The organism is Thermonema sp. (genome assembly GCF_026003375.1).
GTDB lineage: Bacteria > Bacteroidota > Bacteroidia > Cytophagales > Thermonemataceae > Thermonema > Thermonema rossianum.
This window is the reverse complement of sequence record NZ_BPHD01000001.1, coordinates 690,710-748,380: the sequence shown is the minus strand read 5'-3', so window position 1 is coordinate 748,380 and position 57,671 is coordinate 690,710. Positions and strand designations below refer to the sequence as shown.

The window sequence follows — 57,671 nt, the reverse complement described above, 5'->3', positions numbered from 1 at the left end:
AGTACCTCATAAGGCATCAAGTCGGCTTCGTCGGTCTGTTTGCTGCCGGGTGGACGCAGCTCCGCCGTGGGCTGCTGCTCGTTCACATAGCGCAGGGCAGGAATGCGGTAGCGCCCGCCCAAGCCTTCGGTTTCCATCCAACGCAGCCAGCGCCGCAAATAGGCTTTGTCTATGCCTGCAATGGGGCTGAGTCCCCCGGCGGTGTCGCCGTCCATCGTGGCATAACCTACGGCTGCTTCCGAGCGGTTGCTGGTTGCCAACAGCAGCGCATTTTTCAGGTTGGCAAGCATCCAGATACTTGGTGCGCGCCCGCGTGCCTGTATGTTTTGCAGGGTGAGGTCGTCTTGCTCCCAAGTGAGGGGGCGCCCGATGCTGCGGCTGATAAGCGTCTATGTATTGCTGAATGATGGCATCTACATCCAGAGTGATGATACTCGGCGTGGATGGCTTTTGCCAGCTCTTCGGCAGCGCGGCGTGTGGTTTCGGAGCTGTTGCGTGTGGCTTGGTAAGCCACCGTAATCATCTTGTGTGCGATTTCATCGGCGCTTTGGCAGTCTTGTATTTCCTTAAAATAAGCAAGCTTTTGTTTGAAGCCTTCCAAGCCCAGCTGTTGAATGCCCTCATCAATGAGCATACGGCAGAGTACGCTGATGGCCGAGGAGTCGGCACCGCCACTCAGCGAAATCACAAAACCACGGGAGCGGCTCTTGCGCATGTAGTCAAACAGACCGAGCATCATGGCGCGCGCAAACTCTTCTTCTTTGAGGAAGGGACTGTGTTCCCAGCCCGCTTCTTGGGGGTGCCATGCTTCGGGGCGAATGGCAGGGAACTGAAAATCTACTTCCACCACATGTCCAAAGTCCTTATCTATGGCAAATTGGGTTTGCATTTGCACCTGCGCCAAACGCGAAAGCTCCACGTCTATTACTGCCGAGGTGACATTGTAATCTTCAAAAGTGAGCCGTTTGCCCACGGCAACCAGCTGTCCGTTGCAAGCAATGATGCCGCCGCCATCGTAAATAGCCCGGCCGGCTTCGTTGCCCAGCAGGTTGCTATACACATAAGTGACCCCGAAGGCACGTGAGCCATCCAAGATGAAGCGCTTGCGCACTTCGAGCTTGCCGAAAGCAAAATGGCTGGCGCTGGGATTCAGAATCACGTCGATGCCGTGCAAATACAATTGGCGCCCCGGGCGGTTGGCAACCCAAGCCTCTTCGCATATTTCAAAACCTATTTTTACATCACCTACCCGGAAGTAAATATCGCCTACTTTGTAGTCTTTGCCTTCGATGCGCACGGTGGTGTAGCCCTCTTGTGTCCAGGGGGTAAACCAACGGGGCTCGTAATGAATGCCATTGCCTGCCAGGAATTTTTTTGCGACGAAGCCGGCAATGTTGCCATCTACCAGCAAGCAAGCACAGTTGAAAGCTTTGTTTTGCACCAGCAGGGGCAAACCTACCGACACCACCATGCCGCGCGTATGGGGGCGCAAAGCCAGCAGGTATTTAAGCGATTGCCGGAAGGTATTGGGCGCAAAGAAAGCATCCTCGCAGCCATAGCCCGAAATGCACAGTTCGGGCAGGCAAAGCAAACTGACGCCCTGTGCGCGTGCCTGCTCTATGGCACCCACAATCCGTTGAAAATTACCTCCCCAGTCCAGCGGCGTTTGATTTACGACGCCCGCACCTACTTTTATCAGTTTCATAAAAAATAAAGTTTAATTGCCGGTGTTTTTTTACAATAAAATAAATGTACGAATTTTGATTAAGTAAAAACAAACCACTGCACCATGAAAATATATGACTGTTGTGCGCCTCTTTTACCTAAGTTCGAAAAATATATGAGAACGCTGATTCTTGGGAGTTGTTTGTGGTTGCTGACTGCTTGTGTTGCCGGCAAACTATATGCACAGGAGCTGCCTCCGGCAGAAGCCGCCCGCCTCGACACCGGCTTGATTTATGACCCTTTGCTACAGACCGAACTTTCCGATCTTATCGATTACACCTACAATTACGACTTTGCCAAGGCAGAAAAAGAGTGGAAGTGGTTGCACTACCGTTATCGTAACCATCCGTTGCCCTATCTGGTCAAGGGCTTGATGGTTTGGTGGAAGATGATGCCCAACATTGACAAGTACCGCTACGATGACGAACTGCTCGACGCCTTGGATAAAGCCATCGAGCTGGCAGAAGAACGCCTCAAGCAGGAGCCCGGCAACCCGGAATATCAGTTTTATTTGGCGGCAGCTTATGGCTACAAAGGGCGGCTATATGCCGAGCGTGAGTCTTGGGTAAAGGCAGCATGGAACGGTAAACAGGCTATCAAATACTTGCGGCGTGAGAAGGAGGTGACTTCTTTGAGTGTGGAGTTTATTTTTGGGGACGGCCTGTACAACTACTACTCGGTATGGATACCTGAAAATTATCCTTCTTTGCGTCCGTTGCTCGTTTTTTTTGAAAAGGGCGATAAACAAAAAGGCATTGAGCAGCTCGAAGAAGTCGCACGCAATGCTTTTTATACCCGCATAGAAGCCTATTATTTCTTAATACGCATCTATGCCCTTGAAGAAAACCAGCCCCACAAAGCTACCCGTTATGCCCGCTATCTGTATGAGCACTATCCTAACAATCCTTACTTTCACCGTTTTTATACCATGCTTTTGTTTTTGCAAGGGCACCTGCAGGAAATGGAACAGCCCGCACAAGAACTGCTGCGACGCGTGGAAGACGGCTGGCCCGGCTATGAAGAAATCAGCGGACGCTATGCAACCTATTTTTTAGGCTACAAAGCGCAGCATTATGAATACAATATGCGGCGGGCCGTTGAGTTTTACCAAAAAACCATCGCTTATGCCGAAGCTATAGAAGCTTATGACTCAGGCTATTATCAGGCGGCATTGCAAGAAGTAGCCCAATGGGCTGAAAGCCAAAAAAACTATAAATTGGCAAAGGCTTGTTATGCCAAGCTTGCCAAATATGGCAATGAACGGAAAAAGCGGCGCGAGGCGCGCAAAAAAGGCAGAAAACTGCGTAAGATAGAAGAAGATTAAAACAAATGCATGATGAAGCATCTGAGCACGATATTTTTTATCTGGCTGTTGTTGGCTGCCTGTGAAAGCAAACAAGAGACCGGGAACCGGAAGGAATCAGGCAGCAATTCCCGGGAGACCACTTCGCAAGAAGTGAACATGCCTGAAAGAGTAGAACTTCCCGCAGAGGCGCCCCCCAATGAAATATTGAAAGTAGAAGCCTACAGCCAACGCTATGAACACGGGCGGTGCGAGGGTGGTGCACCCTGTCTGGTGCTTGAGTTGTCGCTGCCTTCGCTCATCTGCTCGCAACGTGCCGTGGGCGAGCTGCTCAACCACCATATCCGGCAGTATCCGGCAGAGCACTTAAGCCGCCGGCTGCATGCATCCGGCACAGACATTACCCGGCTATTGCCTTCGCTTTACAATACTTTGTTGGCTAAGGGAAACACTCCGCCTGTTGAAGTGTACATTGGTGCAGAAATTACCTACACCAGCCGCCAGGTGTTGTGTGTGGGTTACTCTTTGTTAGACGGCGTGCATTATTTGATGCTGAACATGCAAGACGGGCACCGCATGGAACGCAGCGAATGGCTGGTAAAAAACCAAGAAAATGCCCTGCGGCAGCTGCTGGCAGAAGAGCTGCGCAAAATGTACAATCTTAAACCGGCAGAGCCGCTTTCAAAGGCAGGTTTCCGCTTTGAAGGACAGTTGCCGCCTTTGCCGGCTCAAATGGGATACGCTTCGCTCTCCGGCGGTAGTGGACAGGAAGAGTACTTGGTTGCTTTCTATTCCTATAATGACGGGGCTACGGAGCAAACCGGTACGCCTGAAATAAAAATCCCCTTCAGCAAGCTGAAAGGGATTTTGAAACTTATGTAAGTGCTTCGTTCTTTGTGTTACTGCTCGTTGGCAACCACTGTGCCGCGAATGGTCAGATAAATGGTAGCCCCTTCGCTGGTGGTTACTGTGATGGTCTTGGTGAATGCGCCCATGCGGGCAGCGTTATAGCTTACCTTTACCACGCCGCTTTTCTTGGGTGCTACCGGATCTTTGGTGTAGAAAGGAGTGGTACATCCACAACTGGTCTTTACGCTTACAATTTGCACCGGCTGGTTCGAGGTGTTTTTGAATTTGAATTCATATACCGCCGGCACATTCTGCGGAATCTCACCGAAGTTGTGTTCTGTCTTTTCAAATTTCAAGGCGCTCTCTTGATTGGTATTTGACGCCTGGCTTTGTGCTTGCGCAAATAAAACGCCTGCAAACAAAGCGAAAAAGAGTAAAAATGCCTTCTTATACATGGACTCTTCTTGTTTATGGTGAAACATGCTTTACAAACTTACAACAAAGAACTTACAAAAACTATTCCATAGAACTTGTGCGTGTCATCTCTGCCGGTGGCGACAGCTTCCAACGTTTATGAGACCACAGCCAGTTGTCTGCTTGCCGTTGCAGGCTATCTTCCAACGCCTTGGCATAGGCTTGTGTGATGCTTGATGCAGCTTCTGCATCATAGGGCGGCTGGCTCAATGTGCTGAATTCCAAGCGGTAATATCCTCGTTTCTCGCGATAGCTGATGCCCAGCATTACCGGGCTTTGCAGCTTGGTAGCCAACTTGGCACCCCCGTTGAAGAAAGCCACCGGTTCATTAAAAAACGACACCCATTCAAAAGAAGAGTCGCGGCGTGGGCTTTGGTCAGCCAATAATGCCAAGATGACAGGCTCGCGACGCAGCATCAAGGCTTTACGAAAAACCTGCTTCATTTCAATGCCTTGTGCCCCGAAACGGCTGCGCAAACGCAGCATCAAACGGTCGAAAAAAGGATTGCTCAGCTGTTGATATACAAAATAGACAGCCGTGCCGGGCAAGTGCAGCTGAACGGCATGTTGCAGCCACTCCCAATTGCCTTGATGAGTGGTGAGAATAACCACCGGGCGCTGCATACGTAAGCCTTCCCGCAGGACTTCTATGTTTTGAATATGCACCCGGTTGAGAATATCCGTTTCCTTCATCTGCAGCAACTTCAGTGTTTCCACCAATATATCGCTTAGGTTGCGGTAAAAACGCTTGCTTAAGCGGTGAATATCTGCCTCGCTCAATTCGGGAAATGCCCGGCGCAGGTTGCTTTTTACAACCTCTACCCGGTAGCGCAACACCCGGAATGCAACGAAGCACATCAGGTCGGACAGACCATACAGAACACGCCAAGGAAGTAAAGAAAGCAGCTTGAAAAACCACATAGAAGTTTTGATTTTATTGAACGGAGCGCTAAATTACTCAATTATGCCCACACCAAAGAAGCATCCGGATATGAACAAGGACCCTCTTTACCGTGCACGCTCATCGCCTGCCTCTTCTATTTTAAGAATACTTTTTGCTAAAGCATACATGAATGTTTACCTTTCTTAAAGGAAGGAGTATGTACAACCAAATGCACGCTTTTAAATGAAAGATGAAGAGATTCTCAGACGTTTAAAAAATGGCGATGAATCTGCGCTTCAATATCTGTATAAGAAGCATTACCGTATGATGTTGCGCTTGGTCACCAAAAACAGTGGCACCGAAGAAGAAGCACGTGATATTTTTCAAGAGGCGCTTATTGTCTTGTGGCAGAAAGTGCGCAGTGGTGACTTTGTGCTTACATCCAAGCTGAGCACTTTTCTGTACAGTGTGTGCCAAAACCTGTGGCGCAAAGAGCTGGAGCGCAAGCGGCGTCTGAGCAGTGAAGAGAAAGACGACATAGTAGAGCAAAATTGGGAAGAAAAAGAGCGTGTAGAGTTGGTGCGTCAGTGCCTTGCCCAATTAGGCGAAACTTGCCAAAAGGTGCTTACCTTTTACTACTTCGACCGGATGAATATGAAAGAAATAGCCGAGCAGCTGGGCTTTGCTTCAGCTGATGTGGCAAAGTCTAAAAAATATAAATGTATGCAAGAGCTGGAGCGCATCGTGCGTGCCAACTTTAAAAAAAGTGACTTAATCTAAATCTACGCCCTACCATGAACATTCAGCGGCAAGAACAAATTGATGCTTACCTGCAAGGAAATTTAAGTGCAGAAGAAAGAACACACTTCGAACAACAGCTAAAAAGCGATCATACACTACGCGAAGAAGTAGAAATGCACCGCCTGATGGTGGAGGCCATCTGTGCAGAGCGTAAGGCTTCGCTGAAGCATCTGCTCGACAATACGCCGGTGCCTCACGGTCCTACTTTCGACTTTGGTGCAGCGCAGTGGTGGCGTTGGGGAGCAGGGGCTATTGCTTTGGGTGGTGCCGTTTGGTTGGTTGTGTGGTTGAACCGGGAGGCTGCCCGCCCGGTAAACAATACGGCGCCCGCTGCTGTTGAGGCGCCTGTCAGCAAGCCGGAGTCGCCCATGGCAGAGGAGCAAACTACAGAAATGGAAAAAGTGCCGCCGGCAGTAGAACAAGCTACACCCCGTACAATGCAGACAGAGACCAAGCAGGAGGAAGTGAAGCCGTTGCCCTCACCACAAGTGCAGCCCAATAAGCAAAAACAGCCTAAACAAGAGCAAGAAGTAACCATATCCGGAACAAAGCCAACAGTCAATGACGAAACCACGGCAAACCACCTGCCCGCCGGGCAACCGCTTACTACCGCAGACCAGGCCTTGCGCGATTTTGAGAAAAGTCTTTTCTACCAGTACAACAACCGTGTATTGGTGCTTTTCAAAGAAGTAGATTACCGCTTGTTACAAGGCATAAATTTGGGTGATGGAGCAAAAGATTATATCTTTGTAAACGGCCATTTTTACGAATTAAAAGAAACCGGCGAGGCCATAGAAAACTTTGAAAACTGCCGGATAACCGACTCATTGAAAGTTCAAATGCTAAAAAGATATTTAAACCCTTAACTAACTGATGAGTTTTAAGTTAAGTCAAACAAAAACCACCCGTTTCGGGTGGCTTTTTGTTTTTTGGCGGCTATGAATGTGTGGCGTACGGTTTGAGCTTCCCTTTTTGTCATTTTGCTCTTCCCCCTTGCCATTTCGAGCGCAAGCGAGGAATCTCTTTTGCTTCTTGTAGCTTAGTGCTGTGGGGTTTTTCACTACGCTTGCGCTTCGTTCGAGATGACAGGCTGCACCTACGCCCCGTTCGAAATGGCAGCTTTGGTTTGCCTTCCCCCATTTAATGAATATCGATGCGGTGTTTGGGCATGGGACCGGAAGCCAAATCAAGCATGCCGTATCCGAGGTGAGGCAGTGCGCCCAAGCCGGTCAGCATGATAAAGCGCTTGAGCAGGGGGTGGGCATACAAGGTAAAAGGAAAGCTGTAACCGCGCACGTCTGAGTGGCTTTTACCTTGAGTTACCTCGTAGAGGCGTGCATACTTTTTGTCTTGCGCAGCCAAGCGTTGCAAATAGCCTTCGTCGGGCACCACCTGAAAACGATAGAACTCGTTGAGGGTGGCTTCGTCGTAAAGCCCCGATGCCTCGGCTCGCAGGATGGTGGACTCATATACCAAATCGGAAAACAGGTTGTCGGCAGGTGATATCAAGCGTTTGGCATTGTAAGCATCTGCCCGCGGGTCAATAAGCACCAAGGGCGATAGGCAAAGCATCTTTGATTCGAAGGGCAGTTCCGGTACCACCTCTTCTTCTACATATTCCGGTTTGAGCCACAGACTGCCGATACGCACCTTAGGTTGGGCAAATAACACTTTCAGCAGTTTTTGCACAAATGCAGGCGAAAGCGCCGCAAATACCAAGGTGACATGCTTGGATTGGTACAACAGCCCATTTTTCTGTATTTTGATTTGCCCTTTCAGGCTCGAAAAGTGGTAGTGCAAATAATGTGCGTCTTCGGGAGGAAGCTGCTGTCGCAAGAACTCAATCATCTGCGCTATCAGCGGCTGATGGTGAAAAGGCACGATGGCTTTCCCGAGCATTGAAAAAATGATTCTTACACGCATATGTAAAAAAATATCAGTAAAAACGACTGTTGTTTAAAACGGCCTAAAAGCCGGCAATGTTTTCTCTTTCGTTTGAATATTCATAAAAAATAAAAAAAGAAGGCATAGCTGCAAAAAAATATGCCTTCTTTACCATGATAAATAAGCAAAAATGCCTTACACATTGAAGCGGAAGTGCATGATGTCGCCGTCTTCTACCACATAGTCTTTGCCTTCTATTGACAACTTGCCGGCTTCTTTGCAGGCTGCTTCACTTTTGTATTTCACAAAGTCGTCGAACTTGATGACTTCGGCACGAATGAAACCACGCTCAAAGTCGGAGTGAATGACACCGGCTGCCTGGGGGGCTTTCCATCCCCGGCGTATGGTCCATGCGCGCACTTCTTTCTCGCCGGCGGTGAAGTAGGTAATCAGGTCAAGCAGGCGATAGGCGGTGCGTATGACACGGTGCAAGCCCGGCTCTTTCAATCCGTACTCTTCCAAAAACATTTTGCGTTCTTCGGGGTCTTGCAATTCGGCAATCTGGGCTTCAAGAGCAGCGCAAATCACTACTACTTCGGCATTTTCATGAGCTACAGACTCTTTGAGGGCTTCCACAAATTCATTCGTGCCTGCTGCAAGGCTGTCTTCATCTACATTGGCAACATACATCACCGGCTTGGCAGTGAGCAGCTGCAGTTCTTTCATTAAATACTGAAAGTTGTCGTCAATGCTAAGAGAGCGGATATTTTTGCCGCTTTCGAGCGTGCTTTTGAGCAGGGCAAGCACTTCCATTTCTTCTTTGGCTTTTTTGTCGCCCGACTTGGCCACACGCTCGGTCTTGGCTATGCGTTTCTCTACGGTTTCAAGGTCTTTGAGCTGCAGCTCGGTGTCTATGACTTCTTTGTCGCCTACGGGGTCCACTTTGCCATGCACATGCACAATGTTGGGGTCGTCGAAACAACGCACCACGTGGGCAATGGCATCCACTTCGCGAATGTTGGCTAAAAACTGGTTGCCCAAGCCTTCGCCCTTGCTGGCACCTTTTACCAAGCCGGCAATGTCCACAAATTCGATGATGGTAGGCACCACGCGCTGCGGCTTCACCAATTCGGCGAGGGTGTCGAGCCGGGGGTCCGGTACTGTAATGATGCCCACATTGGGCTCTATGGTGCAGAAGGGGTAGTTGGCTGCTTCTGCTTTGTTGTTGGCTAAGGCATTGAATAAGGTGGATTTCCCTACATTAGGTAAGCCTACGATTCCACATTGTAATCCCATGAGTCTTGGCTTTTAAAAATTTTGATTTTCTTTGAAAAGGAGCACAAATATAGTGAATTCGACACAGCCTTGTATTTTTGTTTTTCATCTTTAAATAATCGACACAGCTATGAAAATTGTAGAGTACTTGCGCAATACTGACAAAACACTGTTTTCGTTTGAGGTGCTGCCGCCCATGAAAGGGCAAAGCATTCAAGGTCTGTTCAATACTTTGGACCAGCTGATGGAGTTCCGGCCCAAGTTTGTCAATGTGACTTATCACCGGGAGGAGTTTGTATATAAAAAGCGCCCCGATGGTCTGTTGGAGCGCAAGACCATTCGTAAGCGCCCCGGTACGGTAGGTATTTGTGCAGCCATTTTGCATCGCTATGGGGTAGAGCCGGTGCCCCATCTGATTTGCGGCGGTTTCACCAAAGAAGAAACCGAAAATGCATTGATTGATTTGCACTATCTGGGCATACACAATATTTTGGTGTTGCGTGGCGATCCCATTCCCACAGAAAAAGTATTTACGCCCGAGCCGGGCGGGCACCGCTATGCCGTGGAGCTGCTCGAGCAGGTGGTCAATATGAATCACGGTATTTATTTGGAGGAGGAAATAGAAAACGCCGTGCCTACTGACTTTTGCATTGGTGTGGCAGGCTATCCCGAAAAACACTACGAAGCCCCCAACCTGCAGTGCGACTTGCGCTATTTGAAAATGAAGGTCGATAAAGGGGCTGACTATATCGTTACACAGATGTTTTTTGACAATCGCAAGTATTTCGAGTTTGTGGAGAAGTGCCGTGCCATGGGCATTCATGTGCCCATCGTGCCCGGCTTGAAGCCTTTGACTTCCAAAAGGCAGTTGACCATGATACCGCGGGTATTTCATGTGGAACTGCCCGAAGAGTTGGTGAAAGAAGTAGAGAAGTGCGAAACCGATGCACAAGTAAAAGAAGTAGGGGTGGAGTGGTGTATTGCACAATCCAAAGAGCTGATGCAACACAAAGTGCCTTGTCTGCATTACTATTCCATGAGTAAAGCAGACTCGGTGCGCAAAGTGGCAGAAGCGCTTTTTTAGGGAAATAAGAGGCGTGCCGAACGGAGCGCAAAGCGAAGCATGTCATTTTGAACAAAGCGCAAGCGTAGTGCGGAAATCTCACCAAACCCAACTTCTCTTTTGTTATGTCGAGCGGAACGGAGTGGAGTGAGCCATCTTTTCAAGACAAGCAACAAGAAGCGAAAAGAGGTTTCTCGTCTGCGCTCGAACAGAGAGAACCGACAAGACAAAGGACGAGGGTATTTACCCTCTTGTCAGCTCAAGCAAAGCACAGGAAAGAACAAAAAAAAGGCGGGTTGGAAAGCCCGCCTTTGCTTTTATGAATATGCGCAGCTTTATGATTGCTTGTCTTCTTTGTTTTGGTTTTCTTCTGCTTGATTGCTGCTCTGATTTTTTTGAATGGTAATGTATTGGCGGTAGAAGTCTGCCGGGTTCATAGGCGCATAAAGCTTCTCACGGATTTTCTTGGCACGTGCAGCGCCATCGGCCGGGTCGGGGTAGTCGAGCAATGCTTGACGCGGTTCACCGTCGGGGTCACCATAAACATAAGGGTCACCGGCACGGCGGTCGGTCAAGGTTTCCGGATCGGAGTTGTTATATTGGTCCAAGTTGCAAGCTTGTAAACCAAGTGCAAGTATCAGTACAAACAACCAGCGTAGATTTTGCATAACTGTTTACGTTTTCGTTTTTGCGTGTAAAGGTAGAAAAAAAAATTGAAGGTGAAAACCGGAAAAAGGTCTTTTCCTGTCTATAAAAGAAACGGGGCGCTTGTTTACTTTCGAGGGTGCTTGTAATGATGCACGGGCTTCATTACCTTGCTTCTGTGAAACAAAGATATAATGTGGCGAATAGCTCATATATTGACCGCTTTGAGCTTGTCTTTGTGCATGGTGCAGGCACAAAACAACAAGGTGTTGCTCAGCGCTTACGTAAGCAACGACTCATTAAGCATTGGCGAGCGACTGTTTTATTCGCTGGTTGTGCACCATCCGGACACCATGCAGCTGTTTTTTCCGCAGCGTGTGGGGCGCATTGCTGCCCCCTTGACACTTTTAAACATACACTATGCGCCTTCGATGGCAGCGGGGGAGCTTGTCAAAGACAGTGTGACCTATGAGCTGACCTTGCTTGAACGTCTTGATTCAGTGAAATTGCAATTTCCGGTTTATGGGCTGGCACTGCCCGACACTTTGCAATTTCTGCCCCCTGCTAAAATATTGTACTTCAAAAGTCTGCTTCCATCCAATGCACAAGCCGATACTTTGGAGCTAAAAATGGAAGTGCCTGTGCCGGCTTTGTCTGCCCGCCCATTGTACTTATGGTGGGCTGTGGGAGGGCTGCTTTCTTTGTGGCTGTTGTGGCGCTTATTGGTGCCTTTGCGGCGCTATGCTCTTAAATTATGGTTACTTTACCAATGGGACAGGCGCTGGCATGATTATGAAGTACGTGTTTTCGGGCAAGGGAAAGCCGCCATTCGCGCGCTTGATTTAACCGCCATGGAAGAGGCGCGCCGTCAGTGGATGGAGTTCATGGAGCTGCTGCGCGGGCAGGCGCTTAAAAGCCTGACATCGGCAGAACTGGCGGCACTCTGGCAAAACGAAGCCCTGAAGGAGGCGCTCAACTGCCTGGATAAGGCTATTTACGGCGGACACTTCGAGCCGGAACTGCCGCAAGCATGGATGACTTTACACCGCTTGGCAGCACAAGAATATGAGTTGATGATCGATAAACTGAAAAAAGATAAAGATGCTGTTAAGGCAGTCCGATTTACTTTATTCCGATGATTGGTGGAAGCTCTGGCGTTGGTTGACACCGCAGTTTATGCAGCAGGTAGAATGGAAGCACCTGTATGCATGGTGGTGGTGGCTTGCAGCAGTGGCATTGGTGTTGGCGGTGGTGGCTGCCATCGTGCGAAAAGAAAAGTATGTTTATCCGTTGCCCGGCTACAGCTATTGGAAGGAAGAGCACAAGCCCGCTGCTGCTTTATGGTTAATGCATAAATTGAGTGCTTTTTGCATCTTGCCGGCTGCTTTTTTCTTTTTGCTGGCATTGGCACGCCCGCAGAAGCAGCAAGTGCTCACAGAGCAGGCAACAGAAGGCATCAGCATTGTGCTGGCTTTGGATGTATCGGCTTCCATGCAGTTGAAAGACTTTACGCCCAACCGCCTGGCCGTTATGAAAGCGCTTGCCAAAGATTTTGTCCGTGGGCGCCACACCGATGCCATAGGTTTGGTGGTGTTTGCCGGCGACGCTTTTACCTTATCGCCTCTGACTACCGACTATGAACAGCTGGTGCAGCGTATCGATGAAATAAGCTTTGCTACCATTCGAAAGCGCGGGACCGCTTTGGGCACTGCCATTGCAGTAGGGGTGAACCGGCTTAAAGAGTCAAAGACCAAAAGCAGGGTGCTGCTTGTGCTGAGCGATGGCGACAATACGGCGGGGACATTGGAACCGGAAGCGGCTGCCCTGATTGCTAAAGAATTTGGGATAAAGATTTATAGCATCTTGATAGGCAAAGAAGGACAGGTACTCAAGGGTAAAGATGCCTTTGGACAGGCAGTGTATGTAAACAATACGGTAGAGCCGGCTGTGATGCAGTCCATAGCACGTATAACCGGGGGGCGGTATTATCGTGCCGAAGACCAACAGGCCCTACACCAAATATTCCGGGAAATTGACAAGCAAGAAAAAGCGCCTATCAAAGTAAAGCGAAAAAAAGTAGTGGTAGAATACTATGCTATTTATTTGCGATGGGCGTTGCTGTGTTGGCTGTTGTGGTATGCCTTGCGTTTGGGGGCATGGCGTTCTTGGTTGTCAGACTAAAAGCTGCCGTGGAAAAGAGCTTCACAAAAGTGTTGCGCTTGGTAGTCAAATACCCATTTAGGGAGCGTGTAAAGCTTGTCTTTGTGAGTCAGCAGCTCAGGGAGTTGCCGAAGTGTTTCCACTAAATTGTGTTCATCGTAGAAAAAGGCGGTATCCCGAAAGTCTTCAATATGCTTAAACATGTTGTGCATGAGTAGTGGCTTGCGGAAAGTCCATGCCATATTGAATGAACCGCTGATTTGGGTGCTTGCATATTGGCGGGCAGAAAGGGTGTGGGGGTGTATTAAAGGCAGAATAACATCGGAAGCTTGCAAGTAGGCATAGTATTCATCGGAAGGTAAATAGCGGTAAAACACCTGAAAGTGGTCCTCCAATGCAAAATTGGCCATTTCTTTCAGTTGTGAAAGGTTGCTGTTGGGGTGGGTGGCATTGCCCAAAAGCAAAAATCGTATGTGGGAAGGGAGCGCATGGCGGTTGAGTAAATGAATCAATGAATCATAGGAGCGGCGTTTGAGTTCTATGCTACCCGGAATGGCAATCCATAGTTCATGAGCAGGTTTTTGTACATGAGGCAACTGTTGTTGCAGGGAGGCAGGCAGGCAGGTGGCATAGTAACTACTTACCGGTACCGGGCAGTGCGGGCGCACGGTGTCTGCAATGTAATCTGTCAGCGCAAAGTAGCGCTTTATATTGCGGCTAATCATGCGTTGGGTGCCACTTTTTCGCAAGAACTTATCCCCATTATGCAACAGTCCATATTGCCGGACACCGGTGCTTGATAAAAAATAGCTAAAGTTACGACACAGCGAGCCGTGCGCCGTGTTGAAGTACACGTATTGAATGCCCTGGTTTTTAATATATTGCTTCAATGCCTGAAACATGTGTAGGTTAGGCAGCAGCTTTTCGCCCTGTGTGTGGCAGGGGAACACGTCGCTGACTTCAGGCATCTGCTCAAAAACAGCACACCTTTCGTGGTGTATTGCCAGGTGAAGCTTGCAGCCGGGATATTGATGTTTCAAATAAGCGACGGCGGCATGCAGGCATTCAGTGTGCGAAGGCGTAAACTCAATAAACAGGATAGACGATGAAGAAGACATTTTTGGCTGCTAAAATAGCGAAAAAGCTTCAATCCTCTATCACATGAAATGCCCGCAGGTAATCCAGCCGCAGATGCTTATGATTATCAAGGACTACATATTCTGCCCCCTCTTTTACATACCAGTCGGTGAGCAAAGTATTGCAACTAATTGTTTTACCTGTATCAGGATCGTCATAAGTCAAGTGCACTCTCTGCCTTTTGACAATGCTACTCTCTATGTGGTCGTGCAGATGACAGGCTATGGGCTTATAGGTATGTGCTTTGTCTTTCATGCTTTTCTCGGTTTTGAACAAAAACAATGCTCACTGCTTTTTAGTGCTTATTTCATAAGCTTTTAAATACTTTACTGCATTGTAGTAGGCTGCCATGAGAGACCAAACGACACCTACTGAGCCATTCAGCCAGCATCCTTTCAATAAAAACTGTTGTATGAAAGCAACACCAAAGCGGAGGAGGGCATAGGCAGGCGGTTTTACTTTCCCTTTCTCTACAATCCCCTGTGCCATCAGGGTCGTATAGCGGTTGAACTTGGTAAAGTAGTCTTCCAGGTTGCGGTAACTTTCATGCCATAGTATTCCCCGCAAATAACCTGTACTTCCGCTTACTTCCACATATTCGTGAACGGCTTTGTTTACAAAATTGCCGTGCCGTTTGTCAAACAAGCGCAAGATAGGCTTGCGTCTTTCTGAGCGTATCTCTTTGCCCATAAACACCAGGCTGCGTGGCAGGTAGTAGCCATGGTGGCGTGGTGTAACCAACTCTTTTTGTATCTCTGCCTGCAAAGTAGCAGACAGATACTCATCGGCATCGAGCGAAAGTATCCATGAGTGCGTAGCTTGAGCAACAGCGAAGCGCTTTTGTTCGCCGAAATTGGTGAACGGACGATGTATTACCTTGGCGCCCATTTTCCGGCAAATATCCACCGTTCCGTCGGTGCTGCCTGAATCAACCACTACTATTTCGTCGCACCATTGAATGCTCTGCAAACAGCGCTCAATTACATCGGCTTCGTTGTAGGTAATCACTACTGCGCTGACAGCCTGCTTCATCTTTTTGGCTCAAAAATACATAAGTCTTGGCAGATAATTGCTAATTTGCCGGTGAAACGATCATTGGGTGAGCCCGCCCGCGGGCGGGTAGAAACTGCATGCTCATGAAAAATATTGTACTGGTCAATACCGAAGAAAATTGGGGCGGTGGTGAGCATTGGTTTTATGAAGTGGCGGTAGCTTTGCAAAAAGACCCGCGTATAGCTGTTTGGGTAATGACGCATCCGGAAGGCCGCTTAAGCGCCCGGCTAAGAGAGGCCAATGTGGGAACGGTGCCATGCAGTGTATCCTTGGCTGATTTGCTGAACCCTTCCAAGCAGAAAAAGTGGCGCACTTTTTTTGAGTCGCACCATATAGAGTGCATACTGTTCAACACACCAACCGAAGCCAAAGTGCTGGGGGCAGCGGCATATAAAGCGGGGGTGAGGCGGCGTATCTTACGGCGTGGAAGTGCCCTGCCTGTGCGGGACTCTTTGCCCAACAAATGGTTGTTGAAGAAATATATCACGCACTTGCTCACCAACTCTTATTGGACGGCCCGTTTGCTTCAAGAGGAAAGCAGCTGTGTGGCCGGCTTGCCCGTAAAGGTGATTCATAACGGAGTGCCCAAAGCCCGGCTGTGGCAGAGCCCCACCTACCGTGAACAACCACCTTTAAAAATAGGAAGTGTAGGCCGCTTGTCACCGGAGAAAGGGCACAAAGACCTCTTGGAGCTTGCAGAATATTTGATACAGGACGGTATGGAGGTTGAAGTGCATATTGCAGGCGATGGGGCGGAACGTCCTGAGCTTGAGCGTCTCATCCGGCAGAAACACCTTCAGCAAAAGGTTTTTTTGCATGGCTTTGTGACCCAACCGGTGCTCTTTATGCAAGAAATAGATGTGCTTGTGCATACGGCGCGTTGGGAAGGGTTTGGTTTTGTATTGGTGGAAGCCATGGCGCAGGGGCGTCCGGTAATTGCTTATGATGCGGGCAGTACCGGCGAGATAGTGGAGCACGGAAAAACCGGTTTCATAGTACCTATGGGCGAGGTAGAACAGCTTGCAGAGGCTGTGCGTATGCTCCGGAGCCCGGCCCGCCGTCATATGATGGGGATAGCTGCCATAGAACGGGTGCGGCAGTGCTTTCTTTGGGAGAACAAGTTAGAAGAAATATTGCATTACTTGCTGTTTGAATGACCGCTGCACCGCGGGCACACGCCCTGCACCAGCAGGTAAACTGACTTCTCCTGCCGCTGGATAGCCCTCGGGCAGGGAAATATTGGGCACATGTACAAGCGGTCGAAGCACTCGGTGTGCTCGCAGCGCGATGCATTTGAAATGCACGTGATGGTGGTGATGAGGCATCGCGGGTTCGCAGCTGCTGGCACAGCGCATAGCGCGGAATGCCGCTGTCGTCCGGTATCTTATGCACAATACCCTCCTCGGTAAAGGTTTTGAGCGTACGGTAAAGGGTAACCCGGTCGAAAGAAGGCAAAGCTTCTTCCAAGTCGTGCTGCGACAGAGCAAAGTCACTGGACAAAAAACACAAGAGCACCTGCTCGCGCGCTGCCGTGCGCCGTAATCGTCGCGATGCCAATATTTGCCGTACTGTTTTCATCAGAACAAAAATACAAAATATTTTACGTTTTTAACTCCCTGAAAAGCTGTGTCTTTGCTTGCACTATGCCGTTTTGCCTGCCTGCTCTTCTTGTGGATTCAGCAAAAAAGTATATTTTTATTATCGATATACCTGATTTTTTGAAAACACTGTTTCCATGAATCGACGAGAGGCGCTTCGATTGATTACAGCGGGCACGGCTTCTATGCTCTTACCTTCTTTTGTGAGGGTGCGCTCCCGCGCTTTGAAAATAGGCATCGTGGGGGGCAAGGTATTTTATAACGGGAGCTTTAAAAATCTTTTTGTAGGGATAGACCAAAACAACCGCTTGGTCGTATCGGACGTAGCCCTGCCTTCCGAAGCACTCTACGAAGTGCATGGTAAGGTGGTAAGTGCCGGTTTTATTGACATACTGGGCGACAACTCTTCCAATCCGGAGCGTACGTATCATATTTTTGAGAAATATAAAGTAACCGACGGCTTAACCACCGTCTTGCAAATGCATGGGGGTAGTGGTGACCCCGCCGCTTTTTATGATTATTTTGGCCGGAAGCCCCACTATGTGAATTATGGCGTATCGACCAAAGTCATGAGTATACGCTACAAATATTCTACGGTGGCGGCGCGTTTAAAAGCAGTAGAACGGGCTTTGGAGGCCGGGGCTTTGGGGGTATCGCACAGCTTGGAGTATCAGCCCACCCCTTACGATGAAGTGCTGGCGTATGCCCGTTTGGCACATCGTTATGAGCGCCCTTTTGTATTGCATTTGCGCTACTCTTCGCCTGAAAAAGAGCTGGAGGGCGTAAAGGAAGCCATTCGATTGGCTGCCGATGCCGGCGTACACCTGCATATTGCCCACCTGCACTCAACAGGGGGCACTTACCATATGGCAGAGGCTTTGGAGCTGATTGCGCAAGCGCGCGCCCGGGGGCTGCGTATTACTACTTGTGTGTATCCTTATAGTTATTGGGCTACTTATTTGCACTCTAAGCGTTTTGACCCCGGTTGGCGCTCTTATTATGGTCTGGACTACAGCGACCTGGTGGTGGTAGGAACAGGTGAGCGGCTGACGCCTGCCCGCTTTGAACAGCTGCGGCGGACCCCCGGCGTATTGGTGGCTGTGCCCGAAGGAACCATGCCGCTGCATAAAACAGTGGACTTGGCCCTGCAAACCGACTTTTGTATGATAGGTTCTGATGGGGGAATAGAAAGGGAACCACGGGCCAACTCGCACCCAAGAGGTGCCGGCTGTTTTGCTACCGCCATACGCCATGCTTTGAGCATAGGTTTGCCTTTGGAAAAAATACTAACGAAAATGACCACTTTGCCGGCTTCGTTGGCGCCTTCGCTTTTGCAGCCGCGTGCCGCCATAGAAAATGGACGAATAGCTGATATTACCGTTTTTGACCCTGAAACCATAGAAGGAATGGCCACTGTGTCGAACCCCAACCGCTTTTCTAAGGGGATTGAACTGGTGGTAGTCAATGGGGAAGTAGCCTACGAAGGAGGCCTGTTGCGCAAGCAAAACGGGCAGGCTATACGCTACTGACCAAGAATATTGACTTTTATACTTATAACTTCGTATATTACAGCACCGTAAGCTCTTGTTGCAATGCATGACCACCACACCATATTATATGTAGATGACGAACGCTATAATTTAAAAGCATTTTATCATGCTTTCAAGCCATCTTACCATATTGTAACGGCTCAAAGCGGAGAAGAAGCATTGAAGGTGCTTGCCACTCAGCCGGTAGCGGTGCTTATTACCGACCGCCGCATGCCGGATATGGATGGCATCGAGCTGCTCAAACGGGTGGCAGAGAACTACCCGCAGGTCGTTACCATGATGCTGACAGCTTACGGGGACAAAGAAGCCTTGATGCAGGCTATCAATGAAGGGCATGTGTATGCCTTCGTTACCAAACCATGGAATGAGGTCGATTTGCGCCTTAAAATAGATAAAGCCCTTGAACATTTTCGCCTGTTGCGCAAAAACGAACAGCTGGTTCGTGAGTTGCAAGAGGCCAATGCCCAACTGGAAGAACGGATAGAGGCACGCACGCGGGAGCTGTCGCAGCGCAACCGCGAATTGGAGCGCCTGACTGCCTTGCAAAACCGCTTGTTTTCCATTATTTCGCATGATTTGCGTGCGCCTTTGCATACGCTTTCCAACTTCTTGCAAATATTCATCAATTACGGTGAAAAAGGGTTTACCGTAGAAGAGTTGGTGCATACGGCGCAGGATATCCACACCCATCTGCAAAACATACAGCAACTGCTCAATAACTTAATTCAATGGGCCAAGTTGCAACTACAAGAAGTCGACTACTCTTTGAACCCCGTGGACTTGCAAGATTTGTTTGATGAAAATGGCGCTTTGGTGCGTCAAACGGCCATAGAGAAACAGATAGATTTGCAAGTACAACCGGCAGGGGGAATCAAGGTAATAGCCAACCGGGAGATGCTCAACTTTGTATTGCGCAACCTGTTGTACAATGCCCTGAAATTTACGCCGGAAGGAGGCAAGGTGGCTTTGACTGCTCTTTATCAAGGGAACGGCCACTGCCATATATTGGTGGAAGATTCGGGTGTGGGCATGCCTTCCTGGATGATTACACAAATCATGGAGGGTAAAAGCATAAGCCGCCCCGGTACGAAGGGCGAACGCGGCACAGGCTTGGGCTTGGCCTTGTGCCATGAGTTTGTAAAGCGAATGAACGGAAAAATGGACATAGAAAGCGAAGAAGGCGAGGGGACCCGTGTTTCTATTCGTCTTCCTTTGTATGCCGGACCGGAAGCTGAATCGTGAAAACAGTGCCCTTGCCTTCTGCACTCTCCACCGTGATATTGCCTTGATGCTGTTGAATGATACCATACACGATAAACAGCCCCAAGCCGGTTCCTTCGCCGGTTTTTTTAGTGGTATAAAAAGGCTCGAAAATATGACGGCGTACATGCTCGGGGATGCCGGTTCCGGTGTCTTCCACCGTAATCATAACTTCATTTTCTTTCATATGCCAAGTGCGAATACGCAACTTGCCTCCGTGCGGCATGGCATGAATGGCGTTGGTACATAAGTTAATGATAACTTGCTGCAGGCGGGCAGGAAATGCTTCGATAGCAGGCAGTTGTTCATTCCTTTTCCAATCCAGTTGAATATTGCGGGTGCTCATCTCTGAGCGCAGGAAGCGCAAACTTTGTTCTATCAATTCATTGAGGTCGCAGTTTTGCATGCTGTCTTCCGTACGGGCAAAACTCAGTAAATCTGAAATAATGCTGTTGACCCGGCGTGCCCCTTCCTCTATGGCTTCGGCTAAGTCCTTGATGTCGTGCAGGATTGCATCCCCTTCTGCTTTTTTTACCAAGGTGCGCAACTCCTCTATGTTTTTTTCGTTGGGTTTTTCTACTACCTGTATGACACTCTGCATAATGGTTTGTAAATAACTTACATAACGCCGGAAAGGGGCTGCGCTTCCCAAAATAAAGTTAATCGGGTTCTTAAGCTCATGGGCAATGCCTGCAGTAAGTAAGCCAAGCGAAGCCATCTTTTCTTTTTCGGCCAGTTGTAACTGCATACGCTGCATTTGTTGTTGGGCTGCTTTTTGCTCCCTGATGTCCCGGAAGATACCGGCCAAGCAGATGGTATGCTCCTTGCTTTTGTCTTGAACCAGAAAAAGCAGGGCATCGCAGATAACCGGCACCCCGGTGCCGTATTCCATGAGGGTAAGCTCACCGCGCCAGTATTTTTGTTTGTATAGTACCGGAAATACCTCCTCAAATATTTCCCGGCTATTGGCTTCGAGCAGCTGCCGTATGTTGATTGCTTCGCCGGCTTTTAGCTGTAGTAGTTCTTGTCCGGCAGGGTTGGTATAAATCACTGCGCCTTCTATATCGGATAGAATGATGCAGTCGGCGCTGTAGGTAACGGTTTGAACAAACTTTAACTCCTCCTGTTGTGCTTTGCTGAGCTTTTCTTTTATTTCCTCCAGCTCAATGATTTTTCGCTGATAATCTTTCAGCAAGCTTTGCAATTCTTCTTGTTTTTCAATAAGGGCTTTGGTGCGTTGGTGAATGATGTTTTCAAGGTTTTGCTGGTGCAAGGTGATTTTCTCTCTCTCTTTCCGCAGTATTTCTTCCCTCTTGCGCAGCAGCTCTTTTTGTGCTTCACTTTGCTTGGTGAGCTTGTCAAGTATATGGCTGTTGCGGCGCAGCTGCCAGTCCGATACCCATACGACAAACAAATTGATAAGTGCAAGACTTACAAGGGTGTTGAGACGCATGGTATCAATAGCATTTTCCGGCAGGGGAAATTGCACTGTGAAGGGAACGCTGTACAGGTAGGTAATACATGCAAAAGGCATGGACAAAGCAAGTAGGCGTAGCCCCAACTCTTCTTTGGTAAAGAGAAGAACCGCTACAACAATGGCGGTGGTGTAATAGTATTGGAAAAGGGTATCAGTACCAAACAGGTAAACGAAGAGCAATATATTCAAATTGATGAACACAACGAATACAAAACGGGCAAGACGATGCATCTGCCAGTAGTTGAGCAGTGGGAAAGCCCAATACATGATGAAAGTGGCAAAAAAGTAGTTGTATATTTCCGGCGTGTCGAGCAATGTGGTAAAGAAAATGGCATTCATCAAGTTCATTGCCATAAGAAACAGCACTCCCAAGTTGAGCAGCTCCACACGCTGCGCCAGATCAAAGTTGAGCTGTGTGGTAATGCCTAATTTTCGGTATTTGCTAAACCATGCTTTCCACATCATTTATTGCTTTGTAGGGGAATGATAAATAAAAAGTCGCTACCCGGTTCATTGTCACCAAACTCACCTAAGCGCGGCTGCGGACTGATGACCTCCAAATAGGTCATCAATTCGGCTATGGTCAATATGCGGTCCTCGCCGCCCATGCTGCGTAGAGCTTCCAAAAAGCGCCGTACAAAAGGAGAGTGCTTGCCGGGCATTCCGTCAGAGACATACTCCTTGCCGCCGGAGGTGATGTATTTGCGTGTTACGACCGATAGTTTTTGACTGATAAAGTTTTCTCTTTCTTCCACACCGGGCTCATGCGTGCCTCTTTTTTGGGTAGTTTTGGCAATGGCCGGGTCAAAGGTGCCACCAAAGCAAACATCCATCATCAAGAGTATATGCCGGCAAGGAATGTTATTGATATAGGTGCGCAGGCTTGAATAAGACAAATAACTGGACTTGGTTTCGTCGTCGGCGCGTGAGTCGGCAGTAACCAAATAACCTTCTCCAAAAAGCTCATCGTATTGCCCGTGTCCTGCAAAAAAGATGAACAGCTCATCTTCTGCCTGATATTTTTTCAACAGATACTCTTTGATTTTGAGTAATACCTGCTCTTTACTTGGGTTAATCACCAAATCGGTTTCGAAGCCATAAAGGGTATGCAGAGTGCGGGCGATGGTTTGGGCATCGGCAACAGGGTTGACCAAGTCGCTCCAATGCTCATATTGGTTGGTGGCAAAGATAAGTGCATATTGACGTCGCTTGGGAACGGCCGGCGCTGCTTGGCTTAGCAAGGGGGCAGCATCCAGAATAAAAGTTTGGGTTTGGCAGTTGTCATGAATATCACACACTTCGATATGCAGGGTGTCATGCGCTGCGCGCATGCTATGCGTATAACGAAACTCATCTCTTTCGTTCAGCACCAAAGGAATGCCATTGATATGGAGTTTCTTGACGCCGCTTTCATCCGCAATACGCCCTATGATGGTGAAAGTGGAAGCACTCACAGGAAGGCGCCCTTGGAAGCCGGCTTGCGGTGATACCAGCTCCACGACCGGCGGGCTGTCGTCCAAGCCCAGTGCGTCGAGGGTTTGCTTCAATTGGCGTGCTTCCTCGCCGGGGTGATGTTCTTTCCGGGCTAAATCAATGGCTTTCATGCAAATGGAATAGGCACGAAGCGGATGCCCCGCCTTGTAAAGCATTTGTGCCCACAGCAGGTTATGGGCATAGGTGTCTTGCTGCTCGGCTGCCATTTGTGCCCATTGCAGCCCTTGCGGACTCCAAGCTTCTGTGGGCAGAAAGTCGAAGCAAGCTTTGGCAAGATAATAGTAGTCGCTGCCTGTACGGCATAGCTGTAGGTAGTATGCCTGCAACATCTGTGCTTGGGCAGTAGCTTGCTTTTTCCGCTGCACTACGTATTGCAAAGCCAAAACCGGCAAATGGTCGCGTGATAATGCAAGAGCCGCCTGCAGCAGACTGTCGGCACGTTCCACCTGATGAGTAGAGAGATAATACTCTGCCAGTCCGGCATAGGCACTCAGCTGATGGGGCGACTCGGCGAGCAGTTGCCGGTAAGCGTTTTCCACAGACCGGTTTTGTTGCATCTTGCGGGCGATGGCGGCACGCAGCAGAAGCCCTTCCGTGAAAGAGGGGGTGTGTTGCAGGCAGTATTCGACCTGCTGAAGGGCTGCCCCATATTTGCCGCTTTGATAGTAACAAAGCGCTTGTTGGTAAAAGGGCAGGGGCGAAGAAGGGCGTAAGGCTGCTGCCAAGCGGAAGTCTTCCAGTGCCTGGTAGTACCGCCCCAAAGAGCGGTAAGCAATGCCCCTTTCTATCAAGTCATGGAAGAAAAGCGTTTCGCTTTGCTCGATACAATGATTATAGAGCGCTATGGCACGCTCATAGCTGCCTTCTTGCAAGGCAATGCGGGCATGGATGCGCCGGACCCACAATGAAAGGCTATCGATGGCGGCAGCTTCGCGTAGTTGTTGGTAAGCCCTTTCCCGTTCGCCGCTCATATAAAGCGCATAAGCCCGGCGGGCTATCCGGTCAGTACGGCGGGGCGAAAGAATAAGGGCTTGTTCATAGCTGCGTGCTGCTTGTTGCCATTGCCTGGCAGCCAGTTGTATGTCGCCCAGAAGTGCATGGTAGCGGGCTTCTTGTGGCGCTAAACGCAGGGCTTCGGTGATGTCTTGTTGTGCGGCTTGCAACAGGTGCATGTCCAAGTATGTGCGCGCGCGCCAGGCATAAAGCGAGTCGTGTGGTGCTTGCTTAAGCAGCTGATTCCAGCAGTGAAGCGCCTGCGGATACTGCCCCCGTTGGTAAAAGGCTATGCCTTGCTCGGCAGAAACCTGTGCAAAGAGTCCGGATTGGATGCCCACTAACAGATGAATGAAGCAAAAAAAGAGAATTAAATGCTTTTTTGGAGCCATGGAACAAGTCTATTATAAGCAAAAAATACAAAACTTATTGGAAAATTGGCCGGTATTTGGCAAAGAAATATAGCAAAATTACTGCGCATCCGGCTTGGTGCCGGTGCGGGGCGGCTCTTGATAAGGCGGCGGTGGTGAAGGGTGGTGCCAGGCATAGCCCTCTATTTGAGCCACCAATTGTCGCAATCCCTTGAAGGGTGTGTGGGGGTGTTGTAAAATGAGTTTTTGCGCTTGTGGTGTTTGAAAGACCTCATCCATACGGTTGACTGCCCCGGCGGGTATTTTGTGCGCCCGGAGTGCCTGCAACAGCTCGTCTTTGTTCCATTGCAAGATAGCTTGGCGCAGGAGCGGCAGCAGCTCGTTGCGGTGGTGTACGCGCGCCGCATTGTCGCGAAAGCGCCGGTCCTCTGCCACGGTGCTCATGCCCAATACCTGACAAAGCGCCCGGAACTGTTTGTCTGTACCTACAGCCAACACAATTTTTTTGTTGTCGGCAGTGGGGAATACCGTGCCATAGGGAACAATGTTCGGGTGCTCGGAGCCTAAGCGACGGGGAACGGTACCTGTGTTGAGATAGTTGGTAGCTTGGTTGGCCAGTGAGGCAACGGCCGCTTCAAACAAGGACACATGCACATAAGCGCCCTTTCGCAAGCGCTCGCGCTGCCATAAGGCAATCAGCAGTCCCTCTTTCAGTTGGTGGGCAGCCAGCACATCTATTAGGGCAACAGGCATTTTGACGGGCCCGCCGCTACTTTCGCCATTCAGATAGGTAAAGCCTGCTTCGGCTTGTATGATGGCATCGTATCCTACGCGCTCATCCTCCTTGCCATAACCTGTAATGTGCCCATATATGAGCAGTGGATTGAGTGTACGGAGTGTTTCGTAGTCCACGCCCAGTTTTTGAGCGTCGCCGGCTTTATAGCTTGCCAGTACAATGTCGGCATCTTGAACGTAGCTGTAAAGCAGCTGCTTGTCTTCTTCCTTCTGTAAGTCGAGCACGATGGATTGCTTGCCGAAATTGGCACAACAAAAATAGGCGGAAATACGCGCCGGGTTGGGCGTCTCGCTGCGGCTAAGCCAACTGCGGGTAACATCGCCACCGGTGCGGGCATTTTCCACCTTGATGACCTGCGCGCCCAGTTCCGCAAAAAACTGACCTACCGAAGGACCCGCCAGCACATTGGCAAGCTCTATGACCTTTAAGCCTCGAAATATGTCTTGCATGACCATTCTTTTATCACAAAAATACATGCCAATAGAGAATAAGTACGATATTTGCTACTCCTTTCAAAAAAATGTATCTTAACCGGTGCATCTCAAATTCGTATATTACTTTGGTTAGTGAAAAAATATTGGTTTAGTTAAAACTGTCAGCCCATGAAACGCTTTCTCTTCATATGCTTGTTGTTAGGTGGCATGAGCCTTTTGTTGACAACGGCGCTTTCGTCTTGTGCACCGAAGCGGCCACCTTATGGCTACGATAGCCAACGTTGGGTGCCACGTGAGCACAAACAAATGAACTTCCGCACTTTTACGGGATATCCACGGGATAGAGGAAAAAGAAAATAAGCCTATGAAACGATGGAGCCGATGGCTTGCGCTGTTGCTACTGTTGAGCATGGGGGCAGTGAGCGTGAGCAGTTGCCAATCTCAACGACGCACCAAGTATAAGCGTCATGGAAAAATCCCCAAAAACGGAAAGATTCCTTGTCCGATCAAAGACTGTTAGGAAAAGAGGGTTTCCATTCTTTGGGAAAGCTCGTATCTTTGCGCCGACCGAAACAACGTTATGAAAAAGATAATTATTGCTATCGACGGATACTCTGCCTGTGGCAAGAGCACCACAGCCAAGAAAGTAGCGGCAGCGCTCAATTATCGATATATCGATTCCGGCGCCATGTATCGAGCGGTAACCCTCTATTTCCTTGACCACTTTGTGGAACTAACCAACCCCAAAGCCGTAGAGGATGCCCTCAAAAACATAGAAATAGACTTTCGTTACAACGAAAAGAAAGGCAAAAGCGACACCTATCTGAACGGCTTGAATGTGGAGGACGAAATCCGCAGCATGCGTGTGTCGCAAATGGTGAGCCAGGTAAGTGCCTTGCCTGCGGTGCGTCGTGCAATGGTAGCCCAGCAGCAGCGCATGGGAAAACAACGGGGCATTGTCATGGATGGCAGAGACATTGGCACCACCGTTTTCCCCGATGCCGAGGTGAAAGTGTTCATGACCGCCGACATAACCATACGGGCCTATCGCCGGCAGCAAGAATTGCTCGAAAAAGGCGAAATGCTCGATTTGGACAAAATTATAGAGAACCTCAAATCGCGCGACTACATAGATACACACCGGGCGGAAAGCCCCTTGGTGCAAGCGCCCGATGCGCACTACCTCGACACCTCTTTCTTGACCATAGACGAACAAGTGGAGTATGTGCTTCAATTGGCCACTTCCAAAATCATTGAAAAGAACAAAACCACTATCACAACTTGTTAAACCATTAGCAGAGAGAACAAGGGGTTTTCTCATTGTACTTTGACCCGTTTTAAATTATGGAAATCCATATCGATAAAAACTCAGGCTATTGTTTTGGCGTAGAATATGCCATTCAAATGGCAGAAGACGCCTTGCAAGAAGCTGAAGTAGTTTACTGCTTGGGCGATATTGTGCACAATGACCGTGAAGTGGAGCGGCTGCATGCCAAAGGGTTGCGCATCATCAACCGGGAGGAGCTCAAAAATCTGCGAGACTGTAAAGTGCTGATTCGTGCTCATGGTGAGCCGCCGGAAACTTACGAAATCGCACTGCGCAACAATATAGAACTAATAGATGCCTCTTGCCCTGTGGTTTTGAAGTTGCAGCATAGAGTGAAAACTGCCTATGATAAAAGCATGCAAGAAAACGGGCAGGTGGTGATTTACGGCAAACCGGGGCACGCCGAAGTCATTGGACTCATAGGGCAAACCCGGCAAAATGCCATTGTAGTGTCCGGCATTGAAGACCTCGATGAAAAAGTAGATTTTACAAAGCCCATTACTTTATTCAGCCAAACCACAAAACCTACCTCCGGCTTTTATGCCTTGAAGGCTGCCATTGAAGAGCGCTTGCAAAAAAACGGATTATCGCCGGACGAATACTTCCGCGCCAATGACAGCATTTGCCGGCAAGTGTCGAATCGTGAGCCTCAATTGCGCGAATTTGCCCGCCGGCATGATGTGATTCTTTTCGTTGCCGGTAAAAAGAGCTCCAATGGGCGCTCTTTATTTGAGGTGTGCCGCAGCGAAAACCCAAGAAGCTATTTCATTGAAGATGAGTCGGAAATACAAGCCGGGTGGTTGGCAGGCGCGCAGAAGGTGGGGATTTGTGGGGCTACTTCCACGCCCATGTGGCTGATGCAGCGCGTGGCACGTCATCTTGAATCAATGGAGGCTGCCTATGAGACAGATGCATAAAATAACCCTGCTTGCTTTTTGGGGATTGCTTATTGCCTGTTGGGGCAGCGAAAGCCGTGCGCAGGTGCAAAAAAACCGGAACGATAAAAAGTTTTATTTGTCACAGGAGTTGCCCGACTCTTTGTTGTGTGAATTGTGCAAAGGAGCAGGCTACTATGAGGTTTGCCCCGATGTGAATTGTTATCAAGGCAAGTGCTTGTCTTGCAAAGGCACCGGGCGTTGTGCTTATTGCTACGGCAAGGGCTTCATAAAAAAAGGCGGCGAGGAGGTGGACTGTCCCCGCTGCGAGGCAGGCAAATGCCGGCGTTGTGAAGGCGATGCTTTGTGTGCCACCTGCCGTGGTGCCGGCCGCTTGGTGTGTAAGCGTTGTTTAGGCACCGGCAAAAGAGAGGTGAACCGCCCCGGAGGACGTTTTGCGCCCTCCACACCTTGAATTGAGCAGCCGGCAAGGGGGCTGCTCATCAGTTTGCATCCTCTGTTTTGCCTTACACTTCAAACCCCATTACCAATACATCATCGATTTGTGGCTCGTTGCCGCGCCACTGTTCAAAGAACAACTCAAGGGCCTGTTTTTGCTCATCGAAAGGTAGGGTAGCTTTCTCGAGCAACAGTTCCTTGAACCGGCCACTCCGTAATTTTCTTTTTTTGGGTCCTCCGAACTGGTCAGAAAAGCCGTCAGAGAAGAGATACACTTTCTCACCCCCCAGAAGAGGAATCGTATGATTGGTGAATAACTTGCTCATCTTTTGTTCTACGTAACCGATGGGCATGGGGTCGCCTTTGAATTCATGCACTTCGGCACCTTGCAGGATGAGTGCCCCGTTGTGTGCACCGGCAAAAACAATGCTGCCATTTCCAACTCTTACAACAGCCATATCCATTCCGTCGCGCATTTGCTTCTCTTGTCCTTCGGAGCGGCTAAGGGCTTGCACTATGTTGTCCCGGAGCAGGTGGAGCAGTTCGCCCGGGGTGTAGTCGGCATCTTCGCGCAAAAGCTGTACCAAGAATGTAATGCCGAGCATGGAAAGCAAAGCACCCGGAACCCCATGCCCTGTGGCATCGGCAGCAATGATATAGCGGTATTGCCGGGTTTGCTGATAATAGTAAAAGTCGCCACACACAATGTCTTTAGGCTTGTAGAGGATAAAAGAGTTGGGAAACATTTCCTTGAAGAGGGCTTCGGATGGAAGCGTGGCCGTTTGTATGCGTTGGGCATAACGGATGCTTTCCAATAGCTTTTTATTCTGCTTCTCTATTTGCTTGCTGAGGCGTATGCGTTCGCGTATGTCCCGTATATAAAAAGTAACGGCAGGGCGATTGGCTTCAAACGGGACCACTTTGCCGCTAAACTCTACATCGTAGCGATCGCCTTCAACCAATAAAGGAATATCTTGAAACACAAGCCCGCCCTCTTCGTAGGTCTTGGCAATACGCCGGCTGAGTTTGTCCACTTCTTCCGGAGGCACAAACTCATGCAAATACTTACCTTGCTCGCTTTTAACCAAGCGATGAAAGGCTTGGTTGCTCCATAGCAGGCTGCCGTCCAGCATGTCCACCACCACAATGGCGTCGTTGGCTTCATCGACCAGGTGTTGATAGCGCTCTATGGCTGTTTCTTTTTCGCGCAGGCGTGCACGATATTGAACACGGAGCCATAAGAGGCTCAGAACGGCAACCATGATGGTTACCACGAACCAAAAAAATGAAATACTCATAAAGTTTCTACGATTTTTAAGATGGATTCCGGGTTCAGGCTATCTACTTTGTCGGAGCGGGAGATGTAGCGGATAATCCCTTCTTTATCTATGAGAATGGCTGCCGGCAACGGAACGCCTTTGTCCAGGTCGCTTACCGCCTTTGCGGCCGGATTGGGCTTGGGAAGAAAGAAACCATAAAGCTCGGCAGTAGAAAGGTCGGGATCATATAGCAGGCGGTAATGCAGGCGCAGGGCTTCCTTTTTATAACGGTTGTTGGCTTCCGGGTCGGGATTGATGGAAAGAACCTCTATGCCGCGCTCATTGAAAAGCTGATAGGCACGCTCATAGGCACGCAGCATGATGTGGCAGTAAGGGCACCAGTCACCACGGGTAAAGAACAGCAAAACCGGTTTTTTGCCTTTGTAGTCACGGTATAGGTCAACAAGCCGCCCTTCTTCGTCGGGTAGTTGAAAGTTGGGTGCTTCTTTGCCTTCCATGACCGGATGGCGTCCATAGTAAGGCTTGGACTGCACATAGTCGTAGTAATACTTGAAGAAGGCGTAAAGCAGCATCACAAGGCCAAAAAGAGCAAAGCTTAGCAAAGCGGCTGCGGGTGTTTTTAAATAAGCGCTCCGGTTGCTCAACAAAGCGGGCCATGAAGTTTGCATCACAGCAGGCGCAAGCACAAAAGAAAGGGTTCCCAAAAACCAGCTGACGAACTCTATCCAACGGTGCGTGAGCAACCCCAAGCGCACCAAATACACATGGCGAAACATGGCAGAGTTGAACCAAAACAGCATGGCAAAAGTAAAATAGGGCAGGGTGTGCCCAAAGTGCAAATCCGCTATGAGACCACTCAAAAAACTGCTGCCGTAGGTGATGGCATACATGAGCGGCGGGTTGTATTTGGTTTCCGACAGTGCCACCCCAAATACAAGCAGACAGTTGAGTCCCAATAAATACAGGCCGGCAACCACATAGCCCGCAAAGTACAAGGCAATGCCTGTGATGTGTAGTATGATGAGCAGAAAAGTGAGAGGGAAACGGCGTAAGAGTTGTGTCATAGAGTCGATGATTGGAATTTAAATGCTTTTACACATTTAATTATACAATTTTTTTACGAAGCAAGTTCTTACTTTTTTAATGTATAAAAATATTACAAAAAATCAAGATGGTCAAATGCGGTGCATTGCATGTGAATGATGTGAACAAGCTTTAAAAAATTGTATCTTACAAGCCGCTTGGTGAATCACATAATGAAACATACATGTGTTTGATAATATGGGCACAAAATATGCATCCCGATTATAAGCTGATGCTTTTAGCTAACCGGGATGAATTTTATGAACGGTCTGCCTTGCCCGCTCATTTTTGGGAAAATGGGCTTTTGGCAGGTAAAGACTTGCAGGCAGGAGGCACTTGGCTGGGGCTGCAGCCCAAGAAGGGGCTGGCTGCCGTAACCAACTACCGCGACCCCAAACTCATCAAGGAGAAAGCCCCCTCACGTGGCGAGTTGCCGCTACAATACTTGACTTCTTCTCAAAGCAGTCTGAACTACCTGGTGCGGCTTCACCCGCGGGCTGCTGCTTACAATGGCTTTAATCTTTTACTATTTGACGGGCGCGATGTCATGTATTATTCCAACATAGAGCGCATCATAAAAAAGGCAGATGAAGGCATTCATGGTTTAAGCAATGCCTTGCTCGATACCCCTTGGCCTAAAGTACGGCGCTGTAAGCAGGCACTGAAACAATATATAGAGCAGCTCGAAGCACAGCCACCGGCAGCTGATGACTTGTTTGGTATCATGCAAGACACTTGGCATCCGCCTGACGAGGAGCTACCTCATACCGGTGTGCCCTTGGAATGGGAGCGCGCTTTGGCTTCACCTTTTATTCGCACCCCCCGCTATGGTACCCGTCTTACGACCATCATCCTTTGGGATAAGCACGACCGGGTGGCTTTCATAGAGAAGTGGCATGCAACGCCTTTTCAGGAAGAAAGGATTCAGCGCTTTGAATTGCAAATGCGCTTGTTGGAGTAAACTGTTATGTAAAAAGAACACGGCTCACCCACTAAATATGCTTTTAAAATGGCAGAACCGCCGCTGTTTTTCCACAAAATAACAGACGGGGGGTGTGGCTTATACAAAAAAAGCTGCCCTGTTGCGAAGGGCAGCTTTTTTTATGCTTTACGATGCTTATGCCGTTACTTCGGTTTGTTGAAGGCACTGGTTTAAGCGCTCCATCAGGTCTTTGGAGCCGATGAAGAGCGGGGCACGCTGGTGCAGTTCCTTAGGTTCGATATCCAAGATGCGCTGTTTGCCGTTGGTAGCCATGCCGCCGGCCTGTTCCATAAGGAAAGCCATGGGGTTGCACTCAAACAACAAACGCAGCTTGCCATTGGGGGCTTTTTGTGTGGAAGGATACAAGAAAATGCCGCCCTTCAGCAAGTTGCGATGAAAGTCGGCTACCAAAGAACCTATATAACGGGCAGAAAGACGCTGTTCGCGGCATTGCGCCACAAAGCGTTGCACACCTTCGGGAAAGTCCAACAGATTGCCTTCGTTGCAAGAATAAATTTTACCTTTTTCAGGAATACGAATCTCAGGATGGGACAGTATGAACTCGCCTATAGACTGCTCGTAAGTAAAGCCGTTGACACCTTTGCCCGTGGTGTAAACAAGCATGGTAGAAGAGCCGTAAACCACGTATCCGGCAGCTACCTGACGGTTGCCGGGCTGCAAAAAGTCCTCCATGGTGGGCGGGGTGCCTACGGGGCTCACACGACGATAGATGGAAAAAATGGTGCCAATCGATACATTGACATCGATGTTGGAAGAGCCGTCCAGGGGGTCTATGGCTACCACATACTTGGCTTGATGGTTGCCGGTATCTATGAATGACGCTTCTTCTTCCGACACGATACCACACACTTCACCGCCATTGCGCAGGGCGCGAATGAAGCGCACGTTGGCGGCTACATCCAACTTCTGTTGCTCTTCGCCCTGTACGTTTTGGTTGCCATAGCTGCCCGTGATGTCTGCCAAGCCGGCGCGGTTCACTTCACGGTGAATGATTTTGGCAGCCAGGGCGATATCGCGCAACAACTGCGACAATTCACCGGTGGCGAAGGGGAACTCATCTTGCTTGCGTTTGATGAAGCGGTCAAGGGTAATGCCGATGGAAGGGGTCAGTTTGTCTGCATTGGTCATAGGTCTGCCTTTTGGTTCTTGCTGTTATCTTTTATCAAAAATAGTGCCTTGATGGCTAAGTATTTATAAAAAAAGCCGCCCCGGAAAGGGCAGCTCATGGGTTAATCAAATAAATCTTCATCACGCTCAATCATGAGAATAGAATGCTGGGGCACAATATAATAGCGTTCGCCTTCGTATTGTATTTCCACGGCCCCTTTTTGAAGGAAGAGCACAAAGTCGCCTTCTTTTACCTGCAGCGGTATGTAGCGCACACGCTCATCCACTTCCTTCCATGGTTCGTCTTCGATGTCAGGCGGCAGGGGTACAGGATAGCCCGGACCGGCCTTGATGACATAGCCCCCTTGCACCTTTTCCTTCTCTTGCACGCCCGGGGGCAGGTACAAACCACTCTCGGTACGTTCTTGGGTGGTCTTGGGCTTGATAAGCACCCGGTCGCCCACCATGATAATGTTTTTTAGCTTGTTGTCTTTTGTTAGAATCATCTTTTTATCCTTACATTTGAGCCTACAAGAACAAGCCGCTTTCTGTTTGTTGCGCAAATCTACAAAATAAAAGCTGAAAGCCATGCCGAAAGTTTCCAAGTGGTTGAGGAGATGGAGCTTACAACTTCGATGGATGTTTCGCTATTTTTTGCAGTGGCGTTTGCGGCATATCAGCGACAGGCAGCTGGTGATTGGGGTGAGCGTGCTTTTGGGCTTAGGTGTGGGCTTGGTTGCTTCCTTTCTGTTGTTTACCACACGTTGGATAAGCAGCCTGTTGGTGGAAACGCCTTTCGGCTGGCTCAGTTCGTTGTATTTTATTTTCCCCATTATTGGCATCCTATTGGTGCGTACTTATGTGCGTTTTTGGTTTCAAGGCAAGTTTCAGAAGGGGATGGCCTATGTGCTCTATGGCATCAGCAAGCGGCAAGGCAATTTTGAAGGCTATCACCGTTATGCCCATGTATTGACCAGTGCTGTTACCGTAGGCTTGGGGGGCTCGGCAGGATTGGAAGCCCCTACCGTATTGACGGGAGCAAGCTGGGGAGGCTTCTTTGCTCGCCTGTTTCGTTTAGACAGCGCCTATCGTGTCATATTGGCGGCTTGTGGGGCAGCTGCCGGTATTGCAGCTGTTTTCGGAACGCCCATAGGCGGTGTGGTGTTTGCACTGGAAGTGCTCATGGCCAATGTACACGCCAATTTTATAGTTCCTTTGCTTATCTCTGCTACCGCCAGTACGCTCATTTCACGCATGCTGGTAGAGCACGAACTGCTTACGCCGCGCGAGGGCTTGCCCGCTTTCGATTATGTGCATTTGCCCTTCTTGGTGCTCTTGGGGATTCTGTGTGGCTTGATTGCCGCCTATTTCATGTGGATGTCGAAGCAAATGACGCAATGGGAGCTGCGCGAAAAGAAAAACGGGAACCGCCTGTTTTGGGAAGAATTGTTTTTGTTGGGCGCTTTAATTCTGTTTTTGCCGCCCCTGTATGGTGAGGGCTTCGAGTGGCTCGATGCCATGATTAACCATCATGAAATGGCATATTTGCAGCGCAGTTGGTGGGGGCACTGGTTGCCGGCCGAGTGGGGCATTGCCCTGCTCATGTTCTTGGTGTTAATGTTGAAACCTTTGGCTACCTGGTTGACCATCTCTGCGGGAGGGAACGGGGGCGCTTTCGCACCTACGTTGTTTCTGGGAGGAACAACCGGCTATTTGATGGCTTATGTGGCCAACCATGTATTGCATTTTCCTGTGGAGCTGCCCGTCACCATGTTTACACTTATTGGCATGGCGGCCACCATGGCGGCGTATTTCCACGCCCCTTTGACAGCCATCTTCATGATAGCCGAGCTGAGTGGGGGCTATCATTATTTTGTGCCTTTGATGCTCATCACGGCCATTGCTTATGCTAGCAAGGTGATTATTCAACCGGCATCGGCTATTCAGGCAGCAGCGCAAAAAATAGGCGCTTACTTGCCTGCCGACAAAGACAAAGCTATTTTAAACAACATATCCATCAAACATGTGCTGGAGCGCGACTGTGTGCCGGTGCCTTATGAAGGCAGCCTGCGCGACCTGGTCGATGCCATTGCACGAAGCCGGCGCAATATATTCCCCGTAGTAGATAAAGATGGCTATCTGAAAGGCATCATTTTACTGGATGACGTGCGCAGTATCATCTTTAAGCCGGCGCTTTATGATAAGGTAGCCATTGCCGAGCTGGTGTATGCCCCGCCGGCAGTGGTAGATATACACGAGAGCATGGAAGAGGTGATGGAGAAATTCGACGCTACCGGTGCCTGGAACCTGCCCGTAGTGGACGAAGGGCGCTACCGTGGTTTCTTGTCTAAGTCCAATATTCTTTCCGTGTACAGAAAAAGGCTGCGCTGGCAAATAGAGCATTTTGGCTGACATGGCCTGCCGGCTGTCTCTAAAACTTTTGCTTAAATTTGTAGTTAGAGAAAAAACAACAAACCCTGCTTCTTATGGAATTAAGCACTGCCAAGCCTTATTGCCCTTCGTTGACGACTTATCGCCGCCGCCCCACAGTAGAAGTGCATATCGGAGACCTGCCTTTGGGAAGCATGCATCCCATACGTGTGCAATCAATGACGACGGCCGACACCATGGATACCCAAGCGGTGGTGCAGGAATGTATCCGGCTCATAGAAGCAGGCTGCGAATATGTGCGTATTACGGCACCCAGCATCAAGGAGGCAGAGAACTTAGCCAACATAAAAAAAGAACTGCGCCGGCGTGGTTATACCACCCCTTTGATTGCCGACATTCACTTCACCCCCAATGCCGCTGAGCTGGCTGCCCGCATCGTAGAGAAGGTGCGCATCAATCCGGGAAATTATGCAGACAAAAAGCGCTTTGAAATCATAGAATACACCGATGCAGCCTATGAGGCAGAGCTGGAGCGTATTCGCAAAAAGTTCATCCCTTTGGTGAAGATATGTAAAGAATACGGCACCGCCATGCGCATAGGGACCAACCATGGTTCGCTTTCGGACCGCATCATGAGCCGCTACGGCGACACCCCCTTGGGCATGGTGGAGTCCGCCTTGGAGTTCTTGCGTATTTGCGAGGAGTTCGACTATCACAACATTGTGTTGTCGATGAAGGCAAGCAACCCACAGGTGATGGTGCAGGCTTACCGTTTGTTGGTGCAGAAGATGGAAGAAGAGGGGATGCAGCCTTATCCCTTGCACTTGGGCGTAACCGAAGCCGGCGATGGCGAAGATGGACGCATCAAGTCGGCCATGGGCATAGGGGCTTTGCTCGAAGATGGTTTGGGCGATACCATACGTGTTTCGCTCACCGAAGACCCCGTGGAAGAAATACCCGTAGCCAAGGCGCTGGCGGAACGCTATCATAAACGTGCCCGTACACAGGAAGCCCCTTTGCCCGAGGTCATACGTCTGACTTATAACCCCTTTGCTTATCAGCGGCGCCACAGCCGCCCTGTGTTGTCGGTAGGGGGCGAGCAGGTGCCGCGCGTGATTGCCGACTACAGCCATTTCACCAACATAGAACCTGCCGACCTGAAGCCCATCGGGCATTACTACTTGCCCGCGACGGACAAATGGCATATGACAGACGACGGTGCCGACTTTGTGTATTTGGGCAGGCAGGCGGTACCTTTCATGCTGCCCAACGGACTGAAGGCAATTCAGGACTACGAAGTGTGGAAAGACGAGCCGGAAAGCCCTCATGTCTTTCCTTTGATAACTTTCAGCCGGTGGCAGCAAGAAGACTGCCGTTTGCACACGCGCTGCAATTTCGTGCGCCTTTCAGTAGATGAGCTGCTGCAAGCAGACAATACGGCACGTTTCCATGACGGCAATATTGTGTTGGTGCTGCACACCGGGCGCGCGCATGCCATGCCTGCCCTGCGGCGTGCTTTCCTTTTCTTAATGGAGCAAGACATCCGGGTGCCGGTGGTCGTAGAGCGCCGCTACAATGAAGCATGGGAGCAAAGCATTTTGTATGCTTCTACCGACATTGGTGGCTTGTTGCTCGATGGCATGGGCGATGGCGTGTTTTTGCGCCCTGCGGTAGAAGACAAAGACAAGGCGGCAAAGTTACTTGAATTAAAGCAACTCAATCAGCTGGCATTCGGCATTTTGCAAGCCAGCCGCACACGTACCACCAAAACCGAATACATAGCTTGCCCTTCGTGTGGGCGTACACTCTTCGACCTGCAAGAAACCACAGCCATGATACGCCGCCATACCGAACACCTGAAAGGAGTAAAGATTGGCATTATGGGCTGCATCGTGAACGGACCGGGTGAAATGGCAGACGCCGACTATGGCTATGTGGGCTCAGGCAAAGGGAAAATTACCCTGTACCGGGGCAAAGAGGTGGTGCGTCGCAACGTGCCTTCCGAAGAGGCGGTGCAGGCTTTGATTGAGTTGATACGCGAAGACGGACGCTGGATAGAGCCCCCCGCACCCGTAGAATAGGGAAACAAAATCTATGGGCAGGCTGTTTTTTGTAAAACAACAATTTTAAAAGCAACGATTATGTGGAGTAAAGTAAAATATTTCTTTCGACTGGGCGAAGTAGGCGCTTATTTCATACGTGTATTTCGCCCACATGACCCTAAATATCCTACCAGCTTCAACTTGCGCATGATGCACGGTATCAACCGCATCTCTATCGTCATGTTTTTGGTCTGCCTGATGGTGATTTTCCTTCGCAAGTGCGTCTTTTGAGGCAACAGGATATAGCCACACCGGAAGCCTTCGCAGAGTAGCGGAGGCTTTTTTTTTTCGGGAGATGAGACGGTAATAGGCAAGGGAAAGCAGTTAGAGAGCCCGGAAGAAGACCATGAGCAATTGCATCGAACCAAATTTACCTTTTGTCATGTCGAGCGGAACGAAGTGGAGCGAGACATCTCTTCAAGCCAAGTAGCAAGAGGTGAAAGAGATTTCTCGCTTGCGCTCGAAATGACAAAAAAGGCACCCGAAGCAACAGGGAAAAGCGCGAAATGGCAAAAGGGCACGCGCTCGAAACGACCGGGAGCCTGCGGAGCTACGCTTTATTGCCCGGCTTCTCTTGGCAATTGTGTTGCGCAAGAAAACTCTCCAGTTCTTTGTCCAAGGTCTCTATGTCTTTGAGCGTGAGCGTAGGCACGTCTTCTTCATCGCGCTTGCTGCTCATCAGACCACCCATCATGACCAAGCAACTAATAAGAATCACATACAACAAAATGCTATCGGGAAACTCGGTCCGGTATTGAGCAGGCACCGAAATCACCAGCATGATGGTAATGAGCCCACGCGGGGCAAGCCATACCAAGGGAAACAGACTTTTCACCATGCTTACTTTTAAAGTAACGAGCCGTGTCAAATAAATCAATGCCAGCACACCCAAGCTGATGTAAAGAGCTTGCATGTCGAGCAGCTCACGGATATCGAAAGTGATGCCCAGAACAACAAAGAAGAAAGTACGAACCACAAAGGCCGTTTCGAGTGTGATGGTGTGCATTTCTTCCAGCACGCGGTGCAGTGCCTGTTCATTGAATAGCTTTCTGGCTTTGCCTACTGCCAGCAATTTGTAATTGCTCAATGCCAAACCAAAGAACAAGATGATGAACAGAGGGGAAAGGTGCATGAGCTTGCCTGCCGAGTAGAGGATGAGCAGAATGGCAATCAGCAAAAACAGCTTCACTTTGGTTGTGATTTTTTGAAGCAGCCATACCAGCACAACCGCCAACACAACCGCCAACACAACCGTCAATCCGATATTGGCAGCCACATTTTTAACAATAGACCAAGCGGAAGATGCTTCCGCATTGCCTGTAATGGAGAAGAACAGCACGATGCCGAAAATATCAGAAAAAGTACTTTCATAAATCATGAATTCTTGGTTGGATTTCGAAAGTCCCCCGACGCTTGGAATAACGATGGCACTACTCATCACCCCCAGCGGCGTGGCATAAAGAACGGCTTGAAACCAGTCGGGAATGAGTGTGTAATGGAGCAGGGCAGCAATGGCGGCGGTAGTGAGCAGCAAGCCCAACAATGCCGAACTGATGGACTGCAGAATGACCCCTTTCTTTTCCCGGCTTAACTTCAACTCAAGAGCAGCTTCCAGTACTATCAATATCAAACCTACAATGCCGAGAAGCTCCAGCATGGAAAACCAACTTTTGTCTATAGGCATCCCTTTCCATATCAATATTTCATGAATGCCAATACCCAACAGAATGAGCATCAAGACACTCGGGACCCCCGTTTTTTTTGAGATGATATTGAAGAAGTAAGAGATGACAATGACCAGCGAGGCATAAATAACCAGCAGATAAACATTGATTCCTTCCATAGATTCAGCTATTTCTGTGTTTGCTTTTGGGATAAACCATCCCAAAGACTAAATTTAGAAAAAATGTCACAGCCTTGAATATTTTTTTCGAAGGTGGTGTGACCAAAAAAAGGTTTATGCTTCTTTAAAGAGACCTTAACCGGATATTAAACAATATTCAAAAACATGAAAGACAAACATAAGTTTGGAACCTTTGGGGGCGTTTTTACCCCTTCCATTCTCACTATTTTAGGCGTAATCATGTATTTACGCCTGCCCATGATAGTAGGTACTGCCGGTTTGTGGAGTGCCCTGGGCATCGTACTGGTAGCACACCTTATTTCGCTTACTACCGGTTTGAGCGTGGCATCCATTGCCACCGATAAAAAAGTGGCTACGGGGGGCACCTACTACATCATTTCGCGAAGCTTGGGCTTGCCCATTGGGGGTACCTTGGGCTTGGCTTTGTTTGTTGGACTTTCGTTCAGCGTCAGCTTGTATTTGATTGGTTTTGCCGAAAGTTTTTTGAGTTACTGGGGATGGCCCACCGATATCAATACCATACGCATCACCGGTACCATCATGTTGATAGCCGTTACGGTGGTGACTTTTATCAGTTCGTCTTTGGCTATCAAGACGCAGTATTTTATCATGGCGGCTATTTTCCTGTCCTTGATTTCCATTTTCATGGATGGGCACCCCTACAAGCCGGAAGCGCCCAATTTAGAGGGCTTTAAAGACTATAGCTGGATAGTGCTCTTTGGTATCTTTTTCCCCGCCGTTACGGGCTTTGAGGCGGGCGTGTCCATGTCGGGTGACCTGCGCGACCCCAAGCGCTCTATTCCCGTGGGGACCATCATGGCTATAGCCGTAGGACTTTTGGTTTATATTGCTTTGGTCTTCTTCTTTGCTTATACCGTAGATGCCCGTTTGTTGGCAGAAGACCCGCAAGCACTGCTCAAAATAGCACGTGTGCCTGAGTTGGTAGTAGCCGGCATTTGGGGAGCCACGCTTTCCTCGGCTTTGGGAAGCATTTTGGGGGCACCCCGCATATTGCAATCTACGGCTATGGATGGCATCACGCCCAAGTTTTTTGCCAAGGGGCATGGCAAAGGCAACGAACCGCGCAATGCTCTTTTGTTGGCATTTGTTATTGCCGAAGCCGGTATTTTGATTGGTGAGCTTGACGTTATTGCCCGTATCGTATCTACTTTCTTTATTACGACCTATGGCTTTTTGAACCTGAGCGCTGCCTTCGAGCGCATGACAAGTACCGACTTCCGCCCTTCTTTTAAAGTGCCGGCATGGGTGAGCTGGATAGGGGTGGTGGCTTGCTTGGTAGTGATGATTCAGCTCGACATCATGGCGACGGTAGGCGGCATCCTTATTTTGGGCGCTGTGTATTTGTTCCTGAAGCGCCGTCAGTTAGAGCTTAAAACAGGCGATACCTGGGGGAGTGTGTGGGCTTCGTTGGTAAAGCGGGGAATGGCGGCTTTGTCGAAAGAAAAAAACATAGTGCGCAACTGGCGCCCCAATGTGTTGTTGTTTGCAGGAAAACAAGCCGAGCGCCCCTTGCTTTTTTCATTGGGGCTGGAGCTCACCGAGATGGGAACACTCTTTGCCTTTGAGATGATGCCCGGCAGCAAAGAAGAACTGGCTACGCGCAAAACTCGGGAGCTCATAGAAAGAGATGACCGCAAGCTTTTCCTTTATAAATACGACACCTCCAACATATTTAAAGGTATTGAGGCAGTAGCGCGGGTATATGGCGCACCGGGTATCGAGCCCAATACGGTCATGCTGGGGTGGTCGAAACAACCATCGCATCGGGCTGCCTATTTGGACCTGCTGCGTCATCTGCTTCGTTATGATTATAACTTGTTGCTGCTGAATGCCTATTCCGGCAAGGGCACAGACGAAAAGCAGAGCGATGAGCGCCCACAAGTAGATGTTTGGGTGCCGGTGCGCGGGCGCGAAATTCTTTATTTCATCTTGCTGGTGCGCCATTTAACCGCCAACTGGCGTTGGAAAGATGCCCATTTGCGCTTTTTGACTTTGGTCGATGAGCCTACCAACGTGGAGGTGGCTTACCGTCAGCTGGCACTGCTCTCGGAAGAGTACCGTCTGGATTTTGAAATAAAAGTGATTTACAGAGGTAATCGTGGCAAATCAGGCGAAGAACTGTGGGTGCAAGAGTCCACTGCCAAAGACTTGGTGCTGATGCCTTTGCCACCTTTGAATCAACTACAAAGCGATGAAGAATACGCGCGCTACAGCCGTTTGGCTGACTTGCTCAAAGCGCCGGTGTTGTTAGGAACTGCTTCTTCGCAGTTCGAAGAAGCACAGTTGCTGCCCGTGCCTGTTCAAACAGACCTTGGTGAAGAGGCCGGTCAGATATATGATTGGGTGCTGCCCGAAGAGCCGCTCTCTGCCATGCCGGAGGTACAGCAACGATTGCGCAGCATGGAGCAGGTCTATGGCTCAATGAACCGCCTGCTTTTTGAGCGCATCATTGAACCGATACTGCTCGACTACCAAAACGGTTTGGAAGAGATAGCCCGTCATATCGATTGGATTAGCAAAGAAAGTGAAAAAGCCCATGCTTTGCCGGAAGCCAAGCGGCAGCGCTTCTGTTGGAAGCTGCGCAATCAGTATTTGTTCCGTCAGGAACAGTTTGTGGAGCAGTTTGTGGAGCAGCATCTCGACTTGCAGCAGCAGCGGCTCGAAGCAGCTACCGAGTGGTACATGAAAGAGCTGCAAGACCTGATTCTGGGTGTCCCCAAAGAGTGGAAACTGACATACCCCAAAGAAAAGTTGCTTGTTGCCGAGTCAGACACGGCGCCGGTGCGGCGTCTGAAGCGCCGTTTGCGTTGGTGGGCAGCCATTACCGGCAAAAAAGCAGTAACCTACACAGTAGATTTCCGTGAAGTGGCGCGCCATTTTCTTTATCAACAACGCATTGCCTTCTTTAATGTCCTGCTCGAAAGCCTTCAGTATGACCTGCTCAGCTGGCTTAAGCAGTATCGCAACATGAACGCCATGCTCAATGAAACTCTGCTGGACATAGAGGCCGGCAACAATGACTGGAAAGGGGACTTGGAAGCCGTAAGTGCCGAAACCGAAAAACTGAAGAAGCGCTTGTTGCAACTGCGTCCTTTGTATTACCGCCGCGCAGCGTGGGAGTTGCGCAAGGCTTTGAAAAACATGGGACGCCATATAGAGGAAATAGGGGGAGATAAAAAAGTAATCAGAACGGCCCGCCGTTTCGAAAAACGACTCGAAGAATACATCGAAAACATTGCACAATACCCCAAGGAATACACCGAAAGCGCCAAGCTTACCCTGAGTGCCAACCTGGTGGATTTACACTTGCAATTGGTCAAGGTGCGCGTGCAGGAAAAGACGCTTAACTTTTACAAAAAAGTGCGGCAGCATATAGAGAACCACACCCAAAAAACCATAGAGCGAATATTGCAATGGATGCGCCAAGAGAAGAGCAAGGAAGAGTTATTGCCTGCTTTGCAAAAAGAAGCCGCACAGCTGCAGGTAGAAGAATGGACGCAAGCCTTTGAAATTGTAGGACAATCGTTCTACGAGCTTTGTGCGGACTTGCCCGAAGAGGTGGAAATGGCCGGTGAGTTCCACATACGTCCCCAAGACATGATTGTGGAAGTCGAATCTTTGGAGCTGCCCTTGCGGCGCCTGGCTACCCACTTCCTGGCATCCAAGCTGTCTTCGGTAGTAGAAGAGTTCCTTAAAGAAGTGAGCGCCGAAGTAATGAACGCTACCTATGCCTTACGCAGTACGCTGAGCCTTTTGCGCTTCAATGTGGAGAATATAGATGCAGCCGGTGAAGAAGAGGCGCAGGCACAATACAAAGTCCTGCTGCATGAAGCGGCACTACAGGTAGAAAAAATTCAAACCGACTTAAGCACCTATTTGCAATCTGCCTATGAAAAGCTCAATCATATTTTGCATGAGCACTTCGAGCCTTTGAGTGCCCACCGCATCGTGCGCACCCACCAAGAGTTCGCACAGCTCTACCGCTTGTATCAAGGTAAAAAAATGCTCAGCAAGACCGGGCGCTGGCTGGAGCAGGTCAAAGATACCCTGCGCAAGTTGCTCGAAAAAGTGGTCTATTCGCAGAGTCGTGTGCTGCTGGCCACCCAAAAACAAGAACAGATAACAGCCCACACCACCACCAACCAACTGGCTGACTGGGTCGAGCAGTTGACGCCGCGCCCGCAAGTAGGCAAGCAACTTTCGGCTTATTACCACAATTTGTTTTCCGGGCAATCGAACATAGGCGATGATTTCTGGATTCCGCGTCCTCATGAAGAAGCGGCCTTGCAAAAAGCCGTGCTTCGCTTCAAAGCCGGCAATAAAGGTCTGGTGTTTGTGGTAGGGCATCGCGACAGCGGGAAAACAGCCATCTGCCGGCGCATCGTGCAAAATTACTTTTCACAAGAAACGGTATTTCATGTTTTTGCTTCCAACGAAGAATGCGGCTGTATAGAAGGATTTACCAAGGCGCTGGCCCGTGCTACGGGCTTGGGCGGCGACCTGGTGTCGATGCTCGAAGCCCTGCCGTGGGGGAGTGCCTGTATCATCAACGACATAGAGCAATGGTGGCAAGAAGCCCCCGAAGCAGCCGCCGAATGGGAACAACTGATTCATACGCTTTATGCATATAGCCACCGTTGCCTGTTTGTGCTGAATACCAACCCCTACGCTTTCCGTTTGATGAACCACGCCGAAAGCATGAGCCGTTGTGCCTTGGCTGTGCTTCAAATGCAGCCCTATACCGCCCAAGAGCTGCAGGAGCTGGTCATGCGGCGTCATCGCACCACCGGTTACCGCATTGTATGGAGCGGAAGAGAAGAGCGGCGTTTGAGCGGTTGGCGTTTGGCGCAGCTTTTCAATAAGTATTTCCTGTATTCGGCAGGCAACCCCGGCATCACGCTCAACGCATGGATTGCGCATATAGATAAGGTGCAGGAGAAAGAGCTGCACATAAGAGCCCCGCAGGTGCCTTCCATCACCGTGCTCGATAAAATGCCGCCCTTATGGAAAGCCATTCTATGGAAAGTGCTTCAGCACAAGCAGCTTAGCAAAAATGCCCTGTTGACATACTTCCCGCAAGAGCGCCGGGAAGAGTGCCTGCAGGCGTTGGAAGCTTTGCTCAGAACGGGCGTGTTGGTGTCGCGTGGTTTGGATACCTACGCTATAAGCATTTACGTTGTGCGTTTTGTAATTCAAATGTTTGAAAAAGAAGAACTATGAAACTACTCTTGTCGGTCATTGCTCTTTTGTTTGTTTGGTTGTCGCTTCGTTTTTTACGGTTGCGCTATGTGTCTGCTTTTACAAGAGGATGGAAATACTACCTGAATCCCTTCTTGCTGATAACCGAAGGCTTGTTGGGCACAATAAGCGGTTGGTTGCTCATTGGGTTGCTTTTCAAAGACAACTACTATGCAGGCATGCTGCGCTCGGCCTATGTACTTTTGTTGCTCGTGCTGTTTGCCTGGTTATACGGAAAAGACCTGTTGGCAGGCTTTATTCTGCGTTTGGAGGGAAAGCTAAAGCAGGGAGGTTATATCCGTGTGGGCAACATAGAAGGTGAGCTTGTCAAGCAGCAGACAGGAGCTATTTATGTGCGCGACGCGCAGGGGTGGATACATAAAATCCCCTGCTCTAAATTGTTATTGGGCGGGCTTGGCTGGAAAGAAGAGAACACCATACATGGAAGCTACGTAACACTGACCCTTCCACTGCTTACGCCACAAACGCCCCAAGAAAAAGAGCGCCTGTCCCGGCTTGTGGGGGACTATCTGATGCAATCGCCTTGGGTAAAGACGCACCGGCACCATACTATGGAGTGGCAAAACGGTCGCCTGCAGTTGCGTGTAGCACTCATCGACAAAGAAGCGCACGAGTTTGTGCGGGAAGAGCTCATGCATCTTTTGCAGCAGTTTCACCATGGCAACAAATAACACTTCCAAGCAAAAAGGGGCTTTCGCGAAAGCCCCTTTTCTTTTCCGGTGCCGAAAACAATGTTGTTTTCTTGTTTACGGTATCAAACGCAGCAGCGTGTTTACACTGTCTTGGGCTATGTCAAACAGAAAGGCAGGATAAACCCCCCAAAGTATGCTTAAAACCACACAAATACCAAGCAGCACCGTTTCCCGCCCCCGAAGGTCAGTCAAGCGCTCATGATACGCCGGCTCTGAAAGCCAGTATTCACCCATAAACATGCGACGCAAGCACCACAGGAAATAAGCAGCGCTAAGCACAATACCCAGGGCTGCCCCGGCTACCCAGCCATTGTGTACCCATTCCGAGCGGAAGCTGCCCAACAAGGTAAACACTTCCCCCACAAACGCTGAAAACAAAGGCAAGCCCAAAGAAGCAAACATAAGCAGGAACGCAAACACACTAAAACGCGGCATGCGGTGCCATAAACCGCTGTAGTGACTGATATGGCGGTCGTGCGTACGGTCATACAGCACCCCCACCAATAAAAACAAGCCTGCCGACAGCACCCCGTGGCTCATCATTTGAAAAATTGCCCCTTGCAAGCCTTCTTCGGTCATCGACACGGCGCCCAGCAGCACATAGCCCATATGCGAAACCGAAGCATAGGCTATCATTTTCTTCAGATCATCCATAGCCAGGGCATTCATGGCGCCATATAAAATGGACAACACAGCCATGAACGCCAATACCTCGCTATGTGCCTGCCACAAGTCAGCAAACATGGGAATAACAAAACGAAACAGACCATAGCCCCCCACTTTAAGCAATATGCCCGCCAGTATCACCGAAATGGGCGTGGGCGCTTCTACGTGGGCATCGGGCAGCCATGTGTGGAAAGGCACGGCGGGCAGCTTAATCAAAAAGCCTGTTACCAACAACCAGAAAGCCCACCAGCGGAAATCATGACCGGCAAACAACACACTGCCGGGTATGTAGCTTTCTTGCATGGCCAGCAAATCCATATCAAAACGGTGCACCACCCATTCGGGCTGTGTTTGAATGAGCTTTTGCACTTCGGGCAGCAGGGCAGGGGTGTAGTCCTCTATCGAAGCAATAATACCTGCTTCCAGGGCAGTAGCTGCCGGGTCGAAGGTAGAAACCAGGCCGGCAATAAATACAATGAGAATAAACAAAGAACCTACCAGCGTGTAAATAAAAAACTTGAGCGCTGCGTACTCGCGCCTTTCGCCCCCCCAAAGCCCTATCAGAAAATACATGGGCAGCAACATGAATTCAAAAAAGACATAAAACACCAGGTAGTCGCGCACAACAAAACACGCCGGCACACTCAGCATCAGCAAAGCAAAGAGCGCATAATATCCCTTGCTTTTTTCTTTGATATTCCATGAGGCAATGGCTGCCAACAAAAAAACAACGCTTGTAAGCAGCAGCATGCTTAAGCCAAGCCCGTCGAGCCCCACATGGTAGTCTGCCCGGATGGTGCCCCAGTCACCGGCCGGAATACGAAACCATTCGTACTGCTCTTCGAAGGATAAACTGCCGGCAGCACCGGCTTGAGGAAAGCGGGCATACAAAAAGAGCGTAATGGACAATTGGGCTATGACACCTGCCAGCACCAGCAAGCGCTGCGTGTGGTAATGCCGGCGGCCGGTGGTTCCCAGTAAAACAAGCAAACACAAGGGAATGAGTAGAAGTACCGTGAGCATAAGGAATCGATGGTTTCAGTTGGGCGATATGCAAAAATCAAAAAAAGCCTGCTTACGCACAATTTTATTTTATGTTATTGCCGTGCCGCAAGCCTTTGGGCAAGCGCTGAAAGGGACAAAGAAGGGCTTGTTATTTAGAAAGAATCTAAATATTGGAAAAGTTTCATATATAAGCTTTTGATTTATTGAAAATTACTTAAAAAAAAACGAGCTTAGAGCTCGATTTGCCTCGCAAAGGGCATTTGTGAATAAGAAAAGCCATATTAACTTTGCGAAGATGAAAAATCAGGTGAAACCAACGTTAACTCATAAGCAAAAGGCTATGCGCTTACTGAACAAACCCAACAGGCTGATGCTCACACGCATCTGTTACGCAAGCATCTTTTTGATAGTGATGCTTTTTTCAAGTCCCGCTTGGGCGCAAGAGGTTGCCCCGCAGGACAACGCCACGCAAGAAGTGCCCGGCTTGGATATGAGCGAGGCAACGATTGCCAAAGGGAAAGAACTCTTTGTTGGTCGTTGTCAATCGTGCCACGCCGTCACCGATGAAGTGGTGATTGGTCCCGGCTTAAAGGGCGTTTTGGAACGTCGCGAACTGCCCTGGTTGCTTAAGTGGATTCGCAACTCGCAGGCTTTGATCCAGAGTGGCGACCCCACAGCCGTACAGCTCTACAACGAGTACAACCAAACCCAGATGACCTCCTTCCTGGACCTCAGCGACGACGACATCAAGGCTATTTTGGCTTATGTGAAGTCGGCTGAAAACCAACAACAGGAAGCAGCTGCCGATGGTGCTGCCCAAGCCGAAGGGGGAGAAGCTGCCCAGGCAAGCGGTCTCAACTCTTCTTACCTGACTGCCATCTTGATAGGCTTGGTGATTGTGCTGGTGTTGGTGTTGGCTGTATTGTTGCTGATAGTATCGCTGTTGACCCGCTTCTTGAAAAACCAGGACCTGCCCGAAGAAGACTTGGAGGTAGTCAATGAAAAAATAGACTTGACCGCCCCCTTCCGCAGCAAAGCATTCCTTACTGTAGTGGGCGTGTTTTTCTTGTTGGTGGTGGCCAAGGCAGGCATCGACAGCCTGATGGATGTAGGTGTGCAAACAGGTTATGCACCTACTCAGCCCATTGCCTTCTCACATAAACTGCATGCCGGCAAGTATCAAATCGATTGCCAGTATTGTCATACAGGTGTGCGCAAAGGCAAATCTGCCAATATTCCTTCTGCCAACATATGTATGAACTGCCACGGCGAAATCAAACGCGGCTCGCCTGAAATACAAAAAATCTATGCTGCCATAGAAAAGAACGAGCCCATCAAGTGGGTGCGTGTACACAACCTGCCAGACTTCGCGTATTTCAACCATGCACAGCACGTGCAAGTAGGGCAAATCGAATGCCAGTACTGCCACGGCGAAATCGAGAAGATGGAAGTGGTGCAGCAGCGCTCGCCCTTGACTATGGGCTGGTGTATCGACTGCCACCGCAAGACCGTGGTGAAGGCAGAGGGCAACGATTACTATGACCGCCTGCTGCAATTCCATAAAGCCAATGCAGGCAAGAAGCCCATGACCGTAGAAGACATTGGCGGTCTTGAGTGCTCTAAGTGTCACTATTAATCTTCTTTCTTCAAATCAAGTCTTCATAACTCAACAGAAATATGAAAGAAAAACAAAAGATATATTGGAAAGGGCTGGAAGAGTTGACCAACGACACTGACTTCGTAAAGAAGTCGCAGGACGAGTTCCCCGAGTTCCCCACTGCCGAGGAACTGACCACCAGCCGTCGCGACTTTTTGAAATTCATGGGATTCAGCCTGGCAGCTGCCTCTTTGGCTGCTTGCGAAGCGCCCGTAAAAAAGGCAATCCCTTACCTGAATAAACCCGAAGAAATTGACCCCAGTGTTCCCAACTACTATGCTTCTACCTATGCACAAGACGGGGAATACTGCAGCATTCTGGTAAAAACCCGCGAGGGGCGCCCCATTAAAATAGAAGGCAATGAGTTGTCTTCTATCACCAAAGGGGGAACCAGTGCCCGCGTGCAAGCGTCGGTATTGGGCTTGTATGACCTGTCCCGCTTGCAGGGCTTCATGGAAAACGGCAAAGCCGCCGACATGGCTGCCGTAGACCAAAAAATCATAGACGGGCTGAAAAAAGCGGCCCAAAGCGGAAAGCCTGCTTACATCGTAAGCAGCACCATCATGAGCCCTTCAACCAAGGCGGTGATTGCCAAGTTTATTGAAAAATATCCTTTCTTCCGCCATGTGAGCTACGATGCAGTATCTGCTTATGGCATCTTGAAAGCCAACGAGCGCTCATTTGGCAAATATGCACTGCCTGCTTATGACTTCAGCAAAGCCGAAGTGATAGTAAGCGTAGGGGCAGACTTCTTGGGCACCTGGTTGTCGCCCATTGAGCATGCTCGCCAGTATGCGCAAACCCGCAAACTGGGCGGCGACAAGAAAACCATGTCGCGCCACTATCAGTTTGAAACCACCTTGTCGCTGACCGGCGCCAATGCCGACTACCGCAGCCGTATTCGTCCTTCGCAAGAAGGGTTGGTGGTGGCTGCTCTTTATAACGGCGTAGCGCAAGCAGTGGGCGCCCCCACAGTGTCGGCGCCTGCCGTGAAAGTGCCTCATATCGACAAGGCTGTAAAAGACTTGTTGGCTGCCAAAGGCAAGTCGCTGGTTGTGTCCGGCTCGAACGACCCGGATGTGCAAGTGTTGGTGAATGCCATCAACTATCTGCTCGAAAACTACGGCAGCACCATCGACCTGAGCCGTCCTTCTTTTGTGAAGCAAGGCAACGATGAAGAATTCTTGCGTTTTGTAGAAGATGCCAAGAAAGGCAATGTGTCGGCTGTGATTTTCTATAATACCAACCCCGTTTATGACCATGTGAAAGGGGCTGAGTTGGCAAAAGCACTGCCCAAGATTGCGTTGACCGTCTCTACTGCCGACCGTGCCGATGAAACTGCTTCCTTGTGCCGTTTCATCACGCCCGACCATCACTATCTGGAAGCATGGAACGACGCAGAGCCGCGTGCCGGCTTCTACAGCTTGGCTCAACCTACCATCATGCCGCTCTTCAAAACCCGTCAGGCACAAGACAGCTTCCTGACTTGGGCAGAAGAAGGCATCTCATTCTATGAATTCCTGCGCAGCTACTGGCGCAAAAACATATACAAAGGCGAGGGCTCGTTTGAAGACTTCTGGACCAAAGTGGTGCATGATGGCGTATATGAGCCTGTTGCCGAAGCCGCTGCCGAAAAACCTGCCTTTACTGCCGACGTACAAGAAGCCGGCAGCCGTGTAGCGCGTCGTTATACTGCCGACAACAAAAACATAGAGTTGGTACTCTATCAAAAAGTAGGTATTGGCAGTGGCGCCATGGCAAACAACCCCTGGTTGCAAGAATTGCCCGACCCCATCACCAAAGCCACTTGGGATAACTACGTGTGTGTATCGAAGAGCTATGCCGAACAAGAAGGCTTGAAACAAGGCGATGTGGTGAAGGTAACTGCCAACGGCTATAGCGTGGAGTTGCCTGTGCTGATTCAGCCCGGTCAAGCTCCCGGCACCATCGCCATTGCACTGGGCTATGGGCGCACCAAAGCCGGTAAGTGTGCCAACAACATCGGTAAGAATGCTTATCCTTTCGTAAGCATCGCCGACGGTGCTTTGGTGTACGCACAGCGTCAAGTAAGCATTGAAAAAACGGGAGCCACCTACGAAATAGCACAAACGCAAACGCACCATACCATCATGGCGCGTCCTATTGTGCAAGAGGCTACCCTCAAAGAATATCAAAAGGACCCTGCGGCAGGACGTTTCTTCCCTGCTATCACCATAGAAGGGGAGAAGGTGAACGTGAACCGCACCATCCCCGAAAACAAAGAAGAAGAGTTGAATCCGCGCCTCATCACCTTGTGGAAAGGGCATGAAAAAACAGCCTACCGCAAGAACCACTGGTGGGGCATGGTCATCGACCTGAACTCTTGTATTGGTTGTAGTGCCTGCTTGATTGGTTGTCAGACTGAAAACAACGTGCCGGTAGTAGGCAAGCAGGAAGTGATCAACCGCCGCGAGATGCACTGGATTCGTATCGATCGCTACTACAGCTTTGACGAAAGCATCGATACCGAAGATAAGAGCTATGCCAATTATCAAAAGATGGAAGACCCGGCAGACAATCCGGAGGTAGTCTTCCAGCCTATGATGTGTCAGCATTGTAACAATGCACCTTGTGAAACGGTGTGTCCGGTAGTGGCCACCACCCACAGCTCGGAAGGCTTGAACCAGATGACCTACAACCGTTGTATCGGTACCCGCTATTGTGCGAACAACTGTCCGTTCAAAGTGCGCCGCTTCAACTGGTTCAACTACACCAACGACGAGCGTTTCCAAGATGTGAACTACATGTCACAAACCGACTTGGGCCGCATGGTATTGAACCCCGACGTAACCGTGCGCTCTCGTGGTGTGATGGAAAAATGCTCGCTTTGCGTACAGCGCATTCAGTTGGCTAAGTTGGAAGCCAAGCGTGCCGGACGCAAGCTGCGTGACGGTGAAGCCAAGACGGCTTGCCAGCAGGCTTGTCCTACCGACGCCATCGTCTTCGGTGACATGAACGACCCTGAAAGCCGTATCCACAAGCTCTTGAACTTGAAAGAGTTTGAGAATGGCGATATCAAAATCACCGAGCCGCGCGCTTTCCAAGTATTGGAAGAGTACAATGTGCGTCCGAATGTGACTTACTTAACTAAGATTCGTAACAAAGACTAACCTAAACTTAGAATAACCATGCAGGTAACTTCGCCAATTCGTGAACCGTTGGTAACCGGTCACAAAACCATGCACGATATCACCGAGGACATTTGTCGTCGGGTAGAAGAGAAACCTTCTAAAGCATGGTTGGTTGCTTTCGGTGTGTCGCTGATTATGCTTATAGTAGGCGGCTATGCCGCTGCTTCCACATGGTGGTATGGTATTGGTATGTGGGGCTTGAACAAAACCATCGGATGGGCTTGGGACATCACCAACTTCGTCTGGTGGGTAGGTATCGGTCACGCAGGTACCTTGATTTCCGCCATTTTGCTTTTGTTCCGTCAGAAATGGAGAACATCGATTAACCGTGCTGCCGAAGCCATGACCATCTTTGCCGTGATTTGTGCCGGTACTTTCATCTTGATGCACATGGGGCGTACATGGCTGGCACACTGGGCTCTTCCCTTGCCCAACACCTACGGTTCGTTGTGGGTGAACTTCCACTCACCACTCGTATGGGACGTATTCGCTATTTCTACCTACTTGACCGTTTCTTTGGTCTTCTGGTATGTAGGTTTGATTCCTGACTTGGCAACCATTCGCGACCGTGCCAAGCTGACACTCGAGAAATATCCTTTGTTGGATACCGATACGCCCGAGGAGCGCCGTGAGAAGCGCAAAAAACGCCGTCCGATTGCTGCCTTCATCTATGGGCTGCTGGCATTCGGATGGGAAGGTGGTGCCAAAGTATGGGCACGCTACGAATACGTAGCTTTGATTTTGGCAGGTCTTTCCACGCCGCTTGTACTTTCGGTACACACCATTGTGAGCTTCGACTTCGCCACTTCGCTCATCCCCGGATGGCACACCACCATCTTCCCGCCTTACTTCGTGGCAGGGGCTATTTTCTCGGGCTTTGCCATGGTGCAAACCCTCATGCTCATTACCCGCAAGGTGTATAAGCTCGAAGACTATATTACCATTACCCACATCGACTACATGAACAAGATCATCATCTTGACCGGCTCTATTGTGGGTATTGCTTATGTGACCGAGTTCTTCATGGCTTGGTATTCGGGCGTGGAATATGAGCGCTATGCCTTCTTGAACCGTGCCTTTGGTCCTTACTGGTGGGCTTACTGGTCTATGATGACCTGCAACGTGATTTCACCGCAGTTGTTCTGGTTCAAGAAGATACGTCAGAGCATTGCCTGGTCTTTCTTCCTGTCTATTGTGGTAAACATTGGTATGTGGTTCGAGCGCTTTGTAATTATTGTTACCTCGCTGCATCGCGACTTCATCCCCTCCAGCTGGGCAATGTTCTATCCTACCTTGTACGACATAGGTGATTATCTCTTCACATTTGGCATCTTCTTTACCTGCTTCTTCCTGTTCGCCAAATACTTGCCTGTTATCAACATGGCAGAAGTGAAGACTATCTTGAACTCTTCGGATATCAAAGCGAAGGAAAAAGCTACCGAATACCTCAAAGAAGGTGGCGCCGTAGCTGCTGCTTCACCTATGTACGATAAAGGCAAAGACTTATAACGAAAAAAATTATGGCAGATACACGTTTAGGACATACCAAAGAGCGCTTCATGGTGGGTATTTACGACCATGAAGACAAAGTGGTGGATGCTGTGAAAAAACTAAAAAACGATGGGGTGAAAGTATATGAGGTGTACTCGCCCCATCCTATTCACCACATCGACACCTACATTGGGCATCCGCGCACGCGCATTCCTATTGCCGCTTTCTTGTTCGGTGCTTTGGGTACGCTCTCTGCAATTACCCTTATCACCTATACCATGGGCATCGATTGGCCCATGATTATCGGCGGTAAAAACTTTGTAGCCATCCCCACCATGGTACCGGTTACTTTCGAGTTGACCGTGCTTATTTCGGCTTTGGGTATGGTGGCCACTTTCTTGGTGTCGAATAATATGGGACCCGGCAAGAAGGAGTTCATGTTTGACCGCCGCACTACCGACGACAAATATGCCTTGGTGGTGGACCTGGATGCCAACACTTTGAGCGAAGAGCAAATTCGCGATTTGATGGTTAAGTATGGCGCGGAGACCGACCCGCTTCCTCGTATTGTAGAACGTTAAAACCGAAAATGAAAACCATGATGCGCTTCAAACAATATACTATGGCTGCGGTAGCCGGGCTGTGCGTTTTGACAGCTTGCCAGCGCGATTACAACGACCCCGGCACCGAGTATGCCCCCAACATGTATGTGTCGATTCCTTATGAACCTTTGACACAAGTAGAAGAAAACAAGCTGACACCTACCGGCGCCAATGTGCTGCCGCCGGTGCCCGGTACCATCTCGCGCCGTAATTACCCGACCAAATATGTGGACGAATACGGCAACGAATATGACCTGGGCTTGATGGTGTATCGCACCCACCCCGACAGCATAGAGGTGGCAGAGAAAACACTGAAAAACCCACTGCCTGCTACCAAGCAGGTGATTGCCGAAGGCAAGGTGTTGTATGAGCGCTTCTGCCAGCCTTGTCATGGTGCCAAGGGGCAAGGCGACGGCCCGGTAGGGCAGAAATACAAAGGGGTTGCCAACATTGCAGCCATGAAGTTCAACGACGGGCATATTTTCCATGTTATCACCCATGGAAAAGGGCGTATGTGGCCGCATGCCTCACAGCTCAACCCGCTGGAGCGCTGGAAAATCGTGCACTACGTGCATGTGCTTTCCGGTGACCTGCCCGAAAGCGGCATAGTGCCCGGACAAGAAGAAAAAGCAAGCGAAACACAAGAAGGAACTGCCGCAGAGCAGTCTTCGGAAGTAGCAATGGCTAACTAATTTAAACAAAAAGAAATTATGGCAGCAGAACACACTGTAACCGTTGACGTAAACGAAAAATATACGCTTACTGCCGCTACGCAGAAAAAAATATGGATGTGGCTGGCAGTAGGGTTGATTCTCTTCATTGCCGGTGCTGTTTGGTTTGTAAGCGGCTTTGGCAGCGAGGCTGCTCATGGCGCCGGGCATGCCGCAGAGCATGGCGGGGGAGGTGGTGACCACTTCAACCCTATGGCGCGCGTGTGGGCAAACCTCTGGTTGAACAGCGTTTTCTTTGTAGGTATTGCGGTAGCCGGTGTCTTTTTCCTTGCTACCCAGTATGCTGCAAAAGCCGGTTGGTCTGCTATTATCAAAAGAGTGCCCGAAGCTTTTGGTGGCTTCTTGCCCGTGGGCGGAGTAATCATGCTTGTGGTGTACTTCTTGGGACACCATGAACTCTTCCACTGGACACATACCGGCCTGTATGAAAAAGGTGGACCCGAGTTCGATGCCATCATCAATGGCAAAGCGCCTTTCTTCTACTGGCCTTTGTCGCCCGAAGGAGGCTTCCCCTTCTTCTGGCTGTTGCGCTTGGTGCTCTATTTTGCCCTCTGGTATTGGGGCTACACCATGATTCGCAAGGCTTCGTTGGCAGAAGACCAATTGCAAAACCGCCTCGACTTCCGTTACTACGATAAGCAGGTGGTATGGTCTATCGTCTTCATTGTCATCTTTGCCGTTACCTCTTCTACTTCGGCTTGGGATTGGCTGTTGAGTATCGACACCCACTGGTTCAGCACCATGTTCGGATGGTATGTGTTTGCCAGCTGGTTTGTATCGGGCTTGGCAGTCATCACTTTGGCAGTGGTGTACCTGAAAGAACAGGGCTACCTGAAGGCAGTAAATGAAAATCACCTGCATGACCTGGGTAAATTCATGTTTGCATTTAGCATTTTCTGGACTTACGTTTGGTTCTGCCAGTTCTTGCTGATTTACTATGCAAACATTCCCGAGGAAATCTTTTACTTTGAAGAGCGCTTGCACGGCTTGGGTGGTGTTTATTCGCCCGTGATGATTATTTTGGCAATTATCAACTTTGCCTTCCCCTTCTTGTTCTTGATGCCGCGTGATTCAAAACGTCATCCTATCTTCTTGAAGATAACTGCCTTTGCTATTTTGATTGGGCACTATCTGGATTTCTATCTGATGGTGATGCCCGGCACTGCCAAACAATACGGTGGCTTTGGCTTGATGGAAATAGGGGCTATCATTGTCTTTGCCAGCTTGTTTGTATGGTTCTTCTATCGCACATTGGCCAAAGCACCATTGATAGCCAAAAACCACCCGATGCTGGAAGAATCTTTGCATCATTCCATCTAACTTGTAAACATGAACATTTGAAGAAATAATCATGTTTACTATATTGGTATTGCAAACAATTTTAGAAAACACACTGTTGAGCTAACAAAAGAGTAAAACTATGTTGAAGCTTATCTTGATATTAGCAGCGGTACTGGTCGTAGCCATCGCGTTTACCATCTTTCGCGTGGCGCGGCTGGTAGCCATTGCCAAGAATAAGGACCGCAAAGATCCCGTAGATGTATCGACCAACAACCTGCATGCTACGCTCTTTGTGTTGCTTCCTTTGCTTGGCGCAGCTGCGGTGATTTGGTATACCAACACCGCCGATGACATGTATCTTCCGCTGGCTTCGGAGCATGGCGAAATGACGGACAACTTGTTTTGGGTTACCATGGCCATTATCATTACGATGTTTGTGGTAACCAACGTAGGGCTGTTCGCTTTTTCCTACATGTACCGTTACAAGCGCGGACAGAAAGCACACTTTTACCCGCATAACAACACCTTGGAAGCTGTCTGGACAGCCGTGCCGGCTCTCATCATGTTGGTGCTGGTATTGAATGGCTGGCTGGTGTGGCGCAAGGTGATGAGTGAGCCGCCGAAAGAGGCACAGGTGGTGGAAATCATGGGGCACCAATTTGCCTGGAAGGTACGCTATCCGGGTAAGGATGGCGAGTTGGGGAACTACAGCTTCCGCTTCATGGATGCTACCAATGAAATGGGGGTTGACCTGACCGATAAAAGAACCGAGGATGATATTCTTCCGCCGGAGATTCACTTGGTGAAAGGCAAGCCCGTTTTATTCAAAATACGTTCCCGTGACGTGATTCATAGCGTGTTTGCGCCCCATTTCCGTTTGAAAATGGACGCTGTGCCCGGCATGCCTACCCAGTTTTGGTTTACACCTACCAAGACCACTGCCGAAATGCGCCAAGAGTTGAGCCAACTGCCCAACTGGCAGCGTATTGACCCCAAAACCGGCAAGCCTCGTTATGAAAGCTTCAATTACGAGATTGCTTGTACGGAGGTGTGTGGCCGTGGTCACTTCGGTATGCGCCTGGTGGTGGTTGTAGAGACCGAGGAGGAGTTTAAGGCGTGGTTGGCAAAACAACAGCCTTGGACCCAGTTGGTAGGCGAGGACTATGTGCAGAAAGCACGTGTTCGCCAAGCCTTGGTGAAGGAAGGCAAATACCATTCAGTGAACGATGTGGAGGATGCAGTGGTAATGCAAGAGATGGAAAATGCGCAAAAGCAAACTGCTTCTTTAAAATAAATGTTACGTTGAAAACCAATAAAAAGTAGAGATATGGCTATGGCACACGCACACGATGTGCATGCCCATGAGCATGAGCATCACAAAGAAACGTTCCTGACGAAATACATTTTTTCGCAGGACCACAAGATGATTGCCAAGCAGTTCTTGGTAACCGGTTTGATTTGGGCACTGATTGGCGGTTTCTTGTCTATTCTGTTCCGTCTTCAGCTGGGCTTTCCCGGTATGGACCTTTCGTTCCTTCAGCCCCTGCTTGGCAAGTGGATCGTGATACAGAAGGATGGAACCGGTCAGCTGGACCCTGACTTTTACCTTCAGTTGGTGACCATGCACGGTACCATCATGGTATTTTTCGTGCTTACGGCCGGCTTGAGTGGTACTTTCAGCAACTTCTTGATTCCCCTTCAAATTGGTGCCCGCGATATGGCTTCGGGCTTTATGAACATGCTTTCTTACTGGTTCTTTTTCCTTGCCAGCGTCATCATGTTCCGTTCGCTGTTTTTGGAAACAGGACCGGCCGAAGGGGGATGGGTGGTTTATCCGCCATTGAGTGCGTTGAAGCAGGCATCCCCCGGTTCCGGTGATGGTATGACCTACTGGCTGATATCGATGGCATTGTTTATAGTCTCTACCCTGTTAGGCGGGATTAACTACATTGCCACCGTTATCAACATGCGTACCAAGGGGATGTCCTTCTCTCGTTTGCCTCTGACGATTTGGGCATTCTTTATTACAGCCATTATTGGCTTGCTTTCTTTCCCTGTGTTGCTTTCTGCTGCTTTGTTGCTGATTTTCGACCGCAGCTTTGGTACCAGCTTCTATTTGTCCGACATCTTTATCAACGGTGAAGCCTTGCATCACACAGGTGGTAGTGCCATCCTTTTCCAACACTTGTTCTGGTTCTTGGGACACCCCGAGGTGTATATCGTGTTGTTGCCTGCCCTGGGGATTACCTCTGAAATTGTAGCCACCAACTCACGCAAGCCCATCTTCGGCTATCGTGCCATGATTGGTTCCATGCTGGCTATTGCGGTGCTCTCTTTCATCGTGTGGGCGCACCACATGTTCGTGTCGGGCATGAATCCC

General features: G+C 49.6%; 47 protein-coding genes (2 of these 47 running past the window's edge). 28 read left to right on the top strand and 19 right to left on the bottom strand.

The window, feature by feature from the left end:
• Positions 1-296, bottom strand: the 5' portion of a protein-coding gene (locus tag QVE43_RS03220) for a hypothetical protein (RefSeq protein WP_288004808.1). It extends 277 nt beyond the left edge of the window; the window shows 296 of its 573 coding nt (coding positions 1-296); it begins with the start codon at positions 294-296; its stop codon lies beyond the left edge, outside the window.
• Entirely contained in the window at positions 275-1,705 is a 1,431-nt protein-coding gene (locus QVE43_RS03215; protein ID WP_288004250.1) for a nitrilase-related carbon-nitrogen hydrolase, read from the bottom strand. The genes QVE43_RS03220 and QVE43_RS03215 overlap by 22 nt, the downstream gene beginning before the upstream one ends.
• Before the next feature lie 135 nt (positions 1,706-1,840).
• On the opposite strand from QVE43_RS03215, the gene QVE43_RS03210 reads away from it, so the two are divergent.
• Complete coding sequence (locus tag QVE43_RS03210) at positions 1,841-3,049, top strand: lipopolysaccharide assembly protein LapB (protein WP_288004249.1); 1,209 nt, start codon at positions 1,841-1,843, stop codon at positions 3,047-3,049.
• A gap of 9 nt (positions 3,050-3,058) precedes the next feature.
• On the top strand, positions 3,059-3,910 hold the full coding sequence (locus tag QVE43_RS03205) for a hypothetical protein (protein ID WP_288004248.1): 852 nt from the start codon (positions 3,059-3,061) through the stop codon (positions 3,908-3,910).
• 17 nt (positions 3,911-3,927) lie between these two features.
• Here QVE43_RS03205 and QVE43_RS03200 read toward each other — a convergent pair whose 3' ends face one another.
• Together QVE43_RS03200 and QVE43_RS03195 are read right to left on the bottom strand one after the other, a co-directional pair.
• Positions 3,928-4,332 carry a DUF1573 domain-containing protein gene (locus QVE43_RS03200; RefSeq protein WP_038029112.1) on the bottom strand — a complete coding sequence of 135 codons (405 nt, stop codon included), beginning with the start codon at positions 4,330-4,332 and terminating at the stop codon, positions 3,928-3,930.
• A 61-nt stretch (positions 4,333-4,393) separates the two neighbouring features.
• The gene (locus QVE43_RS03195) at positions 4,394-5,272 is read right to left on the bottom strand and encodes a lysophospholipid acyltransferase family protein (RefSeq protein ID WP_288004247.1); all 879 of its coding nucleotides are present in this window, start codon (positions 5,270-5,272) and stop codon (positions 4,394-4,396) included.
• Between the two features lie 205 nt (positions 5,273-5,477).
• Here QVE43_RS03195 and QVE43_RS03190 point away from each other — a divergent pair, with 205 nt between their 5' ends.
• Positions 5,478-6,014, top strand: a complete 537-nt coding sequence (locus tag QVE43_RS03190) for an RNA polymerase sigma factor (RefSeq protein WP_288004246.1) — start codon at positions 5,478-5,480, stop codon at positions 6,012-6,014.
• Between the two features lie 14 nt (positions 6,015-6,028).
• Positions 6,029-6,901, top strand: a complete 873-nt coding sequence (locus QVE43_RS03185) for a hypothetical protein (protein WP_288004245.1) — start codon at positions 6,029-6,031, stop codon at positions 6,899-6,901.
• Positions 6,902-7,175: 274 nt separating this feature from the next.
• Here QVE43_RS03185 and QVE43_RS03180 read toward each other — a convergent pair whose 3' ends face one another.
• A complete protein-coding gene (locus QVE43_RS03180; protein WP_051633045.1) occupies positions 7,176-7,934 on the bottom strand; it encodes a CRISPR-associated endoribonuclease Cas6 in 759 nt (252 codons plus the stop codon).
• Positions 7,935-8,114: 180 nt separating this feature from the next.
• On the bottom strand, positions 8,115-9,215 hold the full coding sequence (ychF, locus tag QVE43_RS03175; RefSeq protein ID WP_038029117.1) for a redox-regulated ATPase YchF: 1,101 nt from the start codon (positions 9,213-9,215) through the stop codon (positions 8,115-8,117).
• 109 nt (positions 9,216-9,324) lie between these two features.
• On the opposite strand from ychF, the gene metF reads away from it, so the two are divergent.
• Positions 9,325-10,278, top strand: coding sequence for a methylenetetrahydrofolate reductase [NAD(P)H] (metF, locus tag QVE43_RS03170; protein WP_288004244.1), 954 nt, complete (start codon positions 9,325-9,327; stop codon positions 10,276-10,278).
• 314 nt (positions 10,279-10,592) lie between these two features.
• Here the strand turns inward: metF and QVE43_RS03165 are convergent, their stop codons facing one another.
• Positions 10,593-10,925, bottom strand: coding sequence for a hypothetical protein (locus QVE43_RS03165; RefSeq protein ID WP_038029121.1), 333 nt, complete (start codon positions 10,923-10,925; stop codon positions 10,593-10,595).
• Between the two features lie 171 nt (positions 10,926-11,096).
• Between QVE43_RS03165 and QVE43_RS03160 the strand changes: the two genes are divergently transcribed.
• Both QVE43_RS03160 and QVE43_RS03155 read left to right on the top strand, forming a co-directional pair.
• Positions 11,097-12,041: a hypothetical protein gene (locus QVE43_RS03160; protein WP_288004243.1), complete on the top strand. Its 945-nt coding sequence runs from the start codon at positions 11,097-11,099 to the stop codon at positions 12,039-12,041.
• Positions 12,004-13,083: a VWA domain-containing protein gene (locus QVE43_RS03155; protein ID WP_288004242.1), complete on the top strand. Its 1,080-nt coding sequence runs from the start codon at positions 12,004-12,006 to the stop codon at positions 13,081-13,083. Before QVE43_RS03160 ends, QVE43_RS03155 begins: the two co-directional genes overlap by 38 nt.
• On the opposite strand, the gene QVE43_RS03150 is transcribed toward QVE43_RS03155, so the two are convergent.
• The 3 genes from QVE43_RS03150 to QVE43_RS03140 are packed head-to-tail and all read right to left on the bottom strand — an operon-like array spanning position 13,080 to position 15,231.
• Positions 13,080-14,180, bottom strand: coding sequence for a hypothetical protein (locus QVE43_RS03150; RefSeq protein WP_288004241.1), 1,101 nt, complete (start codon positions 14,178-14,180; stop codon positions 13,080-13,082). The two genes, QVE43_RS03155 and QVE43_RS03150, sit on opposite strands and share 4 nt — an antisense overlap.
• A 28-nt stretch (positions 14,181-14,208) precedes the next feature.
• Entirely contained in the window at positions 14,209-14,454 is a 246-nt protein-coding gene (locus QVE43_RS03145; RefSeq protein WP_288004240.1) for a hypothetical protein, read from the bottom strand.
• Positions 14,455-14,484: 30 nt separating this feature from the next.
• Positions 14,485-15,231 (bottom strand): glycosyltransferase family 2 protein, encoded by a 747-nt coding sequence (locus tag QVE43_RS03140; protein ID WP_288004239.1) that lies wholly within the window; start codon positions 15,229-15,231, stop codon positions 14,485-14,487.
• Between the two features lie 104 nt (positions 15,232-15,335).
• Here QVE43_RS03140 and QVE43_RS03135 point away from each other — a divergent pair, with 104 nt between their 5' ends.
• The 3 genes from QVE43_RS03135 (at position 15,336) to QVE43_RS03125 (ending at position 19,642) form a co-directional block, all read left to right on the top strand.
• Entirely contained in the window at positions 15,336-16,409 is a 1,074-nt protein-coding gene (locus QVE43_RS03135) for a glycosyltransferase (RefSeq protein ID WP_288004238.1), read from the top strand.
• 578 nt (positions 16,410-16,987) lie between these two features.
• Positions 16,988-18,379: an amidohydrolase family protein gene (locus QVE43_RS03130; protein WP_288004237.1), complete on the top strand. Its 1,392-nt coding sequence runs from the start codon at positions 16,988-16,990 to the stop codon at positions 18,377-18,379.
• 63 nt (positions 18,380-18,442) lie between these two features.
• Positions 18,443-19,642 carry a hybrid sensor histidine kinase/response regulator gene (locus QVE43_RS03125; RefSeq protein WP_038029133.1) on the top strand — a complete coding sequence of 400 codons (1,200 nt, stop codon included), beginning with the start codon at positions 18,443-18,445 and terminating at the stop codon, positions 19,640-19,642.
• Here QVE43_RS03125 and QVE43_RS03120 read toward each other — a convergent pair.
• The 3 genes from QVE43_RS03120 to QVE43_RS03110 form a co-directional block, all read right to left on the bottom strand.
• A complete protein-coding gene (locus QVE43_RS03120; RefSeq protein ID WP_288004236.1) occupies positions 19,599-21,602 on the bottom strand; it encodes a sensor histidine kinase in 2,004 nt (667 codons plus the stop codon). The two genes, QVE43_RS03125 and QVE43_RS03120, sit on opposite strands and share 44 nt — an antisense overlap.
• Positions 21,599-24,016: a caspase family protein gene (locus tag QVE43_RS03115; RefSeq protein WP_288004235.1), complete on the bottom strand. Its 2,418-nt coding sequence runs from the start codon at positions 24,014-24,016 to the stop codon at positions 21,599-21,601. The genes QVE43_RS03120 and QVE43_RS03115 overlap by 4 nt, the downstream gene beginning before the upstream one ends.
• 78 nt (positions 24,017-24,094) lie before the next feature.
• A complete protein-coding gene (locus QVE43_RS03110; RefSeq protein WP_288004234.1) occupies positions 24,095-25,240 on the bottom strand; it encodes a CaiB/BaiF CoA-transferase family protein in 1,146 nt (381 codons plus the stop codon).
• Positions 25,241-25,589: 349 nt separating this feature from the next.
• Between QVE43_RS03110 and QVE43_RS03105 the strand changes: the two genes are divergently transcribed.
• From QVE43_RS03105 to QVE43_RS03090, 4 genes are read left to right on the top strand one after another with little or no spacing between them, the layout of a single operon-like run.
• Complete coding sequence (locus tag QVE43_RS03105) at positions 25,590-25,745, top strand: hypothetical protein (protein ID WP_288004233.1); 156 nt, start codon at positions 25,590-25,592, stop codon at positions 25,743-25,745.
• A 60-nt stretch (positions 25,746-25,805) separates the two neighbouring features.
• Positions 25,806-26,513: a (d)CMP kinase gene (cmk, locus tag QVE43_RS03100; RefSeq protein ID WP_288004232.1), complete on the top strand. Its 708-nt coding sequence runs from the start codon at positions 25,806-25,808 to the stop codon at positions 26,511-26,513.
• Between the two features lie 56 nt (positions 26,514-26,569).
• Complete coding sequence (locus QVE43_RS03095; RefSeq protein WP_288004231.1) at positions 26,570-27,469, top strand: 4-hydroxy-3-methylbut-2-enyl diphosphate reductase; 900 nt, start codon at positions 26,570-26,572, stop codon at positions 27,467-27,469.
• A complete protein-coding gene (locus QVE43_RS03090) occupies positions 27,453-27,902 on the top strand; it encodes a hypothetical protein (protein WP_288004230.1) in 450 nt (149 codons plus the stop codon). The genes QVE43_RS03095 and QVE43_RS03090 overlap by 17 nt, the downstream gene beginning before the upstream one ends.
• A 52-nt stretch (positions 27,903-27,954) precedes the next feature.
• Here QVE43_RS03090 and QVE43_RS03085 read toward each other — a convergent pair whose 3' ends face one another.
• Both QVE43_RS03085 and QVE43_RS03080 read right to left on the bottom strand, forming a co-directional pair.
• Positions 27,955-29,184: a PP2C family protein-serine/threonine phosphatase gene (locus QVE43_RS03085; RefSeq protein ID WP_288004229.1), complete on the bottom strand. Its 1,230-nt coding sequence runs from the start codon at positions 29,182-29,184 to the stop codon at positions 27,955-27,957.
• Complete coding sequence (locus QVE43_RS03080) at positions 29,181-30,230, bottom strand: peroxiredoxin family protein (RefSeq protein ID WP_288004228.1); 1,050 nt, start codon at positions 30,228-30,230, stop codon at positions 29,181-29,183. The genes QVE43_RS03085 and QVE43_RS03080 overlap by 4 nt, the downstream gene beginning before the upstream one ends.
• Before the next feature lie 203 nt (positions 30,231-30,433).
• Here QVE43_RS03080 and QVE43_RS03075 point away from each other — a divergent pair, with 203 nt between their 5' ends.
• Positions 30,434-31,210, top strand: a complete 777-nt coding sequence (locus QVE43_RS03075; protein WP_288004227.1) for an NRDE family protein — start codon at positions 30,434-30,436, stop codon at positions 31,208-31,210.
• A 156-nt stretch (positions 31,211-31,366) separates the two neighbouring features.
• On the opposite strand, the gene fbp is transcribed toward QVE43_RS03075, so the two are convergent.
• The gene (fbp, locus tag QVE43_RS03070) at positions 31,367-32,380 is read right to left on the bottom strand and encodes a class 1 fructose-bisphosphatase (RefSeq protein ID WP_038029144.1); all 1,014 of its coding nucleotides are present in this window, start codon (positions 32,378-32,380) and stop codon (positions 31,367-31,369) included.
• Positions 32,381-32,481: 101 nt separating this feature from the next.
• On the bottom strand, positions 32,482-32,865 hold the full coding sequence (locus QVE43_RS03065; RefSeq protein WP_038029444.1) for a co-chaperone GroES family protein: 384 nt from the start codon (positions 32,863-32,865) through the stop codon (positions 32,482-32,484).
• A gap of 82 nt (positions 32,866-32,947) precedes the next feature.
• On the opposite strand from QVE43_RS03065, the gene QVE43_RS03060 reads away from it, so the two are divergent.
• The 3 genes from QVE43_RS03060 (at position 32,948) to QVE43_RS03050 (ending at position 37,083) form a co-directional block, all read left to right on the top strand.
• The gene (locus QVE43_RS03060; RefSeq protein ID WP_288004226.1) at positions 32,948-34,771 is read left to right on the top strand and encodes a chloride channel protein; all 1,824 of its coding nucleotides are present in this window, start codon (positions 32,948-32,950) and stop codon (positions 34,769-34,771) included.
• A 74-nt stretch (positions 34,772-34,845) separates the two neighbouring features.
• Positions 34,846-36,831, top strand: coding sequence for a (E)-4-hydroxy-3-methylbut-2-enyl-diphosphate synthase (ispG, locus tag QVE43_RS03055; protein WP_288004225.1), 1,986 nt, complete (start codon positions 34,846-34,848; stop codon positions 36,829-36,831).
• Positions 36,832-36,891: 60 nt separating this feature from the next.
• Complete coding sequence (locus QVE43_RS03050; RefSeq protein WP_038029150.1) at positions 36,892-37,083, top strand: DUF6728 family protein; 192 nt, start codon at positions 36,892-36,894, stop codon at positions 37,081-37,083.
• Between the two features lie 319 nt (positions 37,084-37,402).
• On the opposite strand, the gene QVE43_RS03045 is transcribed toward QVE43_RS03050, so the two are convergent.
• Complete coding sequence (locus QVE43_RS03045) at positions 37,403-38,695, bottom strand: cation:proton antiporter (protein ID WP_288004224.1); 1,293 nt, start codon at positions 38,693-38,695, stop codon at positions 37,403-37,405.
• A 165-nt stretch (positions 38,696-38,860) separates the two neighbouring features.
• Between QVE43_RS03045 and QVE43_RS03040 the strand changes: the two genes are divergently transcribed.
• Positions 38,861-43,957 (top strand): hypothetical protein, encoded by a 5,097-nt coding sequence (locus tag QVE43_RS03040; protein WP_288004223.1) that lies wholly within the window; start codon positions 38,861-38,863, stop codon positions 43,955-43,957.
• A complete protein-coding gene (locus tag QVE43_RS03035; protein ID WP_288004222.1) occupies positions 43,954-44,667 on the top strand; it encodes a mechanosensitive ion channel domain-containing protein in 714 nt (237 codons plus the stop codon). The genes QVE43_RS03040 and QVE43_RS03035 overlap by 4 nt, the downstream gene beginning before the upstream one ends.
• 75 nt (positions 44,668-44,742) lie before the next feature.
• Here QVE43_RS03035 and QVE43_RS03030 read toward each other — a convergent pair whose 3' ends face one another.
• Positions 44,743-46,377 (bottom strand): NuoM family protein, encoded by a 1,635-nt coding sequence (locus tag QVE43_RS03030; RefSeq protein WP_288004221.1) that lies wholly within the window; start codon positions 46,375-46,377, stop codon positions 44,743-44,745.
• A 322-nt stretch (positions 46,378-46,699) separates the two neighbouring features.
• Here QVE43_RS03030 and QVE43_RS03025 point away from each other — a divergent pair, with 322 nt between their 5' ends.
• From QVE43_RS03025 to QVE43_RS02990, 8 genes are all read left to right on the top strand, one after another.
• Positions 46,700-47,995, top strand: coding sequence for a c-type cytochrome (locus QVE43_RS03025; RefSeq protein WP_288004220.1), 1,296 nt, complete (start codon positions 46,700-46,702; stop codon positions 47,993-47,995).
• 41 nt (positions 47,996-48,036) lie between these two features.
• Complete coding sequence (locus QVE43_RS03020; protein ID WP_288004219.1) at positions 48,037-51,165, top strand: TAT-variant-translocated molybdopterin oxidoreductase; 3,129 nt, start codon at positions 48,037-48,039, stop codon at positions 51,163-51,165.
• An 18-nt stretch (positions 51,166-51,183) separates the two neighbouring features.
• Entirely contained in the window at positions 51,184-52,695 is a 1,512-nt protein-coding gene (gene nrfD / locus QVE43_RS03015; RefSeq protein WP_288004218.1) for an NrfD/PsrC family molybdoenzyme membrane anchor subunit, read from the top strand.
• 11 nt (positions 52,696-52,706) lie between these two features.
• Entirely contained in the window at positions 52,707-53,258 is a 552-nt protein-coding gene (locus tag QVE43_RS03010; RefSeq protein WP_038029157.1) for a DUF3341 domain-containing protein, read from the top strand.
• A 17-nt stretch (positions 53,259-53,275) separates the two neighbouring features.
• The gene (locus tag QVE43_RS03005; RefSeq protein WP_288004217.1) at positions 53,276-53,971 is read left to right on the top strand and encodes a cytochrome c; all 696 of its coding nucleotides are present in this window, start codon (positions 53,276-53,278) and stop codon (positions 53,969-53,971) included.
• Between the two features lie 18 nt (positions 53,972-53,989).
• Complete coding sequence (locus tag QVE43_RS03000) at positions 53,990-55,330, top strand: quinol:cytochrome C oxidoreductase (protein WP_288004216.1); 1,341 nt, start codon at positions 53,990-53,992, stop codon at positions 55,328-55,330.
• A gap of 100 nt (positions 55,331-55,430) precedes the next feature.
• A complete protein-coding gene (locus QVE43_RS02995; RefSeq protein WP_288004215.1) occupies positions 55,431-56,585 on the top strand; it encodes a cytochrome c oxidase subunit II in 1,155 nt (384 codons plus the stop codon).
• A gap of 33 nt (positions 56,586-56,618) precedes the next feature.
• Positions 56,619-57,671, top strand: the 5' portion of a protein-coding gene (locus QVE43_RS02990; RefSeq protein WP_288004214.1) for a cbb3-type cytochrome c oxidase subunit I. 840 nt of this gene lie beyond the right edge of the window; only the first 1,053 of its 1,893 coding nucleotides appear in the window; its start codon is at positions 56,619-56,621; the stop codon falls past the right edge of the window.

What these genes read in the sequence shown, in the direction of transcription:
- QVE43_RS03145 (WP_288004240.1), bottom strand. Translation starts at nt 14,454, where the DNA reads ATGAAAGACAAAGCACATACCTATAAGCCCATAGCCTGTCATCTGCAC.
- QVE43_RS03005 (WP_288004217.1), top strand. Translation starts at nt 53,276, where the DNA reads ATGATGCGCTTCAAACAATATACTATGGCTGCGGTAGCCGGGCTGTGC.
- QVE43_RS03155 (WP_288004242.1), top strand. Translation starts at nt 12,004, where the DNA reads ATGCTGTTAAGGCAGTCCGATTTACTTTATTCCGATGATTGGTGGAAG.
- QVE43_RS03050 (WP_038029150.1), top strand. Translation starts at nt 36,892, where the DNA reads ATGTGGAGTAAAGTAAAATATTTCTTTCGACTGGGCGAAGTAGGCGCT.
- QVE43_RS03130 (WP_288004237.1), top strand. Translation starts at nt 16,988, where the DNA reads ATGAATCGACGAGAGGCGCTTCGATTGATTACAGCGGGCACGGCTTCT.
- QVE43_RS03160 (WP_288004243.1), top strand. Translation starts at nt 11,097, where the DNA reads ATGTGGCGAATAGCTCATATATTGACCGCTTTGAGCTTGTCTTTGTGC.
- QVE43_RS03135 (WP_288004238.1), top strand. Translation starts at nt 15,336, where the DNA reads ATGAAAAATATTGTACTGGTCAATACCGAAGAAAATTGGGGCGGTGGT.
- QVE43_RS03215 (WP_288004250.1), bottom strand. Translation starts at nt 1,705, where the DNA reads ATGAAACTGATAAAAGTAGGTGCGGGCGTCGTAAATCAAACGCCGCTG.
- QVE43_RS03010 (WP_038029157.1), top strand. Translation starts at nt 52,707, where the DNA reads ATGGCAGATACACGTTTAGGACATACCAAAGAGCGCTTCATGGTGGGT.
- QVE43_RS03075 (WP_288004227.1), top strand. Translation starts at nt 30,434, where the DNA reads ATGTGTTTGATAATATGGGCACAAAATATGCATCCCGATTATAAGCTG.
- QVE43_RS03080 (WP_288004228.1), bottom strand. Translation starts at nt 30,230, where the DNA reads ATGACACAACTCTTACGCCGTTTCCCTCTCACTTTTCTGCTCATCATA.
- QVE43_RS03105 (WP_288004233.1), top strand. Translation starts at nt 25,590, where the DNA reads ATGAAACGATGGAGCCGATGGCTTGCGCTGTTGCTACTGTTGAGCATG.
- QVE43_RS03115 (WP_288004235.1), bottom strand. Translation starts at nt 24,016, where the DNA reads ATGGCTCCAAAAAAGCATTTAATTCTCTTTTTTTGCTTCATTCATCTG.
- QVE43_RS03000 (WP_288004216.1), top strand. Translation starts at nt 53,990, where the DNA reads ATGGCAGCAGAACACACTGTAACCGTTGACGTAAACGAAAAATATACG.
- QVE43_RS03180 (WP_051633045.1), bottom strand. Translation starts at nt 7,934, where the DNA reads ATGCTCGGGAAAGCCATCGTGCCTTTTCACCATCAGCCGCTGATAGCG.
- cmk (WP_288004232.1), top strand. Translation starts at nt 25,806, where the DNA reads ATGAAAAAGATAATTATTGCTATCGACGGATACTCTGCCTGTGGCAAG.
- QVE43_RS03020 (WP_288004219.1), top strand. Translation starts at nt 48,037, where the DNA reads ATGAAAGAAAAACAAAAGATATATTGGAAAGGGCTGGAAGAGTTGACC.
- QVE43_RS03090 (WP_288004230.1), top strand. Translation starts at nt 27,453, where the DNA reads ATGAGACAGATGCATAAAATAACCCTGCTTGCTTTTTGGGGATTGCTT.
- ispG (WP_288004225.1), top strand. Translation starts at nt 34,846, where the DNA reads ATGGAATTAAGCACTGCCAAGCCTTATTGCCCTTCGTTGACGACTTAT.
- QVE43_RS02995 (WP_288004215.1), top strand. Translation starts at nt 55,431, where the DNA reads ATGTTGAAGCTTATCTTGATATTAGCAGCGGTACTGGTCGTAGCCATC.
- QVE43_RS03210 (WP_288004249.1), top strand. Translation starts at nt 1,841, where the DNA reads ATGAGAACGCTGATTCTTGGGAGTTGTTTGTGGTTGCTGACTGCTTGT.
- QVE43_RS03120 (WP_288004236.1), bottom strand. Translation starts at nt 21,602, where the DNA reads ATGATGTGGAAAGCATGGTTTAGCAAATACCGAAAATTAGGCATTACC.
- QVE43_RS03060 (WP_288004226.1), top strand. Translation starts at nt 32,948, where the DNA reads ATGCCGAAAGTTTCCAAGTGGTTGAGGAGATGGAGCTTACAACTTCGA.
- QVE43_RS03195 (WP_288004247.1), bottom strand. Translation starts at nt 5,272, where the DNA reads ATGTGGTTTTTCAAGCTGCTTTCTTTACTTCCTTGGCGTGTTCTGTAT.
- QVE43_RS03165 (WP_038029121.1), bottom strand. Translation starts at nt 10,925, where the DNA reads ATGCAAAATCTACGCTGGTTGTTTGTACTGATACTTGCACTTGGTTTA.
- QVE43_RS03085 (WP_288004229.1), bottom strand. Translation starts at nt 29,184, where the DNA reads ATGAGTATTTCATTTTTTTGGTTCGTGGTAACCATCATGGTTGCCGTT.
- ychF (WP_038029117.1), bottom strand. Translation starts at nt 9,215, where the DNA reads ATGGGATTACAATGTGGAATCGTAGGCTTACCTAATGTAGGGAAATCC.
- QVE43_RS03035 (WP_288004222.1), top strand. Translation starts at nt 43,954, where the DNA reads ATGAAACTACTCTTGTCGGTCATTGCTCTTTTGTTTGTTTGGTTGTCG.
- QVE43_RS03110 (WP_288004234.1), bottom strand. Translation starts at nt 25,240, where the DNA reads ATGCAAGACATATTTCGAGGCTTAAAGGTCATAGAGCTTGCCAATGTG.
- QVE43_RS03095 (WP_288004231.1), top strand. Translation starts at nt 26,570, where the DNA reads ATGGAAATCCATATCGATAAAAACTCAGGCTATTGTTTTGGCGTAGAA.
- metF (WP_288004244.1), top strand. Translation starts at nt 9,325, where the DNA reads ATGAAAATTGTAGAGTACTTGCGCAATACTGACAAAACACTGTTTTCG.
- QVE43_RS03140 (WP_288004239.1), bottom strand. Translation starts at nt 15,231, where the DNA reads ATGAAGCAGGCTGTCAGCGCAGTAGTGATTACCTACAACGAAGCCGAT.
- QVE43_RS03185 (WP_288004245.1), top strand. Translation starts at nt 6,029, where the DNA reads ATGAACATTCAGCGGCAAGAACAAATTGATGCTTACCTGCAAGGAAAT.
- nrfD (WP_288004218.1), top strand. Translation starts at nt 51,184, where the DNA reads ATGCAGGTAACTTCGCCAATTCGTGAACCGTTGGTAACCGGTCACAAA.
- QVE43_RS03065 (WP_038029444.1), bottom strand. Translation starts at nt 32,865, where the DNA reads ATGATTCTAACAAAAGACAACAAGCTAAAAAACATTATCATGGTGGGC.
- QVE43_RS03205 (WP_288004248.1), top strand. Translation starts at nt 3,059, where the DNA reads ATGATGAAGCATCTGAGCACGATATTTTTTATCTGGCTGTTGTTGGCT.
- QVE43_RS03190 (WP_288004246.1), top strand. Translation starts at nt 5,478, where the DNA reads ATGAAAGATGAAGAGATTCTCAGACGTTTAAAAAATGGCGATGAATCT.
- QVE43_RS03030 (WP_288004221.1), bottom strand. Translation starts at nt 46,377, where the DNA reads ATGCTCACGGTACTTCTACTCATTCCCTTGTGTTTGCTTGTTTTACTG.
- QVE43_RS03150 (WP_288004241.1), bottom strand. Translation starts at nt 14,180, where the DNA reads ATGTCTTCTTCATCGTCTATCCTGTTTATTGAGTTTACGCCTTCGCAC.
- fbp (WP_038029144.1), bottom strand. Translation starts at nt 32,380, where the DNA reads ATGACCAATGCAGACAAACTGACCCCTTCCATCGGCATTACCCTTGAC.
- QVE43_RS03025 (WP_288004220.1), top strand. Translation starts at nt 46,700, where the DNA reads ATGCGCTTACTGAACAAACCCAACAGGCTGATGCTCACACGCATCTGT.
- QVE43_RS03125 (WP_038029133.1), top strand. Translation starts at nt 18,443, where the DNA reads ATGCATGACCACCACACCATATTATATGTAGATGACGAACGCTATAAT.
- QVE43_RS03045 (WP_288004224.1), bottom strand. Translation starts at nt 38,695, where the DNA reads ATGGAAGGAATCAATGTTTATCTGCTGGTTATTTATGCCTCGCTGGTC.
- QVE43_RS03200 (WP_038029112.1), bottom strand. Translation starts at nt 4,332, where the DNA reads ATGTATAAGAAGGCATTTTTACTCTTTTTCGCTTTGTTTGCAGGCGTT.
- QVE43_RS03040 (WP_288004223.1), top strand. Translation starts at nt 38,861, where the DNA reads ATGAAAGACAAACATAAGTTTGGAACCTTTGGGGGCGTTTTTACCCCT.